A 42,620-nucleotide genomic window follows, 5' to 3' on the forward strand; every position below is an offset into this window, starting at 1 on the left:
GGTCATTTCGCGCAACGATTTGACACCCCGTATCATACCAAGAGGGCTCTTTTTTGTTCAAGTCCCCGAAAATCCTTCTAACAGGAATGCTCCCTAATGTACTTATAAATCTACTTTATATTTTCTTGAAAATTTTTACAATAAATATTTCTTGTTTTATTTAAATTTTAAAAAAATTCTTAAAATTACTATACAAACTTGTACTCTATATTAATATATTTTCGTAAGGTTGGTTTACATTCATAAAAGGACTCAATGACCTCATATAATAAACCAAATTATTTTTCCCATTTTCCAAATTTTCCATTGCTATTCTTATTGGAGATTTGATGACAAGTAACGAAATGATTTTCTAAAAGAACATTTCACCTGAAATATTCATAGTTCTACAAAGTTGCTTGATTGGCCCTAAAAATTTTGGCTCTGTTAAAGATAAATGTTGATATTTGATACATGTCCAAAATCTTGATATAATCAGCATAAGAACAAGTATTCGGGGGATATCAAGGTGAGCAAAGCGTTTAGCAACTTGTTAAAGTATATCGACAAATTACCACACACAAAAAAAAGAACAAGTTTACCAATGGGTTAAACGCTATGTTGAACCTACTTCCTCTGCGGGTGGTCGTTTAATCAATGAAATGAGAGAAACTCGCTTCAAGGAAGGATTTGAGTGTCCTCATTGTTCATCGGAACACGTTGTTCGGTTCGGAAAGTACAATGGTCGGCAACGGTATCGCTGTAAATGTTGTAACAAATCCTTCACTGACACAACCAACACCGTCTTGTACCGTACTCGAAAAGGCAACGAATGGATTACCTTTGTTGATTGTATGTTCAAAGGCTATTCCCTACGGAAATCGGCTGAAATCGTAGGGGTTACTTGGGTTACTCTTTTTTATTGGAGACACAAACTGTTAAACGCCTTGAAGCAAATGGATGTTGAACAGTTTGAGGGTATCGTCGAAATTGACGAGACCTATTTCCTGTACTCTCAAAAGGGACAAAGGGGCATTACTGAACGTAAACCTCGCAAACGTGGTGGAAAGTCCAAATATAGAGGAATAAGTCACGAACAGGTTTGCGTTCTCGTTGCCAGAGACCGAACAAAAGCAACCGTCTCAAAAGTTGCTTGTATGGGGCGTATTGTGAAACCAAAAGTTGAAAAATTAATTGGTTCTAAACTGTCAAACGAAAATGTGCTTGTCACAGATGCTTGGAGAGCATATAAAACCTATGCAAAAGAAAAGGGCTTAGAGCATTACAGAATTAAATCAGATGGTGGCAACCACGTTATTAAGGGCTTGTATCACATCCAAAATGTAAATGGTCTCCATTCTCGTTTGAAACAATGGATAGACCGCTTTAAAGGTGTGGCTACAAAGTATCTCGACAATTACCTTTCTTGGTTCTTATTTGTCGATAGTCGTAGTAACGAAAGCACTAATCAACATATTAAAGAATTTCTGCTAACATCATTTGTATTTGAAATGACCGACACTTATGATAGTTTACGTCTGTCGAAGTTCGATATTTAATACTATGTCAACAAATGGTCAGTTTTCTATAATGAAAGCTCTCTTTAATATGGTAAAATTTACTAAGGGAGGGATGAACATGGTTACACCAAGTGGAATGGGTTTATTATCTATGTTGATTACAATTGCAGTACCATTGTCAATGGTATTTCTTTTAATATGGGTTTATCAGATTAAGAGAAATAGTGAAGCACAAGTTGCACAAAACAAGGAAATTATTCGGCTATTAGAAAAAGAAAAAATGCAATAATCTTTTAGCAAAACAATTAATATATGTGCGTTGGGAAGCCCTTAAATTCCATTCATTCTGGGCTTCCTTTCATTATTGTTAAAAAACAACATTAAGATTTAACAGAGCCAAAATTTTAAATATGAAAAATGAAAATGAATATATTGCGGATTCCTTTCATTTCGAAACCCACGCAATTATTAACGGTGAGGATACAGTGGTACATTCTGGTCGGCATCCGGAGGAGGAATTGTTATTGCAGAGGAAACAACTGGAGTAATCGAAGGTGGAACATATACGAACAAAAACAGAGACTTTATTACCCTAAATGAAGTAAATGATATTTATATGATGGTTGAATGGTGGGATATAGGTAAAAGTGACAGCGTAAAAGAAAGAATAAATTTACATAACAAAAATAGCAAGGAACAAACCTTCTTGAAATTATACAATACTGTAAAATAAAGGGAAATCACACTAATTTGGATTTTCCCTTTATTTTACGCCAAAATCAACATTAAAGTTTAATAGAACCTAAAATAAAAAGACCTGCCCGATTTCACTAGTCCACTGGCACTTTGATGTTCAGAGTACGTATGGTGTTAATTTGCATCATCTTTTGCCCCCTATAGGTCTAGTAACGCACCTTCCATTTATATCGCTGATCCCTATTTCATATGCCTTCTTCGTTACTTTTCCGCCAAATATACTTATTATACTGATTCATGTTCTGCTGTTGGTGCTGCCGTCTCTACGCTGCTTTGTACTACTGCAGCGGATGAATCGACCACAGCCGCTCCTGCTTCCTTTTTATCCAGCGGAGCTGTTTCATTCTTAGTTTGTTCCTCTGCCGAAATAGCATCACGATTCTCTGTTTGAGCTAAGCTGGCTTCATTGCCGGAGTGAATATTCTCCTGACATGCTGTTTCAGCTTCTTCTGCCTCATTTACACTTATTGTATCCGCTTCGCTAAACTCCTTATCAACCCATTGGCAGAATAACTCATAGTCTCGTTTTACCTGTTCTTTATAGGTCATTGCCGTAAAAACAATCTGTGTGCAGAAACTGTCAAACTGATCGCCAATTGCTTTGAGAATTTCCTCTTCACTGTGATAAGAAAATAACTCCGACTGAACATCTACATCGGCACGGGCATGAATCTTAGCCGTTATTTTCCCCATAAGTTCTAATGTCTCATCGATATCCTTCAGCTTCTTCATGTCCTTCGCTTTCACTTTCTTTTTATAAGGAGATCGTTCCCGGACATAGAAATCACGATCATTGATGGTTAAATAGCCCAAATATGGATCCTCAAGATGGTGCATTGCTTTCTGTGTGGTAATGACGCGTTTACCCTGATGGGAGTATTTTTCCCAAAATGCTTCGCTGTACGGCAGAAAGTAGGCAGGAATTGGAATGCGGACTTCTTTTACCTCAAGCACTAAATCATCGACACCGTGTGCCTCCTTGCCGCCTTCCACAAGAATATAATATCTGTCCAGTCCGATTGAAGCGGTTCCTGAGCCATGCTTGCGGGCTATATCCTTCATGGTATAGAAAGACATCTCACGTTTATCCTCTGCATCAAGAGAACTGAAATAAGCCTCTGAGAAGGATTCAAGGGCCTTTCTCTCTTCAGTGCTCACTGGCAGAATTTCATCTGACCAGGCAAAAGTGCGTTTATTTTCTTCATTTATATATGTAATATCCTTCAATAAATGATCCTTCTGTCTTTTTTCCAGTTTCTTTAACACTTTTTGCACTGGTCCTTTTGTATTAGAACTAGTAAAGTCCAGCTTAAGCGGATCATCTTTCTTCTTTTTAAACCGCTTCATCTGCCCATAATATCCTTGCAGAAACGCAAGAATCCGCTCTTTTTGTTCCTTCTCGCTCAAACATTCGGCAGCGCAGAATAATGCGATACTGACAGACATACGCAGTACATCGTAAAGATAAGAACCGATATATCCTTCGTCAAAATCGTTTACGTCAAAGACAATTTCCCCTTTCTCATTTTGAAAGGCACCGAAATTTTCCATATGCAAATCACCTTGAATCCAGACAGGCTTATCCTCCGGTGTATGAAAGGAAAAAGGAATCCGCATCATATCATAATAAAATAAATAGGCACTGCCCCGGAAAAAACGAAACGGACTCTCACTCATTTTCTCATATTTTTCTCTTCTCATCTCCCGATTAAGGTGCATACACTGTTCGTCAAACTCATTCAGAATGGTTTCAATCATCTGCCGACGAAGCATCGTTCTCGTATTTTTCACTCTATCCTGCATTTCTCTTAACATCTTATCCACTCCTTAAATTTTACTCCTAAATGCATTTATCCCCCACCTAAAAGTGGGGGACTTCTGCTAAACTAAAACTCTTCTTTGACTTTGATTGAGCCATTCATATTGGCGCAGTTTCAGTTCGAATAAAGTGAGCGGATCCTGATACCATTCAGGGTTTTCTCTCATTTTTTCCAGCTCTGCTTTGCTGTACTCAATACCGGAAAGTGATTCCTCCACTGTTTCATGTAAAAGAGACAGCGGATTTTTAAAGAAAAACTTCATATCGCGGTTTAAATTTCTTTCAAATAGTTCAAACTCTTTCAGGAAGCTGGAAATAATCATTTGCACTGCTTCCTTATAGTCGTATGTCTCGACAAAATCCTTATATTTATTATACAGCATCGCATTTTTTTGCTGTACTACACCTAAGAGTTTTCCTGCACTTTTTAAAATCAGCTGCGCAGGATTGAAGCGCGGGATAATAGTGATATACTCCCAATTAATGCCGCTTGTAATCCTTTCTGCATCACGCTGCCAATATTCAAGCACCTGAAAGTCGCACTGAAGCTTAATCTTTTCTTCGTCATATAAGGCATTGAAGCTTTCACCCATCTCATTTAATGAAAGCTGCTCTGCATTCAGCTCTTCGGCACAATTCTCAATCCAATTCTGAATCATATGAAAAAAATGCGGCATCATCGTAGTTTGCAAATAGGCTTCTACCCTTTTGTTCATCTCTTTATTTAATTCTACATGGATCTTTCCGAAATGACTCTCCTCTTTTATGATCTCAGAGCATTCACGCAAAATCTGTGGAATTTTAGCAGCTAATTCCGAGCGGATTTCTTCCTTTATATCCTGATATGAGCGTGTCAAAGTTCTAGCTTTTTGCACTGAAATGTCATCCATTTGGTTAATGGCCCCATTAAGCTTTGACAGCATTTCCTCATTCCATTTAATAGAATCAATCATTTCCTTTTCTTTTTCCGCCCGCTGCATAAATAAATATGAAATCATTTCTCGAACAAAATAAAGCAGCTTTGCCGTTTGTTCTGATTGAATCTTTTTATTGCTGTAATTGGCTTCGAAGAATTGGCGCAAATCATTTAACTGATCGAAGCTGCTGTAGTGAGGAGAAAAAGCAAAGACATCGGCATTCGGTTCAAAATGCTTGATTCTCTCCAGCGGTACATCAACGAACTGTGCCATTTCCCGCTCATCATATACAGAATCCATTTTGTTGACAAGGAAATGAATCGGAACGCCCGGCATCTCCCGCTTCAAACGCTGCAGATGCTCCTGCTCTTTTACCGTAAACGGTGAATGAGCATTCAAAACAAAGAGAATCCCATCCGCTGCATGGAGATATGGCACTAGCTCATTCCCGCCATTTAAATTAGGAGTATTGATTAAAGTCAGCCTCTGTCTCCGTAAAAATTCACTCCGCATCTTCACGTAGAATAGACGCTTGCGACGGTATGACGGGATTTCTTCCATTCTTTCAACCTCTTGTATATCCGTCTCAGAGATTTCATAGATTTCCTCTTCCTCTGCGTGCTCAATAATAACAGGAGTTGTTGTTTCCTCACTTAAAATAGCTGCCCCGGCAATGGAATTAATAACTGCCTCTTTCCCGCTTTCAAATGTTCCTACCACTATAAGCCGGTAGCAATCCTTCTTATTTTTCAAATCCTGCATCAGCCAGGCAAGCGGCTTAGACGTTTGCAGACCTTTCTCTTTCGCCCAGTTCAATACTTCATTAGAGAGTTCTACCGCATCTTCCCACCCGTCTTTGCGATTCTCTAATTCTAGTAATATAGTTTCGGCATCATGAATGACAGTCGTCTCAAGTGTTCCCGGAAACATTTCATTCCATGAAACAACCGCAGCCGCAGAAGTTAATGTACCCGCAGTGTCTGATACTCTGAGCCACTTCGTTAAAATATTAGGAATCAATGCTGAAATATCCTTAATTAAATAACTTCCATTAATAAAGGATAAATAAGACTCCTTATACAACCGGGTTAATTTACTTAAAGAGCGGATTTTGTCTGGTTCGGGTTCATTCAATACTCGATTAATGACCATAATCCAAGCAGTATGAGATTCCCCACTTTTATAGATGTTCCATAAATCAGCAGTTGTATCCTCAAATCGTTCGCGATCCAGTCGGAATAACAGGAGCAGAGCATAATCGAAATACGCAGGATCCATGTCCTTCGTATAGCCATCTTTAATATATTGATGTAAACAATCAAACCACTCCACAGATTCCAAGCGGATTGCTTCGTTCATCGCTAGTTCTACCATACTGAGTCCGTCCTGCTGTTCTTCAAAAAAAGCACGGGCCAGTGCCGTTACATTTGGATAATCTGGATTCAGCATGACCGTTTCTTTAATGACTTGGCTTGCTAAGTCTGTTTTTTCCTGTTCAAGATAGAGGGAAAACAGCTGCAGCGACACTTCCGTCGTTAATGTCAAATTGTCGGTATGTATCGATTTATACACATCCTCTGCAGTCGGCAGCCATCCGAGTTCAAAATAGGCATCGCCAATATTCTTCCTTGCCCATGGTTCTAGTGCATTGCGGATACTCTCCCATTTGAAAACGGCCGTTTCAAAATCTTTATAATGAAAATACACTTCCCCTTGGGCAAATCGAATAGCAGACAAATCGGCTACTTCCTTTTTCTGTTCTTCAAAATAGGCCTCCCCGAGTACTGCAACCGGATCCTTTTCTTTATCTCCTTCTAAGAACGTTTCATAAAACATTTTTTCAATCAGCTGTTGATCTGCCGTCATTTTTTCGCCCCCAAAGAAAAAAGTAACTACTTCGTTTATGTCTTTTCTCCATATTCTTGTATTGTATCAAAGCACATTTTGTAGAAAATGTCATTACACTTACAATTATGTAACAAATTCGCAAAGCGGAAGCGCCTTGCCCCCAATAATATTCAGATGATTCTTATTCTTTATCATACCACAATATGGTATAATTCTTATGTTTTGATGATTAATAGCAGTCGACTTATTTCTTTCTCAAACAAGAGGAACTGAGGCGTATCCATAAAGATTTATGCCGTTTATGACTGGGTTGTAATGGATATATTAAGAAAATATCACAAATTCATTTAAGTGACTCTTTCATATTTGCTATAATAAAAATTAATCTAATCAACGTTACTTAAAAGGAAGGCTGATTCAGTTTGGAACATAATTCGTCAAATTTTATTAGAAATATTATAAAGGAAGATATTGAGTCAGGGAAGCATAAAGAAATCATTACGCGCTTCCCTCCTGAGCCAAATGGGTATCTTCATATTGGACATGCCAAGTCAATTGTTATTAACTTCGGCTTAGCTGATGAATTTAACGGAAAAACAAATTTACGTTTTGATGACACAAACCCATCAAAAGAAGATCAGGAATATGTTGATTCCATAAAGGAAGATGTACAGTGGCTGGGATTTGAATGGGACAGTATGCTCTATGCATCTAATTATTTCGATGAAATGTATAAACGGGCTATTCTCTTAATTAAAAAGGAAAAAGCTTATGTAGATGATTTAACAGCGGAACAAATCCGTGAATTCCGCGGCTCCCTCACAGAACCAGGTAAAGAAAGCCCATACCGCAATCGTTCTATTGAAGAAAACCTTGATCTATTTGAACGGATGAAAAATGGAGAGTTTGAAAATGGAAGCAAGGTATTGAGAGCGAAAATCGATATGTCTTCACCAAACCTCAATTTACGCGACCCTGTCATATACCGAGTTTCACACGCTGAACATCATAATACAGGGGACAAGTGGTGTATCTACCCGATGTATGATTTTGCCCATCCGCTGGAAGATGCGATTGAAGGGATCACTCATTCGATTTGTACGACTGAATTTGAAGATCACCGTCCGCTTTATGACTGGGTTGTCGCTGAATGTGAAATGGAAAACGTACCTAGACAATATGAGTTTGGCCGCTTAAATATCACGAATACCGTTATGAGTAAAAGAAAGCTGAAGCAGCTTGTAGACGAAGGCTATGTTGACGGCTGGGACGATCCGCGGATGCCGACAGTTTCAGGATTGCGCCGAAGAGGCTATACACCGGAAGCTATTCGCGAATTTGTAAAAGAAACAGGCGTTTCTAAGAACTCTGGAACCGTTGAATCAGCGATGCTGGAACATTTCGTCCGCGAGGATTTAAAATTAAAAGCATTGCGTACAATGGGCATTCTGCGCCCGTTAAAAGTTGTCATTACCAACTATCCTGAAGGTCAGGTTGAAATGCTAGATGCAGAAAACAATCCGGAAAATCCAGAAATGGGTACGAGACAAATTCCGTTTTCCCGTGAAATCTATATTGAGCAGGATGATTTCATGGAGAATCCGCCGAAGAAATATTTCCGTCTCTTCCCTGGAAATGAAGTCCGTTTAAAACACGCATACTTCATTAAGTGTGAGGAATTTATTAAAGATGAAGAAGGCAATGTGGTGGAACTTCATTGTACCTATGATCCAGAAACGAAGAGCGGTACCGGTTTTACCGGCCGTAAAGTAAAAGGAACGATCCATTGGGTAGATGCCAGCCAGGCTGTACCGGCTGAATTCCGTTTATATGAGCCGTTAATTAAAGATGAAGAACTGGAAGCTGCAGAACAATCCGGTGAAGAAACAACCTTCCTTGACCATGTAAATCCAAATTCATTACAAATTGTTCAAGGCTTTGTTGAACCAAATATGAAGGATGTTAAGGCACACGATAAATTTCAATTCTTCCGCCATGGCTATTTTAATGTCGATCCAAAGAATTCAACGCCTGAGAAACCTGTCTTTAACTTAATTGTTTCATTAAAGAGTTCGTTTAAACTATAATTTAAAAATAAAGAAAAGGGACAGTCCTATCGATAATGTATCTTAGGACTGTCCCTTTCAAATTAATCCTCATCTTTAATATCCCTGTCTTCCGGGATTGGTTCACGTAAATACTCTTCTACCATTTCTTTATACTTTTCCATTTGTTTGAAATATGTATTAAACTGTTCTTTATTGATTAAGTAGCCTTCGCCTTCAAAAAAAGCACGTATCTTTTTTTGTGCGATTAATTTTTTTATCGTTTCCTCTGATAAAGCTAAATACTCTGCCGTCTCCTTTATAGTTAAATACAAAGGTAACACCTCTCCTCTACACGCAGTTCAATGGTACATCGTTTTTACGCAACAAAAATGCATTTAATAAAAATAGTATAAACTAAGAACAACTGATGACGCAAAAAAGGCAGACAGACTCTCCCTTTGAAAGTCTGTCTGCCATTACGTTCTATATGTAACCCCTTAATTTGACCTTACTCTTAACCCCGTTCGCCTATTTCAAAATAACTAATCCGTACATTTGTAGAAACCACTGCAAAACTATTCATCTGTTTCGGAACTAAATTTCCCCCAAAAATTCAGCCCAGCAGCAGATAACCATAAATGATATCTACCCCTAAATACCATTTATTTCAATCAGGATTATATTGAACACCCTTTGCTTTTGATTTCCCCCAAACAAATATAAGTCTATGAAACAAACCTATAATCACCGGACTGTACTTTCCCCAAAATACAGTCCGGGATTATGTTTATATGCCAAACTTATACTTTATCCGTACGTGTTAATCTTAAAATAATTGAATTATTTAGCAGCTACGCCTTGTCTTGCAGCAAGTTCTGCTGCAACATCAATGATCATGTCTTCTTGTCCGCCGACTACTTGACGTCTTGCTAATTCAACTAGAACGTCACGAGCATCAACACCAAATTGTGCAGCAGCACGTTTTGCATGGTATGCGAATGTTGAGTATACACCTGCATAACCAAGTGTGATTGCTTCTCTTGTAATTGTTGGTGTTACAGGAAGAAGTGGTGCAACAATATCTTCTGCTAAATCTTGAATTTTGTATAAATCGATACCTGTTTTGATTCCCATACGATCACAAACCGCTGCAAGAACTTCTGTTTGTGTATTACCAGCACCTGCACCAAAGCAGCGAAGACTTCCGTCAATGCGAGTTGCGCCAGCTTTAATTGCTGCGATAGAGTTAGCCATAGCCATAGATAAGTTATTGTGGCCGTGGAAACCAATTTCACATTGAAGTTCTTGTCTTAATGCACCGATACGCTCAGTTACTTGTTCAGGAAGTAAATAACCTGCAGAGTCAGTCATGTATACGATATCTGCTCCGTAGCTTTCCATTAATTTAGCTTGCTCAATTAATTTTTCAACAGGAGCCATGTGAGACATCATTAGGAATCCAACTGCTTCCATTCCTAACTCTTTACCCATTGCGATATGTTGTGGAGCAACGTCTGCTTCTGTTACGTGTGTCGCAACACGAACCATTTTTGCACCTACGCTGGCTGCTTCTTTCAGATCTTCAATTGTTCCGATCCCTGGTAATAGAAGAACTGCGATTTTTGAATCACCAGCAACATCTGCTGCAGCTTCGATTAATTTTATATCACTTACTTTAGATAGACCGTATTGTAAAGATGAACCAGCTAAACCGTCACCATGAGTTACTTCGATATATGGAACACCAGCGTCAGCTAATCCTTTTGTTACAGCCTGTACTTGTTCTACTGTATATTGGTGGCGAACAGCATGGCTTCCGTCACGTAATGCAACTTCTGTGATTTGAATATCTCTTTCGATTGTCATGTTATTATTTTCCCCTTTCTTCAGCTCAAACTGTTTCCTTTAATTCTTTTTTCGCAAACTCTTCAGCAATACGAACAGCTGCAGATGTCATGATATCCAGGTTACCAGAATATTCCGGTAAGTAGTCTCCAGCACCTTTAACTTCAATAAGAACAGTTACTTTATTGCCTTCAAAAATTGGTTCAGTACGTAAGTGGTAACCAGGAACGTAAGATTGAACTGTTTTTTCCATTTCTTTAATAGATTCACGGATACCTTCTTCGTTCATTGTGCCTTCTTCAACAAGCGCGTATACAGTATTACGCATCATGATTGGAGGTTCAGCAGGGTTTAAGATGATAATCGCTTTTCCTTTGTCAGCTCCGCCAACTACTTCGATTGCTTTTGAAGTTGTTTCAGTAAATTCATCGATATTTGCACGAGTACCAGGGCCTGCAGATTTACTTGAAATCGTAGCAACGATTTCGCCGTATACAACGTTAGATACGCGGTTAATAGCAGCAACCATTGGAATAGTAGCTTGTCCGCCGCAAGTAATCATGTTGATATTGCTTTTATCTAAATGTTCGTTAACGTTTACTGCTGGTGATACGTAAGGTCCAATTGCAGCTGGTGTTAAGTCAAGCATTTTAATGCCGCGTTCTTGACATAATTTGTCGTTGTAAAGATGTGCTTTTGCGCTTGTTGCATCAAACATAATGTCTGCTTCTAAACCTTGTTCAAAGAAACCGTCGATTCCAGTGTCAACACCAGCATAACCTGCTTCTTTTGCACGGCGTAAACCGTCTGAATTTGGGTCAATTCCGATTACTGCAGTTAATTCCAAGAATTCTGATCTACCTAATTTGACCATAAGGTCTGTTCCAATATTACCTGAGCCAATAATAGCCGCTTTTAATTTTTTAGCCAAAATAATTCTCCTCCTAAATATAAGAAAGTAATTTTATAGTGAATTGTGCCTCAAGTTTAATAATGAGGAACATCTTTGTAACCTAAGCATCTCGAAATCTTTGCTGCTGCATTTTTTACACCTGCGATTACTTCTGGAAGTCTCTCATCTGTTAGTCTCATTTTTGGTGTAGCACAGCTTAATGAAGCGGATACATTCCCATTGTAATCGAATATTGGCGCTCCAACACATGCAAGACCAAACTCAATCTCTTCATCTTCAAGCGAATAACCGTTTTCTTTTATCGTTTGAAGTTGTTTCTTGATTTCTTCTTTATCAGTGATGGTATGTTCAGTAAAGGCTTGCATTTTTATTGTTGATAGAATTCTATCAACTTCTCTCTCATTTTGATAAGCGAGAATCGCCTTTCCCACCCCTGTACAGTGAATCGGAGCTTTTTTCCCAACATGGGAAGAGATTCTTAAAGTTTGTGGCCCTTCTTCTTTTGCCACATAAACTAATTCATCTTGCTGCCTCACGACTAGATGAACAGTCTCTCTCAGTTCATCTACCAACTCCTTAATAAACGGGCGGGCAATTTGGACAATATCTAATTTGTCAGCAATAAAAGAACCCAGTTCGAATAACTTTAAGCCCAGCTTATACTTTAAATCATCTGGATTTTGCTGAAGGTACCCTCTATGTTCCAGGGTTTTGATTAGACCATGAACGGTGCTTTTCGATAAGCCTAATTTCTCGCTGATATCTTTAACACTTAGTTCTGATTCGCCATCTAAGAACAACTCAAGAATATCGGCAGCCCTGTCAACAGATTGTATCAAACGCTCTGCCATGGTTACCCTCCTTGCATTCGACATTACCGAATGGCGTTCGTAATTTCAACTTACATTCTTATCATAAAGCCCGTCTACTATATTGTCAACATTTTTTCATTTGACAAATCATGAATTATTTTGGAAAAGTCATGTGAATAAAGGGAAAACGAATATTAGAACCAATTTCCTTTAAATAGAGCAGTGAAATATCAACGACTTTTATCACATCGATACACAAAGCAAAAAACGCTTATAAATACCCTTATAGGTATTTATAAGCGTAAAAAAATACACTTTATTATTGAATAAAAGAAATGACCTTCAATTTATTTTACATAAAATATGTTTATTTAACGTCTTTTATCATGAAATTTTGCAGCCATATTTCTGTTCCATACGCAGAAGGTTTATAATCAATCAGGATGTTTTTTGTATGTTTTAGCATTAAATTGTCATAAATAAACGTAATGCCATCCATTTCTATCGTGTTTTCTCCTTCTTTTTGCTCCACGGGTGCTAGCGAATAACTGGCAGTTCCTCCCCCGCCGCAGCCAACACCTGCTAAATAAACATAGACCGACTGTTTCGTTTCATCTTTTGCTAATAAGTTTTTTAATGTTGCGATTGCTGTTTCTGTTACGGTAATATTCATAAAAATCCTCCATTCTATTTACTTAGAATTATTATACATCGACTTTTTATAAATGGTAGTTTTCTTGCTCATAATATTCGCAAAATAATATTTTTCCATACTTACAAAAAAGAAATCAGGCTGCAGAAGCGTACAACCTGATTCATATTAATAAAGTATCTCCTATTTAATTTTTATCATTTCTAGAGAGAAAATTCCCAATCCGCTCTGCGGCTTCCGTCAGCCTTTCAGCTGTCTGGACGAGGGCAATACGGACATAACCCTCTCCAAGACTCCCAAAAGCATCGCCCGGTACTACAGCAACACCGGCTTTTTCAAGGAGTGCAAAAGCAAATTCACGAGAAGCCCACCCTTCAGGAATTTTAGCCCAAACAAACATCGTTGCCGGTGATTTTGGAACATTCCAGCCAGCACCCGCTAATCCTGTAAGCAGCGCATCTCTGCGTTTTTCATATTCCTTTACTTGATCATCCAATACCTGATAATCCGATGTCAGTGCAATCTCAGCTGCCTTTTGAATCGGATAAAACACACCATAATCGATATGTGACTTAAGTGCAGCCAGAATGTTAATCACATCCCTGTTTCCTACTACATACCCTATGCGGCAGCCAGCCATATTAAAGGTTTTAGATAAAGAGTTAAATTCAATCCCAACTTCTTTCGCCCCGGGAATGGACATAAAGCTCATCTGCGGGTGATGATCAAAGATCAGTTCAGAATAGGCAAAATCATGAACCACTAGAATGTTATGTCTTCGGGCAAATTCTACCACCTGTTCAAAGAATGATTCATCTGCCAATGCTGTAACAGGATTTCCCGGATAGCTAATAATCATCATTTTTGTTTTCTCCAACACTTCTGCCGGGATTTCATCCAGCTGCGGCAAATACTGGTTTTCCTCCAGTAATGGCATTGGATAAACCGTACCGCCCGCTATCGTAACGCTGGCCTCATAAATGGGATAGCCTGGGTCGGGTACAAGCACATAGTCACCTTGATTTACCATTGCTAGAGCCAAATGGGACAATCCATCCTGCGAGCCCATCAGCTGTAACACTTCTGCAACAGGATTAATCTCTACCTGATAGCGCTGCTGATAAAAATAAGAAACCGCTTGATTAAACTCTGGAATTCCTGTCAGTGTATAGCCGTATTTTGCTGAATCCTCGCAATACTCGACAAGCGAATCGACTACAAAATCGGGCGGAGGCAGATTTGGACTGCCGACACTTAGATCGATAACATCCATTCCTTTTTGGATAACTTCTTGCTTTTTATTCGCCATTTCTGTAAAAATTCCAGTAGTCAGTTTTCCCATAATCTGCGATGGAACAATTTTCATGGTTGAATCCTCCTTGAAGCCAAATCTTTTCTATAATTCTTTTTTAAATTACTATCTCAATATAAATGTACCATAGTTCCATTACTGCAGAGGCTTCTTTTTAAACGATAATTATTTTAATTGACAAGTTAATAAGGAGATCGTACAATTATCTCGAATTAAATTATCTCTAATTCGAAATATAGGATACTAAGAATGCAATGCATATCAATAGATAAAAAACCAAACATATAAATAAAGGGGATGACATGATGTTAAGAAAAATTGATCATAACAAAATGGGAAGAAGTAATTTAGGCTGGCTGAGAAGTTTGTTCCATTTCTCATTTGCCGAGTACTATAATCCTGAAAACATTAATTTTGGTGTATTACGAGTAATTAACGATGACTTGATTGCACCACATACTGGCTTTGATACACATCCGCACCGTGATATGGAGATTATTTCATATGTAGTTGAAGGAGATTTGACTCACGGGGACAGTATGGGAAACAAGCAGACTGTAACACGCGGACATGTTCAATATATGAGTGCCGGAACAGGCGTCCTGCATAGTGAGCATAATCATGGGGATGAGATGTTAAGAATTCTGCAAATCTGGATTTTCCCTGACAAAAAAGGCTACACACCTAATTACGGGGATTTCCGCTTTAATTGGGAAGACAGACATAATAAATGGCTCCATATGGTATCGGGTAAAGACGGGGATGCAACAGTAAAAATTAATCAGGATGTCAATTTCTTTTCTTTAGAGCTGGACAAAGATAAAGAGATCAACTTCCCGGTAGCGAACGGACGCCAAGCTTATTTAGTTCAGATCGAAGGTACGTCTGATATCAATGAGATTAGCTTAGATGCTCGAGATGGTCTTGAAATTATAGAGGAAGATATTCAAATTAAAGCGAAAGAAACTTCCCATATTTTAGTCATTGAAATGGCAAAAGAATGATTTCTTGCATTCGTCCCACCATTTATAGAAGTGGGGGACTTCTGCTGAATAAAGTTAGAGAAGAAGTCACAGTGTGAGGCTATCGTTTATCACGATAGTTTATTACAAAAGCTGTGGCTTCTTTTTTATGTTTTGGCCGAATAAATATAAGATTGAGCTAAAGTGTTTAGGGTGCAAATGATTGCTTAAGTATATTGCATATCTTTTTAATAGAGGTGATTTTGTGTATAGTCAGTACAGGACTCCTTCTTTTCCTGAGCAGCATTCCACGGTCAAAAACTCTTTTACTATGACCGTAGAGGGAGAAGGACGTGTCATAACAAAACCGGATCAAGCAAAGATAAATATCGGCGTTTCAACGGAAAATCCAAACGTACAGCAGGCCCAACAGGAAAACACAAAAATTTCAAACCAAATCATCGATGCATTAACCAGAACCGGAATTAGTGAAAATGATATCAGAACGGTGACCTATTCTATTTTTCCACGTTATGATTATATTGAGGGAAAATCTATCTTAAGAGGCTATGAAGTTGAACATTTATTTGAAATTACGATTAGGGATCTTACGAAAACAGGGCTCGTCTACGATGCAGCGATTCAAAATGGGGCCAATCGCAGCGGGACGATCCAGTTTCTAGTTTCAAATCCAGAACAATATTATCAAGAGGCTTTGTCAAAGGCAGTGATCGATGCCGGAAAAAAAGCAGCTGTACTTGCGCAAACGATCAGGGCTGCCCTTTATCCCATTCCCATAAAAATGATCGAAAGAAGCATGGGGCAAGGTTCGGCTCCACGCCCTTATGCGTTTCAAGTTGCCGGTGTTTCAACTGAGGGTCCTCCTCCAATCCAAGAAGGCCGTTTTACGATTACAGCCAATGTGACAGCGGTTTATTCATATAAAAGTTAAGAGGAAAATATTTAAAAGGCTGCACTCGCAAGACACCTGTTGTGAACGATTCGGAACCCCCATCTGAATCGTTCGCACCCTCGTTCCGAACCGCTCGAAACCTTTAGAGTTTTATTTCATTTTTTTCATTCACTTTTTCATCGATGATGAGATTCCTGTTCATCCTTTCGAGTTCCAGCCGTAATTTTTCCGTTTCCATTAAGTAATTTTGTTGTTTCAATTTCTCTAATTCGATTTCATCTTTAATCATGTCACGCTTAATTTTGGACTGTTTTTGAAAATGACTCGTGAGGATGGCAATGATTGGAATAGCAAAAACCATGATTACTGCAATTGTACCCGTCATATTGATCACCCTTTTTCTCATATTTATTAACTCTCTCTACCAATTATATGATAATTTGGGGAATTCTAAAAGAATCTAATCAACCGATTGGTCTCTATTTTTTCCTTAGATCATTTGTTTTGCCCCTTCATTTTAAAGCCTCAGCTGCCTTCCTCATTTTCCATGAAACCTTTCCCCATGTTATACGTATTAAAACTGACCTTTATGATTGAAAGGAGTGTATTTATGGGTAATATTTTACTATTCTCGCTTATTGTGGGATTAGCTTCTGCCCTTATGCTTATCCCCTTTTCGAAGCAGAAAACAGCTGGCGGAAAAAAGCTATTCAAAAAGAACAAAAATGTCGAGAATATGAAAAGACCGACAAAAACTGGATTTTATCTAACAAGCTTTACTTTATTAATCCTTCTTGTATTCACTTATTATTATGTAACCAATCTTGACCGTAATCTCACCTCTTTATGGATATACGCTATTATTGTTACCGGTATCGGATCTCTTTTAGCTTCTGGCACAGAAAGAGTGATCAAGTCACTGCTGTTTATTGGGAGCCTTTTCATAGGTGTATACTTCCTCACAGCATTTTTGTTTAACGCCAATGAAAAATTTGACAGTGCCAAAATGAAAGTCAAAACAGAAATTGAAGTTTTTGATGAAAAGGAAACACCTGCGAGCGTTCCGCCGCAGTTTGCCCGCAACAAGATGAAAAAAGCATTTGGCCAGGTTCCAAATACAAGCTACTATGAGCTGGGCAATCTGCAGATTCAAAAGGTAAATGGCGAATATGTCTATATTGCCCCTGTTGAATTCTCAGGTTTCTTTAAATGGTGGAAAGCTGATGTGACACCTGGATATTTCACGATTAGCGCTACAGATTCTTCTGCTAATCCAAAATTTATAAACGCTGAAATGGCTTATACCCCCTCTTCATTTTTTCATAAAAAAATAGAACGGCATATTCGTTTCCAACACCCACAGCTTATTTTTTACGGAGATGTGCAGCTTGAAATTGATGATGATGGAAGACCATTCTACATCCGTTCATATGGTGACTTTATTTCGGCACGGAACGGATTTGCTGTGAAAGGAATTGTCATGGTAGAGCCAGTTAGCGGTGATACAAAAATATATCGGCTGAACGATGTTCCTGACTTTATTGACGGAGCCGTTTCTCCTGAAGCAGTCAGTCTGCAGAACAGCTATTACGGTAATTATGTTCACGGATACTGGAACAGCAAGTTTGGAAAATCTGATGTTAAGCTGCCTTCAGATGAAGGAACAGAGGCCAATGTGAGTCCGATTTTCGATGAAAATGGAATCATGTATTATTTCACTGATTTTACGAGTCCTAAAGAAGGCGTCGATTCCATGCTTGGTTATTCACTGACGAACTCAAAGACAGGAGAAGCAGTCTACTATACGGGTAATTTAGAGGAATCCTACATGGATTCGCAGGGTGCGCTGCAAATCATTGAAAAGAAATTTATTGAGAAGAAATGGCAAGGAGCTATGCCTGTTCTTTATAATTTCTATGGAGAGGCCAGCTGGCTGGCACCTGTTCTTGATTCCAACGGCTTTTTGCAGAATTATTTTATTGTATCTGCAGCAAATCCCGAAATTTCCGTTTATGCTTCGACACCTAATGCCGCACTAAAGCAGTATAAAACAGCCTTGCAGCGCGGCGGCGGTACTGTAGACGGCAGTTCAAATGCGAAGGAAAGACAGACATCCGGAATGGTTGTGAGGGTGTATAAAGAACGTTCCGGTGAATATACGCTGATTTCCTTCTTATTGGATAATAAGAAAAACTACACCCTTTCATCGGAGAATGAGCCACTGGCGATTTACCTGCAGGTAGGTGATCAAGTTAAAGTGACCTATATGGATACAGGAGAAACATTCCTGCCGGTAAAAGAAATGACGATAGAGGGTATTGAATAAGCAGGATCCAAAAAACACGATGAACTCCTTCAAAAGAGTGCACCGTGTTTTTTTGCTGATAATTACGGCTGTACAGGATTTAGCTTTCGCACTTGAAGATGATCCCTCATATATGCCCAGTTTTGCGGAGCAGGCAGACCGATATGCCAAAACGTAGACCCCAGCAATTGATATAAATCGATTAATTTATACTTTTCTGTAAAACTTCTAATATCCTCAAACCACACAATATGCTCCTCATTCATTCTATAATAGCGGTACCACGGTGCCTGTGCTATATCATCATATTCAATAACGGTCCCAAGAGAAAGAGCCTGCTGCTGTGCAGCTTGGACAGACAAAGCTGTTGTAATGGTTGAATTGACGATCTTATCATAGCCATAGAGAGCTATCGCTATTTGGACTTTTCGCGGATTCATTTGCGTTACTGCATAACGAATAACCTCCTCTACCCAGCCAATGGGCGCTATCGGATCGGGAGGACCCGTTGGATAGCCATAATCGATCGTCATAACCGCTACAATATCCGCGGCGTTTCCGATAGCACGATAGTCATAAGCCCCAACTATCCGGTTTGTCGGCATATCTTCACTTTTTGCATGAATATTTACATGTAAGATTAGATCGTTTAACTCCCTTTTAAGGTCCGTCAAAAAAAGAGTAAATTCATTTCTTCTTTGCGGCGGAATAAATTCAAAGTCAATACTTACTCCACTGTAGCCGCGGGAACGGGCTAAATTTACTAAGCTTCTGACCAAATTATTACGATAAACTGGATTTCCCAGCACATTTCCGATTAGTTCAGGGCTAAATCCGCCATTAAAAAAGTTTCGAATCATTAATAAAGGAGTGACATTTAGCTGATGGCTCCTTGCCACAAGCTCCAGATCCTTTAATAACACATAAGCATACCCCTCCTCAGTTAAAGAGAAGGCCACTACTGCTACATAAGTCAACTGGTTTGCCAATGATTCGAGCACTGCCATCGATTCTTCAAGTGATTGCGGTACTATAAAGCCCAATGAAGTTAAACGTAATTTATTGGGTGACGGAATATTCAATCTTTGTCCAATAGATAAAAGGTTGGGATTAATTCCTGGATTAGCGGAAATGATGGAAGCGATGCTTGTATGATTCATATTCGCTATTTTCCACAAAGTATCCCCTGCAGATATTTGATAATAACGAAGCGATAAGGAACGATCGGGTATATATAAGGCAAGTCCCGGCATTAGCAGGTCAGGGGATAAAAGCCCGTTCACTTGTAATATGTCTGCAACAGGAATCCGGTACAAGCTGGAAATGGACCATAAGCTGTCCCCGCCTTTCACCACATGTATAGACACTAAGAATCCCCCCTTACAATCATTTTATTAAAAGATACTTGTAATATACTCATTGGGATTCTGTGAGAGCAAAATTGTCTGTTTCTATGAACGGAAGAATAAATTGAAATGATGCTGCAGCGATCATTTTCCGGGAAATATTCTTGTATGATTTTGGCGATATTCGTTGTTATTCCGAGTTTAGCCGCAAATTTTAGGGTAAGCTGCGCGAATCTGGCCTGCATTTTTTTGCATAAAAAAAACAGTCCCATAAGATTCCATATCTATCTTTCGGGACTGTCTATTCATTATTTCATTTCTACAGCATTCTGTACATGCACTGTCAGGAATTCTCCCTTGCGCATCATAATATGCCCTGATTCGTAAAGACCATTATCTATTGTTAAATAAACCTTTGCTGCATTGTAATACGATCCGAACGTATTGGCGATGCTTTGAAGGATCATTTGTTCATATCCCGCCCCTGCGTTCATATTTGTAACAAAATCACTATTTAAATCAATATAGACATTTCCATCCTGATTTAAATATAAACTGTTAATTTTCGTCTGTGCTGAAAACACTTTTCCAATATTATATTCGGCGGGCAGCGACTCCTTATAGGCGTTCTCCAGCACCTTTTTCGTCATATCGTTCGTGTGGAATTGCAGCTCTTTGTTTTGATAATAATACTTTCCATCATCGATATTCGGATAATAAAATAAAACATTTTGCATCAAAGATACATTTTCCTCTATTTTACTCAAGGTAGAGGTTATTTCCGTACCTTCAGTTACAAACACAGTTTTAACCAGACCGACATTTTGGGCATAGTAATCGATTGTTTGTCCTTCTTCACCTTTTGTCGTGACTTCCAGTGCCTTATAATCCCCGGAAGGAGTTGAAATATCGACATCTAGATTCGTAATCGTACTTGTGTTTGAATCACTTAATGTCCAGGTGGTTCCCTTTTCTAATGGTTCCTTCAGGAGTACATCTTCCTTTTCATCTGTTTTGTTCAGCAGGTTTTCCCGGTAATAAGCCTCTCCTCTGGAATACTTACTTATTAACTTTCCATCCTTTATTTCAAAAACTTTGGCCATCACGGTTCCGCCATTGTTCACTCGCTGCTGAAACTTACCATCGGAAGTATAATCAATGTATGTATCATAGGAAGCATACTCATTTCCCGAACCTTCGTATACATAACGGGTATCTTCTTTAATAGGAACATAATCCTCTATACTTAAAGGATCGGTTTCTTTGCCGCTATCATTTTCACCTGAGTTATTGCCGGCAGTATTGTTGTTACCATTATTATTGTTGTTTTCATCACCATTTCCTGTGCTGCAGGCTGCAAGAAACAAGGTAAGAATCAGGACAGCCCATAATAATACTGCTCTTTTCATCATCATCCACTCCCTTTCATTTATTAAGTGTCAAAAAGTATTCCTCTTCTGACTTCATTATATATGGAAAAACAACTTCTGTTTCAGTTCTACTTTACTAAATTATGACAAAAGCCAAGGCTAAGAATAGAAAGTATATCCTTAACCTTGGCAGTTTCTTTCAGAATGCCAGTGAAATATATTTAATCTCTAAGTATTCCTCTATTCCATAATGACCGCCTTCACGCCCTAGACCGCTTTCTTTAAAACCGCCGAATGGTGCCTGTGCTGTCGAAGGAAGTCCGTCATTCAATCCAACAATGCCATATTCCACACCTTCGGCAAGTGCAATAGCCTCTGCAATATCCGTGGTAAAAATATAAGCTGCCAGCCCGAATGGTGTATTGTTTGCCCGCTCGATTACTTCGTCTGTTGTTCGGTAAGTTGTGATCGGTGTGATTGGACCGAATGTTTCCTCATTCATGCATTTCATGTCTTCTGTAACATTCGTTAATATCGCCGGGGTAATAAAATAGCCATTTTCTTCATTTAGTCCGTTGCCCCCCAGCACTAACTGGGCTCCCTTTTTCACCGCATCATCAAGTTGGTCCTGCACTTTTTTTAGCGCTGCTTCTTTAATAAGGGGACCCACATCATTGCCTTTCACCAAACCATTCCCTGTCTTTAGCTTAGCAACCTCTGCTTTGTAGATTTCAATAAAAGGCTTTTCGACGGATTCATGGACGAAGATCCGATTGGCACAGACACAAGTTTGCCCGGCATTGCGGTACTTAGAAACGATTAACCCTTTTGCAGCATCTGCTAAATCAGCATTAGCAGTAATAATGAACGGCGCATGTCCGCCAAGCTCAAGCGATACCTTTTTCACTGAATCAGCGGCCTGGCGCATTAATAATTTCCCCACTCTTGTGGAGCCGGTAAAAGAAACCTTTCGAATCCTGCTGTCTGCCATCCAGGCTTCTCCGATTTGTGCGGCATCTCCGGTCACGATATTTAATACTCCATCCGGGATTCCGGCCTCATTAGCTAATTGGACAAGGCGAATCGCTGTCAGCGGCGTAAGTTCTGACGGTTTAATCACAGCTGTACAGCCGGCGGCGATTGCCGGTGCCACCTTGCGCGTAATCATCGCTGCCGGAAAATTCCATGGTGTAATGGCGGCTATGACACCAATTGGCTGTTTCTGCACAAATAATCGTTTATTCGGTAAGGATGCCGGGATGGTCTCACCGTATATTCGCTTACCTTCCTCAGCATACCAAGAGATAAAGCTATTCGCATATACGACTTCGCCTAAAGCTTCTGGTAAGGGCTTGCCTTGCTCAGTTGTCATGATTTCAGCAATTTCTTCTTTATGCTTGTCTATAAGATGAAACCAATTCATTAATAATTGACTGCGCTCAGCTGCTGTTTTCTTCGCCCATATTTTAAAGGCGCGTGCAGCAGCATCTACGGCATGTTTTGCTTCCTCTGCTCCTCCATTTGGGATCGTTGCAATGATTTCGAGAGTTGCCGGATTGTTCACTTCAATCCTGTCATGAGCATCTACTTCTTTTCCATTGATAATCATCGGCCAATGTTTCATCAGCAAGCACCTCATTTTCCCCTAATTTGCATACTACTAACCTATCTTTACTATTCTGGAAAATATTTATTTTACCTGCAATGAATTGCGGAATTCGCGTCACAGAGGCAACCGGATTTTATCCATTTTTGCAGAAAAGTTGAAAGTGGCCGATATATGGGGTAAAGTGGCCGATATATTCGTAAAAGTGGCCGATATTTTGCCTAAACTGGCCGATATATGGGGCAAAGTGGCCGATATATCGGGCAAAGTGGCCGTTATCTTCCCCAAACTGGCCAATATCTCCCTAAAAGCGGCCAAGAACTCAAGAAGACAATTGGCTGACAGCAAAAAAAGCTTGAGAGCTGGGGATTTCCCCTTCTCTCAAGCTTTCTTTTAAAAAATTATCGTATAGCGTCCTTCATATTTCGGACATACTCCACTACATGAGGGACACATCTCTCACCATATTGGGCGACGATTTTCACAATGGCACTCCCAACGATTACGGCATCAGAAATACCTGCCATTTTACTAGCTTGCTCAGGCGTTGAAATACCAAATCCAATCGCACAAGGGATATCCTTCACTTCTTTCACCGCTTTAATCATCCCTTCCACATCATTGCTGATTTCAGAACGGACACCTGTTACCCCCATCGATGAGACACAGTAAATAAAGCCCTCAGCCTCACGGGCAATCATTTGAATACGATCATGGGATGTCGGGGCAATCATCGAAATGAGCTTCACATCATATTTTGTACAATATGGCTGCAGCTCTTCTTTTTCCTCAAACGGTGTATCCGGAACGATGACCGCATCAACTCCAACCTCCTGGCAGTTTTTCATAAACCGGTCTACCCCATAAGTGAAAACCGGATTAATATACGTCATAAAGGCAATGGGAACATCGCATTTCTCACGGATGCGTTTCACCATGGCAAAAATTTTATCGGTTGTTGTGCCGGATGCAAGAGCACGATAATCAGCTTCCTGAATAACAGGTCCTTCTGCAACTGGGTCAGAAAAAGGAATTCCTAATTCGATTAAGTCGGCACCGGCCTCCGCCATTTGCAGCACTAATTGCTCCGTTATCTCTAAATTTGGATCGCCTGCTGTAATAAATGGAATAAATGCTTTACCGTTTGCAAATACTTTTTCTACTTTATTCATAGATTTGTACCCCCTTGTAGCGTGCGATTGCCGCCACATCTTTATCTCCCCGGCCTGATAAACAAATGACCATGATTTGGTCCTTGTTCATTGCCGGTGCTAGTTTCTTGGCATATGCAACCGCATGGGCGCTTTCAATTGCCGGAATAATTCCCTCTGTGCGGGAAAGATATTCAAATGCTTCTACTGCCTCATCATCCGTAACAGGGACATATTCTGCCCTGCCGATATCTTTAAGGTTCGCATGCTCTGGTCCTACTCCTGGATAATCGAGTCCGGCTGAAATGGAATATACCGGAGCAATTTGACCGTATTCATCCTGACAGAAGTACGACTTCATCCCATGGAAAATACCGACAGTGCCGGTCGCCATTGTGGCTGCTGTTCGATCTGTCTCAACTCCAAGTCCTGCAGCTTCGCAGCCAATCAGGCGAACTTGCTTGTCTTCAATAAAATGATAGAAAGTCCCAATAGCATTGCTGCCTCCGCCGACACAGGCTACTACTGCATCTGGAAGCTTTCCTTCTATTTTATTTATTTGCTCCTTAATTTCCTGACTAATAACAGCCTGAAAATCACGGACAATTGTCGGGAACGGGTGAGGACCCATTACTGAACCCAATACATAGTGAGTATCGTGAACACGCTGTGTCCATTCACGCATCGTTTCATTTACCGCATCCTTTAAGGTCTGCGTTCCGCTCGTTACTGCATGCACCTTTGCTCCTAACAGCTCCATCCGGTACACATTAAGCGCTTGGCGGTCGGTATCCTCTTTACCCATAAAGATTTCACATTCTAGTCCTAATAATGCCGCGGCTGTAGCTGTGGCCACCCCATGCTGTCCGGCACCTGTTTCAGCAATGACACGCGTTTTGCCCATCCGTTTTGCTAAAAGCACCTGTCCAAGGACATTATTGATTTTGTGGGAACCCGTATGGTTTAAATCCTCCCGCTTTAGATAAATCTTCGCTCCGCCCAAATCCTTTGTCATCTTTTCAGCGTAATAGAGCATCGATGGCCGTCCGGCATAGTTGTTCAATAAATCATTTAGCTCTGCTACAAATTCCGGATCATTTTTATAATGATTGTAAGCTTCCTCCAGTTCAATAACTGCATTCATCAGTGTCTCAGGCATATATTGCCCGCCATGGATACCAAATCTACCTTTTGACATACTTCTCATTCTCCTTTAATAAAGATCATTTATAGTGCATGTTGAAATACAATCGTTTCCACTACTAAAAAAAACAATAAAAAAAGCCTTTATCCCAATAGAAAAAGGGACAAAAGCTTTGTGACTTCTGCGGTACCACCCAAATTGACGAAAAATCGTCCACTCTTTGTGTATACAATCATATACACCCCATTGATAACGGGCAGGATCCCGTAAGCGCCTACTCTCCTCAGATTTCAGGCTTCCCTCGCAAGTCCATTCAGAATCATCTTTGCATCCGCCTTTCACCAAACGGCGGCTCTCTAAGTACAAGTCATAATCCCTACTACTCTTGTTCACTGGTTTATTATTTATGAATATTCTAGCACTCTCTCTTCCTATTTGTCTACAATAATTTTCTTTCGTTCGCTGCCATTTCTTCTCTAAAAATATTATTTTGACAATTTCTTAAATTTTACAAATTACTAAATAACATTCATAATTAAGAAATGCAGCTTATTTATTTGAAAGGAAGAATAGTTGAAATGAAAGTAACGCATGACGTTGAAAACATTGACTACGTTAAGCTGGGAAATGTGAATATCATCACCTTTGTCCTATTTTGGACCGGTTTGGTCGTTTTATGCTCCTTATATGTGACGATTCCACTCCTGCCGAAGCTGTCTGAGATTTATCAAATATCTGTAAGCCAGGCAGCTTGGGCAGGGAGTATTTTTTCCATCTGCTTTGCAGTTGGCTGTTTATTCTTCGGGGCAATATCCGACCGTTACGGCAAAAAAAATGTGATGGCGCTCGGGCTTGTTGGTTTAGCGATTGTGACCTTTATGATTGGTTTATCTGACAGCTTCAGCCAGCTAGTTGTTCTACGAGGAATTCAAGGGGGATTGGCAGCCACTTTTTCACCAGTGGCCCTTACTTATGTGGGTGTGATGTACCCGCCAAAGAAAAGGGTAACAACGATCGGAATTATTAGCTCCGGGTTTTTAATCGCCGGCATCGTCGGCCAGCTTATCTCAAGCTTCATTACCGCTCTGATTAATTGGAATACGGTATTTTTCTTTTTTGCCATTGTTTATATTTTCACCTCTATTTTTTTATGGATTGTCATCCCAAAGGATGGCATGGCTGCAAAGGATCAGGATCTTTTTGCCATTGTGCGGAAGTTCAAAATTTCCTTTTCGCATAAACCGCTTATTTTATGTAACAGCATCGGGATCATGGTGCTTTTGACCTTTGTCGGAATGTATACCGCTTTAGGCTATTACTTGAGCACGTCTTTTCAGTTTGATGATCAGAAGATATTCTATGTCCGCGCTGCCGGAATATTCGGCATCATTCTATCCCCGTTTACCGGGAAATTCGTGCAAAAATTCGGCATGAAAAAAGTTTTGACCTTTGGCATGCTTTGTTCCATTATTGGATTATTCTTCATGGGATTGGGTCAAAGCTTGCCTATCATTATTTTCATGAGCATTCTCTTTGTGTGCGGAATAGCCATTATTGTGCCGTCGATGCTGGCGCTGGTCGGGCAGTTAGGCGGGAATGAGAAAGGCGTCGCTACTTCAATCTATACATTTATTTTATTTATCGGAGCGAGCCTTGGTCCAATTATCGCCACTTTTATCTTAAAGACGGGCAGCTCTACGATGCCATTCTTCGTGTTTGGTGCAATCTTGACTGTAGGAATAGTTCTCTCGATTATGATTCATTCCTTAACAGCACAGCATATAGAAAAAGAACTAACTAATTAAATAATAAGGAGGTCTCCAAAAGTCGTATTTCCGACTTTTGGAGACCTCTTTTTTGCATTTTAATCGTTCAAAGTATAAATTAAAAACCGTTCATACGGTACTGATTCATACAGATCCGGCAGCCTGACTTCCTGTTTTAATTGGAAAGCCGTGTCGTTTTCAAGATAAAAAATATAATCATCTGAGGCAAAGTATAAAATCAGCGTAATACCACGCGGTGTTTCTTCCACTGAAAGCAGAATATGATTGATTACTTTCATAAAGATTTGGACCGAAAAGGGATTAAAAAAGTAAAAAACATTATCTGCGGAACTAATGGGATATTCTTCGGCTAAACAACGGATAAAACGAATCTTCTCCAGCGGTATTTTATTAATCTTGTAATACGAGCTTAAATTATCCATCGCTTCCTGATAAAAGGTTTTATTCATTTCAATTCCGGCTACTGACGCATTAAACATATGATGAATCAAAAAATTCAAGCGCCCCTTGCCACAGCCGAAGTCAATAACAGAGTCACCTTCCTTTAACGGGTATTCATTGAATAACAGCTCCAAAGCACTATAAGGGGTTGGTTCATAGCGATGATAGTGGGATGAAGAATTAAAAATCTTTTGTACACCAGCTGTATGAATATTTAACAGCTGATCATAATACTGTTCCTTATCTTTCATTTTTTTGCACCTCATAATCCTGTCGACAGCCATTATACTATATTTTCCCCTAATGAATGCTTCGTTCAAGCTAAATTTCGAAAAAAAAGAGAAGCAGCTCCCTGCCTCTCTCCAAATAAATCTGTTGTCATGTATTTTACTCTTCATGTTTATTTACGTTCTCGCCGCTCTTTACTAAAGCAGGCTGATTGTCTTTAGGACCGCTGCTGCTATCCTCATGATTACTCTTTTCATTTCCATTACCATTGTTTCTATTGTTTCCATTATTTCCGCTATTTCTATTGCCTTCAGTTTCATTTTTATTTTCTTCTGGCTTATTATTATTCCTATTGTTTTCTTTCATTTTTGGTTCCTGAACTTTTTGATCCTGATTGTTTGACGTTTCCTCGTTAGCGGGAATAGCCGGGGCATTTTCCTGTTTGACTTCTGCCGGTATTTTTAGGTCTTCTTGTTGTTTTTCTTCTTTTTTGCGTTGTCCTGGAGATATTTTCGTCTTATTTTCCTCAACAGCTTTTGGCTGTTCTTTCTGTTTTTTCGCTTCAGTTTGAACAGGATTCTCAACTGGTTTTGATTTCTCTGTCGCTGGTACAAATTTCTTATTCGCCTCAGCGTTTGTATTACTTTCTTTCTGTTTCTGTTTCTGTTTCGCTTCAGCCTTGGCATTATGTTCCTTCAGTTTCTTTTCTTTATATAATCCTAGCGTCAGTCCTTCATCTACTGCCTTCTCCCGTTCGGATACAGTTCCTTCTACAATGGTGAGTTCAAGCTTTTCTGCCGAAATGACTTTCTGAATTTCTTCCACTTCTTTCTTCCAGCTATCCTGTTTTTCGGCATCCTCTTCGGCATACACACTCGCTACGACCATTTTCTGTTTATCCTTCATATAACCCTGCTTTTTTATCTCATCGATAATGCTGCTTACAACATTATCAGCATCTTCACGTTTCCAATCTTGAATTTGATTAATGACCTTTTCACCATCATCATTATAAGATTTTAACTCAATGACTTGATATTTCTTGTTTACCCCTAACTCGATACTTGGGTTGATATCAATCGATAAATAAGCATAAACTTTATTATTTTGATAAACCGGTAGGATAAATAAGAATATGAGTAAAAGCGCGGCTGTAGCCGGCCATAAAATTCTTCCTTGAAAGGCAGGAAAAAAAGAAGCCTTTTTCTCCTGTGTTACAGGGGTAAACATGATCTCCTGACCAATTTGATAATGAGGGTTTTCCTTCCGGGCCCGCAAAAATTCGCCTTCCGGGGTTAAAACCGTTAAAAAACGTTTATTGACCTCCATTATAATTCCCTTTTTCACGTTTCCAGCACCCCTTTTAAATAATCTTTGAGATACACATAATCCCCAATTAAAATAAGGGAAATCGCAATAATATACTTTCTGTTTCGCTCAATCGTTTTCCTACTGATGGGTACAAATCCCTCCAGTTCTTTGATCGGAAGCCGTTTCTTCTCTAAAAAGTAAGTTATTAGTTTCTCATTTTCAGTCAATATCTTTGCTGTCATAATCGCATTTCTTCTCGCATCCTCGTGCTTTGGAGAGTTTTCAAGCAGGTCCTGAAAGGAGAGATCAAATTGCTTCATCACTTCAGTAAATTGTAGAATTTCCTCTTTTCTTAAATTCTCATCTGTTTTCCTCTTAAAACTTTCAAAGGATAACTCAGTTTCTATTGATGTACCTTCATATTCATCCTCGCAAGCTTTATAACTATTATCCAGACTTACCGTTTCATATTTCGACTGACTACGGATATAATCGATTACTCTGCGTTTGATTAGCAGCTCTGAAAAACTGATTAATGAAGCTCCTTTTTCTGAGTCATATTTTTGAATCGCTTCATTAAAAGCAATAAGACCAATGCTAAATTCATCGTCAGATTCATGTATGTATCTTTTACAGACAGAAGATACCGTCTTGGCAATAAAGGGTCTGTAAGAATCAATCAATTCATTATGTAAAGTCAAATCACCTTGTTGGATAAGTTGTATTTGTTCCTCAAGTTTTCTTTTTCGTTTTCTCGCCATAAACAATAAACTTAGCAATAGCCTCACCTCAATTCTGAAAACATTATATCATAGGAGTAATCCATCATTTCTCATGAGCGGCTATTTATAATCGCACAAAGGACCCGAAAAACGGGCCATTGTGCGATTCTTCACTGAAATATCAATTTCAATTTCCTCTATTTACCTATTACTCAGGTTTATTTCCATTATGATTTTGTTTCATTTCAGCTTGTTTCTGTTTTGCTTCTTGCTTGGCCTCGTTGCGAATCTCTTTCGCTTCCTGCTTCGCCTCTGTACGGATTTCCTTTGCTTCCTGTTTAGCAGTCTCTTTGATTTGCTTTGCTTCTTCTTTTATCTGTGCTTTTGTACTGTTAACAGGTACTTGTGGTGCTGGTGCTTTTTCCGAAGAAATTGCTGCAGGTGCTGGTACCGGATTAACTGGTGCTGGAGCCTCAGTCTCTTCCACTGTTGCAGCAGGCGTTTCGGTTTTAGTTTCAACTGCAGGTGCTGTTGTTACTGCTGATTCCGGATTCGTTACTTCCGAGGTTTGCGTTTCTGTTGTGGTTTCGTTTTCAACAACTGCAGACTCCTCTTCCACTTCAACTGCTGGTTTTTCCTTTTTCTTCGCCTTACGTTCTTGTTTTGCTTCTAATTTAGCGATCTTCTTAGCTAATTTGGCATAGCTTTTTTCGATATTTTTTTTCAACGCTGCTTTTGCTGTAGGATTTTTAACTTTTTCCATTGCTGCAGTGAGGGCAATAATATTCTGCGAAATCAATTCTTTTACTTCCTTTATACCTTCTTCGTCAGTATCACCCGCAGTTTCTTCTTCTGCCGCATTGTCATCTACAGATGCTGTATTATCTTCATCAGCAGCAACCTCTTCTCCAGATGCTGCGTTATCTTCATCAACAGCAACTTCATCTTCAGATGCTGCGTTATCTTCATCAGCAGCAGCTTCATCTTCAGATGCTGTTGTGTCTTTATCAACTGTACTTTGATCATTGTTTGTTTCTGTTGTTGCTTCCTCACCTAGCTGACCTTCTGATCCTTCAAGATATTCAAGGGCTTTTTTAATCGTCTCTAGTGCCTCATCGTCTTTTCCTTGGGCAAAAAGAGCTTCAGCCTCGGCTAAACGTTCTGCCGAAAATTCTGCAAGTAATTTCGCCTCTTTTACATCATCAAATGTAAAAGCTAATTGAATTTTTTCAAAAGCAATTTTTACAAAATAGAATACATCTCCAGGGACAAGGGAAGGAGCTTCTGTATTATCTTCTACCGCTGATTCATCTGTAGCACTTGTTTCTTCAGTATTTGCTGTTTCATCTGTTGAGCTTTCAGATGAAGTTTCTGTTCCGTCTGTATTATCTGCAGCTGTACTGTCTGTTCCCTCCGCTGTCGCATCATCAGCAGCTTGAGTTGTATTTCCATCCGTTACTTCTGTAGTATCTTCAGCCGCAGTTTCCTCCGCAGTCAGACTAGAAGGAAATTGTACTGTTTCGTAGTCTTTACTTTGATCATTCTCTTCGGCTGAAAATGAGATCGGAGAAGAAAATGCATATGTACCGGCAAGGACCATCGCCAACGCTGTTTTTCCAATCCTATTTAAATGTTTAGTAGATAAGTATTTCATAATAATATTCACCTCTGTAATTTTTCCGCGATCGCTTTTTCACTATAAGAATACGAGATGGGTGACTTTTTTATGTGGGTGGAAAATATAGGAGGAATATAAAAAAATTCAGGCATTGCCTCGAAAGACAACACCTGAATAATATTTTTAAAAATTATCGGGATACTGGTACTGAAAAACGTGCTAATCTCGTATGAAGCGAACCACATGAGATGAGACTTTCCATTTGTTTTTCTATTCCTTTTTATTTTTCTTCTTTATCTTCTGGCTATTCAGAGATACTAATTCCTCAGCTGCTTCAATGCTTGTCTTTGGCCGAAGCTGCTCAAGGTTGTATGCTGGCTTTCCTTCCACAGTAAAAGCAGTCTTTTTTCGAGTTTGGACAATCCAATAGATCAGCGAATAAAAAACGAGCAAAGCCAATCCTGCTGCAAGACCTACTCCCTGCCCCTCAATAAGCGGCATACTGGCAATGATGACAAAAATACTGATTAATACAATCCAGGAAGAAACAGGATAACCGGGAAACTAGCATTTTCCTTCCGGTGGACAGCCATTTTTTCTGCGCAATTTATAATGGGCCGCTACAATCACTCCATATGTAAAGAGTAAGGCAAAACTTCCTGAACTTATGAGAAAAACATAGACCTGTGCGGGCAGAAGCAGACCCATACCCAATGCAATCAGCATTGCTGCACCTGAAAAGAGAATCCCTTTGTATGGTACATTCCCCTTTCCTCTTATCCATGAAGGTGCATAACCCCCATCTGCGAGAGAACGAATCATTCTTCCCAGACCAAACATCGCTGCGAGCATAGTTGAAAGGATTGCAGTAACAAGGACCATATTCATGACATTTCCGGCCCATCCCTGCCCTTGTCTCATTAACGCCGCAACCATCGGGCTTACATCCCCCGTCAAGGAGCCTGTCGGAATTAAAGGCAGCAGTACCACAACAGCTGCAATATACAGTCCAATTAAGCCAAACACCGTATAATTAATCGCTTTAGGTACAGTTTTTGCCGGATCCTTTGTTTCTGAAGCAGCCAGACCGATAATCTCAAAGCCGGCAAAAGCAGATACAACCAGCAGCATACTGCCGGCTATTCCTCCAATTCCATTAGGGAGTATCGGCTCAATAGCTAGACTGCCGGCACCAGCTTCTGGATTGCCTGGTATTAGCCCGAAAATTAGCAGGGCACCGAAAATAATAAAACCAATAATGGCTAGGAGCTTAACAGCCGAAAGTGCACTTTCCAGCTTGCTTAAGCGTTCTGCACCAAGAAGATTTAACAGGGTCACTGCGACAATAATGAAAGAACCGACAAGCGGCAGGGAAATCCCAGGTAACCATCCCTGCAAAAAATAAGAAACAGCTGTTGCCTCACTTGACATAGCCAAAACAAGCCCTGTCCAATATACCCAGCCAACCACAAATCCCAATGAAGGACCGTAGGCTTTTTCAGCATATGTACGAAATGATCCAGGCGCTGGGTCGGCAACGGTCATTTCCGATAGAGCATAAAGAATAAAATAAGCTAAAATACCAGCAAGTATAAAGGAAATAATGACTCCCGGACCCGCTGCCCGAATTGCTAGTGCTGAACCCAGGAAAAACGAACCCCCTATTACTGTTCCTAATGCCATCATTGTTAACTGCCATGTTGACAAGCCTTTTTCCACGATCAGCCCTCCAAATAATCTTTAACATTAGTATGAGCAAATCAAAATCAAGTTATGAAATGCATTTTACGAAACATTTTATTTTCCTAGGCAAATATCCAGGTAAATCATAGTTTATCTGAATAATCAATACATTATCCTGAATCACCTATTAATCTTCCATAATACAGTGCTATAATGACGTAAATACAATTTCAATTATTTTTTCTTTAGAAAAACGCAATTAGAAATTTACAATTCTGTGAATTGTGATATAATCTTAATAATTCTTATAAGTTAAGTTGGTTTTTAAAATTCTTAAATACGATAAACAGACACGTTTATTTTATAAATGATAGAAAAGGATGGGATAGCAATGGGTGAGATTTTATTAAAAGAAATAAATGAAGCAATATTGAATGACTACCATTCAGTGGTTGATTGGCGAAGATACATGCACCAATGTCCCGAACTATCCTTTCAGGAAGAAAAAACAGCACAATACATTCAAGAAAATCTGCTCAGCTTTGGGCTTGAGGTGAAAACCAATGTGGGCGGTCATGGTTTAATTGGAATTCTACATGGAGTACATCCAGGAAAAACAATTGCTTTAAGAGCAGACTTTGATGCCTTACCAATCCATGATGAAAAGGAAACTCCCTATAAATCACAAACATCAGGTGTCATGCATGCATGCGGACATGACGGTCATACAGCAGCCTTGCTAGGTACCGCGAAGGTCTTAAGCCAGTTCCGCCAAAAGATAAAAGGAAAGGTTGTTTTTATTTTCCAACCTGCGGAAGAAACACCTCCAGGCGGGGCAAAATTCATGATTGAAGATGGGGTGCTGGACGGGGTCGATTATGTTTTTGGCGCTCATTTGGATTCACAAAAACCTTTGGGGAAAATAGCACTTGGCGAAGGATTTCAGATGGCTGCTGTAGATAAATTCGCTATTCATATCCAGGGAAAAGGCGGTCATGCCGCACGTCCGCAGGATTCCGTTGATTCTCTTGTAGTTGGAAGTGAAATTGTAAGTGCCCTGCAGAAGATTGTCAGCCGTGGTGTAAGCCCGCTGGAATCTGCGGTTGTTTCAATCGGTGTATTCCAATCAGGCAGTGCCTTTAATGTAATCGCGGATAAAGCTGTATTGGAAGGTACGGTCAGGACCTTTGACAGCGATATCCGCAAACATGTAGAAAGACAATTCCGCACCATTCTTGACGGAATTACCGCAGCCTACGGAGCTGCCTATTCACTAGACTACTTGAATGGCTACCCTGCTTTATATAATCATGTGGAAGAAACAAGGACGGTAAGGAACTTACTGAGTGAGGAATTTTCGGCGGATAATATTTTAGCCTTGGAACCATCTATGGGCGCAGAGGACTTTTCTTACTATCTGCTTGAAAAGCCCGGAACTTATTTTAAAGTAGGTTCTCAGGCAAATGAAGCAACAAGCTACCCGCATCATCATCCTAAATTTGATTTTGATGAAAGGGCCTTATTAAATCTGGAAAAGGCATTTGTTAAAATTGTCTCTCATTACTTATTTTAGAAAAAAGCAGCCACTCAAAACTAATTGAGTGGCGTTTTTTCATTTCTGATTGGTTATGCCGGATACTTTTCCGCAATGGTTCTCTTCAGCTGCCTCCTGGCCCGGTATAATCGCGTTTTGACTGTTGTTGATTTCAATTGGAGCACGTTCGCAATCTCAGCTTCCTTCATACCATACTCCAATTTTAACAGAAGTACAGCCTGATAGGATTCTGATAACTTGTGAATGGATCGGTTCAGTTCTTCTTTAAAAAGCCGGATTTCTACCTCTGATTCAGTATTTTTCCCCATACCGGATTTCTGATAGGAATACTCAAGCAGGGATACATCAGCTGATGCCCAGTTCCGCCGTTTGTCAACCCGTTTAAAATCAATCGCTGTCCGAACCGTTATGGCATTCAGCCAAGCTCTGATCTTTTCTGTATCCTCGATCGTGTCGATTTTTTTATAAACCTTTATAAATGCCTCTTGAACAATATCCTCTGCTTCATACCAGTCTTTGACAACCATATAGGCTAAATAGGTTAATCGTTTAGCATTTGCTCTGTACATTTGATTAAAATCAACCATATCAGCTTCTCCCCTCCTCAGACAAAAAATGTCCATTCTTTTTAACGGAAATGCTCCTTCACAAATTGAGGTGCATGAGATTCGTCCATATATACAACATCAACCTGTTTCCTTCCGCTATAATGGATAACGGCAACATACCGATGTTTTTGCAGCCAGCCTGTTGTACACTGCAACAGTTCGTCCATTTGTTTTTTATCCTCTACTTTTAACATATCTGCCCGATTTTCGATCTCATCTGCAATCTCCCTTGGGTCCATTTCAAAATAATGATTGTCATCCTTTACTATCTGGATCGAAGCGATATCATCCGGTTTGGCACTGATCTTATCCAGCAGGTCTTTTTCAGTTAGCCATTGAAGGGTCCCCTTATAAGAAGGTGCTAAAGGCAAATAAACAGATTGTTCCTGATTAATAAAGAACTCCACAGAAGCTCCGTAGTTTTGATAATAGATGCTGTCTTCATACGATGCAGCCAGTACATCTTTCCGGTAGATTTTAACAAATTCCTCTATGTCCTCACGATTATTAACCGAAATACGGTCAGGAAATGGACCTTGAGTTGAGATGCTAAAGAAATCAACATCCTTTGCGTCCAGGTGAAAAATCATTTGCGAAGTACGCTTATATTCAGCAGATTCCTGGAAGGTCTTGAAAGACTTAGCAAATTTCTCACGATCTACACTATACTGACGAATCACCTTCCGCCCGTTCTTCAATTCATAATAGAAAAATGCCTGTTCCTTAAATTGACTTTCATCTGATTTTACAAGATCTTTATTTTCTATAATCTGCTGATGGAGCTTGCGCACTGCTTTAATATTACTTTTCTCCTTTAATGGTTCGGGAATAAATCCAACTCCGTTATAAGTGTTATTTGCAAAAACATACGGTGTATCCGTAAAAAACACATGTTGAATCTCGTCCTGCTCTGGAACATGATTTTCATACATGTCTAAAACTTGAATTCCCACTAGCACAACAGCCAAACTGGCTCCATATATCAGCAGCCCTTTGATTTTGCGGAACACTCTCCACGTTTTTTGCAAAACCATTTCTGCAGCATAATAACCAATCACAGTTCCAATGAGATAGCCTAAGCTCAACCAACTGGCACGGTTAACCTCTGATATGTCAGCGAAATACACTCCGCCCAGCAAGGTGAAACAGAAGGTCATACCATATTTAAAAACAATGCGAATCTTTGGAAAAGCTATCGCCTCTGAGGCACTTTCTATCATTCTCTTTTGATAGAAATATAGTGATAATCCATATAAAATAAGCGAAACAACGGCATATGCAAGTGTTATTTTCCAATGCAGAATGCGTTCATCAAGCAATGCGATAAAAATGAGCGGCGACATCTGCTCAATATTGCTATTTAAATAATAATCCATTGGAAAGCCGAACCATAAAAAATAGAGATTTGACACCAATAGAGCTATAAAACCTGCCGGAAACAAGAGAAGGATATAAGTTAAAACAACCTGAACAACAGAAATCCCGGTCATCATCGCTACAAATACTCCTGCTGTATACATAACCAAGTTTAATAGAATTGTAGTTCCTGCCCAAATAAAGATGTCCTCCATTTGGAAATAAGCACTCAAATCGATCAACTGATATAAGGCGAGCACGATAAATGCAGTAAGCACAACAGGAACAGTTAAACCCACGATTCCACTTAATGTGAAATGGGAAAAGATTTTCCCCCTCTTTAGCGGAAGACTGTGCATCATCTCCGCAGCCTGCCTTACATGAAGAAAGCGGAATAAAAATACCGCCATTATCACAGGAACGATTATCAAAAGTGCTACTTGAATTTGCATATTGTATTGGAATAAATTCTCTATTGGCTGAGGCTGAAAGTTAATCCTTCTATCATTCGCATACCTGCTGTATATATCCAGCGGCAGAGCAAACAGCAGTCCAAGAAAGTAAATAATCGGGATCCAGCCCGAGCTTCGAACAGTCTGCTGGATTAATTGTTTATTTAACCACGATGTTTTCGATGGCATAGCCGATGTCCCCCATTTCATAAATAAAGATTTCTTCCAGCGTAAGCGGCAGCATATCAAAGATGATCGGATTTGACCGACGGATGTTCTTAACCACTTCGGCTTCTTCCCCTCTAACAATGTAAAGATGGACACTTCCCCTCTTTTCAGTATGTAAAATATTTAAATTATCCAATAATTGTTCTGGAACCCCTTCGTTATAAGCCACCTGAATTTTATGGATATCCTCTTTCAGTTCATCCAAATCTTTTTCAAAGATCATTCGTCCTTGATGAATCATCCCGATATGATCACAAATATCTTCTACTTCTCGCAAATTGTGAGAAGACATAAGAATGGTCATTTCCCTTTCAGCAACATCCTGAATCAAAATATTTTTCACCCTTTTCCGGACAACCGGATCCATTCCATCCATCGGCTCATCAAGAATTAAAAATTCCGGTTTGGCTGACAGAGCCAGAATAAAAGCCGCCTGCCTTTGCCATCCTTTGGAAAAGCTGTGGAGCTTTTTATTTACATCGAGCCCAAATGACTGTGCCAAAAGCCTAAACCGTTCATCACTCCACGCCCTGTAGACACTTTTATAAAAGTGGGCCATTTGTTTAGCCGTATATTGCGAGAAAAAATACGGCTGGTCCGGAATATAAAAGAATCTCTCCTTCAAACCTGTATTTTCAAATACAGTCTCCCCATCAATCGTCACAACGCCTTGATCCTGCAAATAAATTCCCGCAAGCAGCTTAATTAATGTGGTCTTCCCGGCACCATTTGACCCAATCAAGCCATATATAGAACCTTTATGAATCGATAGACAAATATCTTCGATTGCCATTGATCCAGCAAATGACTTACTAGCATTTTCCACTTTAATCATTCTGCACCCCTCCCCTTTTTTCTGTATCCAAGTTTTTAACCATCTCGATCAATTCCTCTGCAGGAACACCGAGATATAAAGCCTCCAGCACCAATTTCTCGATCTCCACTCTAATCTCCTTAATTTTGTCCTCATCCTTTGAATAGCTGCTTGGATTCACATAACTGCCTTTTCCCTTTTGTGAGTAAATAAACCCCTGGTTTTCCAGCTCCCGATAGGCTTTTTGGATTGTATTCGGATTAATGGTCAACTGTTGTGCTAATGTCCTGACCGATGGCAGCTGCTCATCCGGCTTAAGCACTTCATTTATGATTAGCTCTTTTAGTTTATCGACAAGCTGCTCATACATCGGTTTTCGGCTTCTCATATCAAGCTCAAACATCGTGACCCCTCCCATCTATCTCTCAAGTGTACTATCCGTATTAACTGTATTAAGTGTACTACTATTTATAATACAGTTTGATTATATCTCTACCTTTTGGAAAAATAAACCCATTTTTTATATTTTTCTTTTGTTTTCTTAATTCCTGGCACTGGTATACGAAATTTTTTTAATTAAAAGAAAATATAATGTTGACAATTCCGCCCAACTTTTATAAGATTTTAATAAATAAATGAAAAAGAAGCACAGAATGGGGAACACCACCGAAAGGGTGTAGGCCCCAGTCTGTGCTTTTTTTGTTAAATTTTTTACAAGGAAGTGAAATTAATGAAGATAAATGGCAGTTTAGTAGAATTAAAGGAAGCTCAAACACTATATGATTATCTAATTTCCCAAAGTTATGATTTAGCGGTCATTGCTGTTGAGCGAAATGGTGAAATTGTGCCAAAAGCAGCCTATAAAGAGGTCCTGTTGCAGGATGAAGATACGATGGAAATTGTCAGATTTGTCGGGGGTGGTTGATCAATGAGAATTACATTAAATGGAAAAGAGTTGGATACAGTCTGCCAAACTGCATTTGAAGTGCGCGAACAAAGCGGCAGCGCCACAGACATCGTTATCTTAAACGGCTTTCAAATTGCAAACGACAGTAAACTATCAGAAAATGATGTGCTGAACATCATCCGTAAAGGCGTCATGCCTGATGAGGAAGAGTTGGAAAGCATGATGGTTGCGCGTCATACTCCATATGTTCACCAGCAGCTTAAAAATGGCAAGGTGGCGATCGCCGGGCTGGGCGGTCTTGGCTCCAATATTGCGGTTATGCTGGCCAGAATTGGTGTCGGACAGCTGTTATTAGTTGATTTTGATATTGTCGAACCAAGTAATCTGAACCGGCAAAGCTATTATGTAAGCCATTTAGGAAGACATAAAACAACGGCACTAAAGGAACAGATTGAACAAATAAACCCATTTATTAAGGTAGAAATCAAAACGGTTAAAATCACTGAGGATAATGTAACAGAGCTTTTTGCGGGCTATGACATTATTTGTGAAGCTTTTGATAAAGCAGATCAAAAATCAATACTGATCAATTCTGCGCTGGAACAGCTTCCGCAGGTGAAAATCGTGTCTGGCTCAGGTATGGCCGGCTACGACAGTTCTAATTTAATTCAGACAAGAAAATTGATGAACCGGCTTTATGTGTGCGGCGATTTAGAAAACGCAGCAGGAGTTGGAAAAGGGCTGATGGCGCCAAGGGTCAGCATATGCGCCGGGCACCAGGCTAATATGATTTTACGAATATTAATTGGAGAAGAAGAAGTTTAGAAGAAAGATATAGGAGTGGAATAAAAAATGAATGATACATTAAACATTGGCGGACATGAGTTTCAATCAAGATTTATTTTAGGATCAGGCAAGTTTTCTTTAGAAATGATGAAAGCAGTCATTGAATATGGAGAGGCTGAAATCGTTACATTGGCCTTACGACGGGCCAACTCAGGCGGCGAGGAAAATATATTAAACTATATTCCGAAGAATATCACCCTGCTTCCGAATACATCGGGTGCGAGAAATGCTGAGGAAGCGGTCCGAATCGCCCGTCTCTCAAGAGAACTTGGCTGCGGTGATTTTGTTAAACTCGAGGTTATTTCTGATTCAAAGTATCTGCTTCCTGACAACTATGAAACTGTGAAAGCGACCGAAATCCTTGCTAAAGAAGGATTTATCGTGATGCCTTACATGTATCCGGATCTATACGCAGCCAGAGCATTAGTGAATGCCGGAGCAGCTGCTGTTATGCCTTTAGGTTCTCCAATTGGCAGCAACAAAGGGCTTAGCACAAAGGATTTTATCAAAATTTTAGTAGATGAAATTGACCTGCCGATTATCGTCGATGCCGGTATCGGACGTCCTTCCCAAGCCTGTGAAGCGATGGAAATGGGCGCGGCTGCAGTGATGTGCAACACTGCCATCGCCACGGCAAACAATGTGGCCTTAATGGCAAAAGCCTTTAAGGATGCAATTGAAGCCGGTCGTTCCGCTTATCTCGCCGGTTTAGGAAGAGTATTAGATTTTCATGCGGAAGCATCAAGTCCTTTAACAGGATTTTTGGAGGATTAATGACATGGTCAGAAAAAAAACAGATCATATGCAATATCAAGATGGAATGGAAATCATCGAATCAGACATCATGGAAAAGGTTTTAGCTCTTGCATCAAGCTATGACCATGCACAATACACAAGTAGAGATGTGGAGAAAGCCTTAAGTAAAGAACAGCTTTCTTTAGACGACTATGGAGCGATCCTTTCCCCTGCCGCTCAGCCCTATTTAGAGGTGATGGCAAGAAAGGCAATGGCCGAAACGAAGAAGCATTTTGGAAATTCTGTTTCACTCTTTACGCCTTTATATATTGCGAATTATTGCGAAAACGAATGCACCTACTGCGGATTTAAAGCGACAAATAAGATCAACCGCGCAACTCTTACTAAGCAAGAGGCAGAGGATGAACTAAAGGCGATCGCCGCAACGGGGTTAGAAGAGATTTTAATCCTAACCGGTGAATCCCGCTATAAATCAGACGTTGAGTATATTGGCGAAACGATAAAATTGGCAGCAAAATATTTTTCAACTGTAGGAATTGAAATCTATCCGTTAAATTCCGATGAATATGCCTACCTGCATAGCTGCGGTGCAGACTTCGTCTCCGTTTACCAGGAAACCTATAATACGGATACATATGAAAAGTATCATTTATGGGGCTCGAAACGGATTTTCCCATATCGCTTCAATGCCCAGGAACGGGCGATCTTAGGCGGAATGCGCGGAGTTTCCTTTGGAGCATTACTAGGTCTGGATGATTTCCGTAAGGATGCCTTTGCAGCAGGTCTGCATGCACATTTGATGCAGCAAAAATATCCGCATGCAGAGATCGGCTTCTCTGTACCGCGCCTGCGCCCTTATATTAACAATGCAAAAAATAACCCAAGGGATGTGCATGAAACACAGCTGCTGCAAGTTATGCTTGCTTACCGCTTATGGATGCCATTTGCCGGAATTACGATTTCGACAAGAGAACGGGCCGGATTCCGTGATCATGTAGTGGGAATGGTCGCAACAAAGGCATCTGCCGGCGTAAATGTTGGGGTTGGCGGTCATGATGAAGAGCAAAAGGGCGATCAGCAATTTGAAATTTCAGATGAGCGTTCTGTGGCTGAAGTGCATCAAATGATCGTGAACAAAGGGTTGCAGCCTGTCTATACCGATTATATCCGGGTGTAGAACATATGCTGATCTGTGTAACCAACCGCAAGCTTTGTCCAGATGATTTTCTCAAGAGAATCGAACAAATAGCTTCCGGGAGACCTCATGCCATTATGCTGCGGGAAAAAGATTTGCCGAATGAGGAATATGAAGCTTTAGCCTCTAAAGTACAAGAAAGATGTGCAGCCCATCAGGTTCCGCTGCTGATCAATCAAAATATCGACGCAGCCATTCATTTAGGGCTGCCTGCGATCCATTTATCGATGCACCTTTTACGAGAACACAGAAAGGAGATCCGCTCCTTTCAACAAATAGGTGCTTCCGTTCATTCTCTGGAAGAGGCACTTGAGGCGCAGCAACTCGGTGCTCATTACCTAATCGCGGGACATATCTTTTCCACTGATTGTAAACGTGGTGTCCCGCCAAGAGGTCTATCTTTTTTAGAAGAAATCTGCCACCATGCTGAGATTCCTGTTTTTGCTATTGGAGGGATTACAAACGATAAAGTAAATGATGTATTCGCTGCAGGTGCAAAAGGGATGTGTATCATGTCCGAAGCCATGACCTGTGCTCATCCTTCCCACCTTGCCGGCCGATTCAAGCCTGAATATTAAACATAGCTAAAAAGCGTCCCCAACCGCGGTAAAGCATTATGCGGGCGGGAACGCTTTTATGTTTCTGTTTCTCCACTTTTGAAAATGATTGGGTCTAGAATGGACTTCTGTTGTCATAAAATTATACTATCCAAAGAATTCTTTAAATGAAGCACTTATGCTTGAACTACTCACCCCTTATCGACCACCTACTCACTGGGTCGTCGCCCTTCTCGTTCCTTGAGTTATCAAGACCTAATTTACAAAAAGTCCTGAAAATAGGGGATAATACATGTTAGTCATGTATAATATGTATTATCCTTTTATCATCTTATTAA

General features: G+C 39.9%; 37 protein-coding genes, 1 pseudogene and 1 other annotated feature. Of the genes and pseudogenes, 14 read left to right on the top strand and 24 right to left on the bottom strand.

Annotated elements, in window-relative coordinates:
• Window positions 1-508: 508 nt before the first annotated feature.
• Window positions 509-1,538: pseudogene (locus tag HNR53_RS21395) on the top strand (IS1595 family transposase).
• Window positions 1,539-1,617: 79 nt separating this feature from the next.
• Window positions 1,618-1,788 (top strand): hypothetical protein, encoded by a 171-nt coding sequence (locus HNR53_RS21400; RefSeq protein WP_184529916.1) that lies wholly within the window; start codon window positions 1,618-1,620, stop codon window positions 1,786-1,788.
• A gap of 692 nt (window positions 1,789-2,480) precedes the next feature.
• Here HNR53_RS21400 and HNR53_RS21405 read toward each other — a convergent pair.
• Window positions 2,481-4,070: a DUF2252 family protein gene (locus HNR53_RS21405; protein ID WP_184529918.1), complete on the bottom strand. Its 1,590-nt coding sequence runs from the start codon at window positions 4,068-4,070 to the stop codon at window positions 2,481-2,483.
• A gap of 66 nt (window positions 4,071-4,136) precedes the next feature.
• Entirely contained in the window at window positions 4,137-6,857 is a 2,721-nt protein-coding gene (locus tag HNR53_RS21410; RefSeq protein ID WP_184529920.1) for a dynamin family protein, read from the bottom strand.
• Between the two features lie 404 nt (window positions 6,858-7,261).
• Here HNR53_RS21410 and HNR53_RS21415 point away from each other — a divergent pair, with 404 nt between their 5' ends.
• Complete coding sequence (locus HNR53_RS21415; protein WP_184529922.1) at window positions 7,262-8,926, top strand: glutamine--tRNA ligase/YqeY domain fusion protein; 1,665 nt, start codon at window positions 7,262-7,264, stop codon at window positions 8,924-8,926.
• 62 nt (window positions 8,927-8,988) lie between these two features.
• On the opposite strand, the gene HNR53_RS21420 is transcribed toward HNR53_RS21415, so the two are convergent.
• From HNR53_RS21420 to HNR53_RS21445, 6 genes are all read right to left on the bottom strand, one after another.
• Window positions 8,989-9,219, bottom strand: a complete 231-nt coding sequence (locus HNR53_RS21420; protein WP_184529924.1) for an excisionase family DNA-binding protein — start codon at window positions 9,217-9,219, stop codon at window positions 8,989-8,991.
• A 508-nt stretch (window positions 9,220-9,727) separates the two neighbouring features.
• Window positions 9,728-10,753 (bottom strand): 4-hydroxy-2-oxovalerate aldolase, encoded by a 1,026-nt coding sequence (dmpG, locus tag HNR53_RS21425; RefSeq protein WP_184529926.1) that lies wholly within the window; start codon window positions 10,751-10,753, stop codon window positions 9,728-9,730.
• Between the two features lie 25 nt (window positions 10,754-10,778).
• Window positions 10,779-11,663, bottom strand: a complete 885-nt coding sequence (locus HNR53_RS21430) for an acetaldehyde dehydrogenase (acetylating) (protein WP_184529928.1) — start codon at window positions 11,661-11,663, stop codon at window positions 10,779-10,781.
• Window positions 11,664-11,719: 56 nt separating this feature from the next.
• Entirely contained in the window at window positions 11,720-12,496 is a 777-nt protein-coding gene (locus HNR53_RS21435; RefSeq protein ID WP_184529930.1) for an IclR family transcriptional regulator, read from the bottom strand.
• A 328-nt stretch (window positions 12,497-12,824) separates the two neighbouring features.
• Entirely contained in the window at window positions 12,825-13,130 is a 306-nt protein-coding gene (locus HNR53_RS21440; protein ID WP_184529932.1) for an iron-sulfur cluster biosynthesis family protein, read from the bottom strand.
• 166 nt (window positions 13,131-13,296) lie between these two features.
• A complete protein-coding gene (locus tag HNR53_RS21445) occupies window positions 13,297-14,475 on the bottom strand; it encodes an LL-diaminopimelate aminotransferase (RefSeq protein ID WP_184529934.1) in 1,179 nt (392 codons plus the stop codon).
• Between the two features lie 251 nt (window positions 14,476-14,726).
• On the opposite strand from HNR53_RS21445, the gene HNR53_RS21450 reads away from it, so the two are divergent.
• Together HNR53_RS21450 and HNR53_RS21455 are read left to right on the top strand one after the other, a co-directional pair.
• Window positions 14,727-15,425 (top strand): pirin family protein, encoded by a 699-nt coding sequence (locus tag HNR53_RS21450; protein WP_184529982.1) that lies wholly within the window; start codon window positions 14,727-14,729, stop codon window positions 15,423-15,425.
• Window positions 15,426-15,606: 181 nt separating this feature from the next.
• Window positions 15,607-16,335, top strand: coding sequence for an SIMPL domain-containing protein (locus HNR53_RS21455; RefSeq protein ID WP_184529936.1), 729 nt, complete (start codon window positions 15,607-15,609; stop codon window positions 16,333-16,335).
• Between the two features lie 103 nt (window positions 16,336-16,438).
• On the opposite strand, the gene HNR53_RS21460 is transcribed toward HNR53_RS21455, so the two are convergent.
• On the bottom strand, window positions 16,439-16,681 hold the full coding sequence (locus HNR53_RS21460; protein ID WP_184529984.1) for a hypothetical protein: 243 nt from the start codon (window positions 16,679-16,681) through the stop codon (window positions 16,439-16,441).
• A 225-nt stretch (window positions 16,682-16,906) separates the two neighbouring features.
• Between HNR53_RS21460 and HNR53_RS21465 the strand changes: the two genes are divergently transcribed.
• Window positions 16,907-18,622: a hypothetical protein gene (locus HNR53_RS21465; protein WP_184529938.1), complete on the top strand. Its 1,716-nt coding sequence runs from the start codon at window positions 16,907-16,909 to the stop codon at window positions 18,620-18,622.
• A 62-nt stretch (window positions 18,623-18,684) separates the two neighbouring features.
• Here HNR53_RS21465 and HNR53_RS21470 read toward each other — a convergent pair whose 3' ends face one another.
• The 3 genes from HNR53_RS21470 to HNR53_RS21480 form a co-directional block, all read right to left on the bottom strand.
• Window positions 18,685-19,968, bottom strand: coding sequence for a LysM peptidoglycan-binding domain-containing protein (locus HNR53_RS21470; protein ID WP_184529940.1), 1,284 nt, complete (start codon window positions 19,966-19,968; stop codon window positions 18,685-18,687).
• Between the two features lie 287 nt (window positions 19,969-20,255).
• The gene (locus tag HNR53_RS21475; RefSeq protein WP_246439730.1) at window positions 20,256-21,362 is read right to left on the bottom strand and encodes a GerMN domain-containing protein; all 1,107 of its coding nucleotides are present in this window, start codon (window positions 21,360-21,362) and stop codon (window positions 20,256-20,258) included.
• A gap of 154 nt (window positions 21,363-21,516) precedes the next feature.
• Window positions 21,517-22,941 (bottom strand): NAD-dependent succinate-semialdehyde dehydrogenase, encoded by a 1,425-nt coding sequence (locus tag HNR53_RS21480; protein ID WP_184529941.1) that lies wholly within the window; start codon window positions 22,939-22,941, stop codon window positions 21,517-21,519.
• Between the two features lie 139 nt (window positions 22,942-23,080).
• Here HNR53_RS21480 and HNR53_RS21485 point away from each other — a divergent pair, with 139 nt between their 5' ends.
• Window positions 23,081-23,320: a hypothetical protein gene (locus tag HNR53_RS21485; RefSeq protein ID WP_184529943.1), complete on the top strand. Its 240-nt coding sequence runs from the start codon at window positions 23,081-23,083 to the stop codon at window positions 23,318-23,320.
• A 4-nt stretch (window positions 23,321-23,324) separates the two neighbouring features.
• On the opposite strand, the gene trpA is transcribed toward HNR53_RS21485, so the two are convergent.
• Both trpA and trpB read right to left on the bottom strand, forming a co-directional pair.
• Window positions 23,325-24,095, bottom strand: a complete 771-nt coding sequence (trpA, locus tag HNR53_RS21490) for a tryptophan synthase subunit alpha (protein WP_184529945.1) — start codon at window positions 24,093-24,095, stop codon at window positions 23,325-23,327.
• A complete protein-coding gene (trpB, locus tag HNR53_RS21495) occupies window positions 24,088-25,272 on the bottom strand; it encodes a tryptophan synthase subunit beta (protein ID WP_184529947.1) in 1,185 nt (394 codons plus the stop codon). The genes trpA and trpB overlap by 8 nt, the downstream gene beginning before the upstream one ends.
• A 102-nt stretch (window positions 25,273-25,374) precedes the next feature.
• Window positions 25,375-25,620: a binding site (T-box leader), on the bottom strand.
• 176 nt (window positions 25,621-25,796) lie between these two features.
• On the opposite strand from trpB, the gene HNR53_RS21500 reads away from it, so the two are divergent.
• Window positions 25,797-27,023 (top strand): MFS transporter, encoded by a 1,227-nt coding sequence (locus tag HNR53_RS21500; RefSeq protein ID WP_184529949.1) that lies wholly within the window; start codon window positions 25,797-25,799, stop codon window positions 27,021-27,023.
• Window positions 27,024-27,082: 59 nt separating this feature from the next.
• Here the strand turns inward: HNR53_RS21500 and HNR53_RS21505 are convergent, their stop codons facing one another.
• From HNR53_RS21505 to HNR53_RS21525, 6 genes are all read right to left on the bottom strand, one after another.
• On the bottom strand, window positions 27,083-27,697 hold the full coding sequence (locus HNR53_RS21505; protein ID WP_184529951.1) for a class I SAM-dependent methyltransferase: 615 nt from the start codon (window positions 27,695-27,697) through the stop codon (window positions 27,083-27,085).
• 136 nt (window positions 27,698-27,833) lie between these two features.
• Window positions 27,834-29,021, bottom strand: a complete 1,188-nt coding sequence (locus HNR53_RS21510) for an anti-sigma-I factor RsgI family protein (RefSeq protein WP_184529953.1) — start codon at window positions 29,019-29,021, stop codon at window positions 27,834-27,836.
• Window positions 29,018-29,773: an RNA polymerase sigma factor SigI gene (gene sigI / locus HNR53_RS21515; RefSeq protein WP_377802184.1), complete on the bottom strand. Its 756-nt coding sequence runs from the start codon at window positions 29,771-29,773 to the stop codon at window positions 29,018-29,020. The genes HNR53_RS21510 and sigI overlap by 4 nt, the downstream gene beginning before the upstream one ends.
• Before the next feature lie 142 nt (window positions 29,774-29,915).
• A complete protein-coding gene (locus tag HNR53_RS21520; protein WP_184529957.1) occupies window positions 29,916-31,361 on the bottom strand; it encodes a DUF5667 domain-containing protein in 1,446 nt (481 codons plus the stop codon).
• Between the two features lie 234 nt (window positions 31,362-31,595).
• Window positions 31,596-31,826 carry a hypothetical protein gene (locus HNR53_RS23350; RefSeq protein ID WP_246439732.1) on the bottom strand — a complete coding sequence of 77 codons (231 nt, stop codon included), beginning with the start codon at window positions 31,824-31,826 and terminating at the stop codon, window positions 31,596-31,598.
• Window positions 31,827-31,889: 63 nt separating this feature from the next.
• Window positions 31,890-33,044, bottom strand: a complete 1,155-nt coding sequence (locus HNR53_RS21525) for an amino acid permease (RefSeq protein WP_343065371.1) — start codon at window positions 33,042-33,044, stop codon at window positions 31,890-31,892.
• Window positions 33,045-33,399: 355 nt separating this feature from the next.
• Here HNR53_RS21525 and HNR53_RS21530 point away from each other — a divergent pair, with 355 nt between their 5' ends.
• Entirely contained in the window at window positions 33,400-34,581 is a 1,182-nt protein-coding gene (locus tag HNR53_RS21530) for a M20 metallopeptidase family protein (protein WP_184529959.1), read from the top strand.
• A 53-nt stretch (window positions 34,582-34,634) separates the two neighbouring features.
• Here the strand turns inward: HNR53_RS21530 and HNR53_RS21535 are convergent, their stop codons facing one another.
• The 4 genes from HNR53_RS21535 to HNR53_RS21550 are packed head-to-tail and all read right to left on the bottom strand — an operon-like array spanning window position 34,635 to window position 38,424.
• Window positions 34,635-35,150, bottom strand: a complete 516-nt coding sequence (locus HNR53_RS21535) for an RNA polymerase sigma factor (protein ID WP_184529961.1) — start codon at window positions 35,148-35,150, stop codon at window positions 34,635-34,637.
• Window positions 35,151-35,191: 41 nt separating this feature from the next.
• Window positions 35,192-37,168 carry a DUF6449 domain-containing protein gene (locus HNR53_RS21540; protein WP_184529964.1) on the bottom strand — a complete coding sequence of 659 codons (1,977 nt, stop codon included), beginning with the start codon at window positions 37,166-37,168 and terminating at the stop codon, window positions 35,192-35,194.
• Window positions 37,140-38,042 carry an ABC transporter ATP-binding protein gene (locus HNR53_RS21545; protein ID WP_184529966.1) on the bottom strand — a complete coding sequence of 301 codons (903 nt, stop codon included), beginning with the start codon at window positions 38,040-38,042 and terminating at the stop codon, window positions 37,140-37,142. Before HNR53_RS21545 ends, HNR53_RS21540 begins: the two co-directional genes overlap by 29 nt.
• Window positions 38,035-38,424: a GntR family transcriptional regulator gene (locus HNR53_RS21550; RefSeq protein WP_184529968.1), complete on the bottom strand. Its 390-nt coding sequence runs from the start codon at window positions 38,422-38,424 to the stop codon at window positions 38,035-38,037. Before HNR53_RS21550 ends, HNR53_RS21545 begins: the two co-directional genes overlap by 8 nt.
• Before the next feature lie 327 nt (window positions 38,425-38,751).
• Here HNR53_RS21550 and thiS point away from each other — a divergent pair, with 327 nt between their 5' ends.
• From thiS to HNR53_RS21575, 5 genes are read left to right on the top strand one after another with little or no spacing between them, the layout of a single operon-like run.
• Window positions 38,752-38,946 carry a sulfur carrier protein ThiS gene (gene thiS, locus HNR53_RS21555; protein WP_184529970.1) on the top strand — a complete coding sequence of 65 codons (195 nt, stop codon included), beginning with the start codon at window positions 38,752-38,754 and terminating at the stop codon, window positions 38,944-38,946.
• Between the two features lie 3 nt (window positions 38,947-38,949).
• Entirely contained in the window at window positions 38,950-39,753 is an 804-nt protein-coding gene (gene thiF / locus HNR53_RS21560) for a sulfur carrier protein ThiS adenylyltransferase ThiF (RefSeq protein WP_184529972.1), read from the top strand.
• A gap of 27 nt (window positions 39,754-39,780) precedes the next feature.
• Window positions 39,781-40,548, top strand: a complete 768-nt coding sequence (locus HNR53_RS21565) for a thiazole synthase (RefSeq protein ID WP_184529974.1) — start codon at window positions 39,781-39,783, stop codon at window positions 40,546-40,548.
• A 4-nt stretch (window positions 40,549-40,552) separates the two neighbouring features.
• The gene (thiH, locus tag HNR53_RS21570; protein WP_184529976.1) at window positions 40,553-41,707 is read left to right on the top strand and encodes a 2-iminoacetate synthase ThiH; all 1,155 of its coding nucleotides are present in this window, start codon (window positions 40,553-40,555) and stop codon (window positions 41,705-41,707) included.
• A 5-nt stretch (window positions 41,708-41,712) separates the two neighbouring features.
• A complete protein-coding gene (locus tag HNR53_RS21575; protein WP_184529978.1) occupies window positions 41,713-42,303 on the top strand; it encodes a thiamine phosphate synthase in 591 nt (196 codons plus the stop codon).
• Window positions 42,304-42,620: the final 317 nt, after the last annotated feature.

This window comes from Bacillus benzoevorans (assembly GCF_014207535.1).
Taxonomy (GTDB): Bacteria; Bacillota; Bacilli; order Bacillales; family Cytobacillaceae; genus Bacillus_BD; species Bacillus_BD benzoevorans.

What these genes read in the sequence shown, in the direction of transcription:
- HNR53_RS21400 (WP_184529916.1), top strand. Translation starts at nt 1,618, where the DNA reads ATGGTTACACCAAGTGGAATGGGTTTATTATCTATGTTGATTACAATT.
- HNR53_RS21405 (WP_184529918.1), bottom strand. Translation starts at nt 4,070, where the DNA reads ATGTTAAGAGAAATGCAGGATAGAGTGAAAAATACGAGAACGATGCTT.
- HNR53_RS21410 (WP_184529920.1), bottom strand. Translation starts at nt 6,857, where the DNA reads ATGACGGCAGATCAACAGCTGATTGAAAAAATGTTTTATGAAACGTTC.
- dmpG (WP_184529926.1), bottom strand. Translation starts at nt 10,753, where the DNA reads ATGACAATCGAAAGAGATATTCAAATCACAGAAGTTGCATTACGTGAC.
- HNR53_RS21435 (WP_184529930.1), bottom strand. Translation starts at nt 12,496, where the DNA reads ATGGCAGAGCGTTTGATACAATCTGTTGACAGGGCTGCCGATATTCTT.
- HNR53_RS21440 (WP_184529932.1), bottom strand. Translation starts at nt 13,130, where the DNA reads ATGAATATTACCGTAACAGAAACAGCAATCGCAACATTAAAAAACTTA.
- HNR53_RS21445 (WP_184529934.1), bottom strand. Translation starts at nt 14,475, where the DNA reads ATGAAAATTGTTCCATCGCAGATTATGGGAAAACTGACTACTGGAATT.
- HNR53_RS21450 (WP_184529982.1), top strand. Translation starts at nt 14,727, where the DNA reads ATGTTAAGAAAAATTGATCATAACAAAATGGGAAGAAGTAATTTAGGC.
- HNR53_RS21460 (WP_184529984.1), bottom strand. Translation starts at nt 16,681, where the DNA reads ATGACGGGTACAATTGCAGTAATCATGGTTTTTGCTATTCCAATCATT.
- HNR53_RS21465 (WP_184529938.1), top strand. Translation starts at nt 16,907, where the DNA reads ATGGGTAATATTTTACTATTCTCGCTTATTGTGGGATTAGCTTCTGCC.
- HNR53_RS21475 (WP_246439730.1), bottom strand. Translation starts at nt 21,362, where the DNA reads ATGATGATGAAAAGAGCAGTATTATTATGGGCTGTCCTGATTCTTACC.
- HNR53_RS21480 (WP_184529941.1), bottom strand. Translation starts at nt 22,941, where the DNA reads ATGAAACATTGGCCGATGATTATCAATGGAAAAGAAGTAGATGCTCAT.
- trpA (WP_184529945.1), bottom strand. Translation starts at nt 24,095, where the DNA reads ATGAATAAAGTAGAAAAAGTATTTGCAAACGGTAAAGCATTTATTCCA.
- trpB (WP_184529947.1), bottom strand. Translation starts at nt 25,272, where the DNA reads ATGTCAAAAGGTAGATTTGGTATCCATGGCGGGCAATATATGCCTGAG.
- HNR53_RS21500 (WP_184529949.1), top strand. Translation starts at nt 25,797, where the DNA reads ATGAAAGTAACGCATGACGTTGAAAACATTGACTACGTTAAGCTGGGA.
- HNR53_RS21505 (WP_184529951.1), bottom strand. Translation starts at nt 27,697, where the DNA reads ATGAAAGATAAGGAACAGTATTATGATCAGCTGTTAAATATTCATACA.
- HNR53_RS21520 (WP_184529957.1), bottom strand. Translation starts at nt 31,361, where the DNA reads ATGAAATACTTATCTACTAAACATTTAAATAGGATTGGAAAAACAGCG.
- HNR53_RS23350 (WP_246439732.1), bottom strand. Translation starts at nt 31,826, where the DNA reads ATGCCGCTTATTGAGGGGCAGGGAGTAGGTCTTGCAGCAGGATTGGCT.
- HNR53_RS21530 (WP_184529959.1), top strand. Translation starts at nt 33,400, where the DNA reads ATGGGTGAGATTTTATTAAAAGAAATAAATGAAGCAATATTGAATGAC.
- HNR53_RS21535 (WP_184529961.1), bottom strand. Translation starts at nt 35,150, where the DNA reads ATGGTTGATTTTAATCAAATGTACAGAGCAAATGCTAAACGATTAACC.
- HNR53_RS21540 (WP_184529964.1), bottom strand. Translation starts at nt 37,168, where the DNA reads ATGCCATCGAAAACATCGTGGTTAAATAAACAATTAATCCAGCAGACT.
- HNR53_RS21545 (WP_184529966.1), bottom strand. Translation starts at nt 38,042, where the DNA reads ATGATTAAAGTGGAAAATGCTAGTAAGTCATTTGCTGGATCAATGGCA.
- HNR53_RS21550 (WP_184529968.1), bottom strand. Translation starts at nt 38,424, where the DNA reads ATGTTTGAGCTTGATATGAGAAGCCGAAAACCGATGTATGAGCAGCTT.
- thiS (WP_184529970.1), top strand. Translation starts at nt 38,752, where the DNA reads ATGAAGATAAATGGCAGTTTAGTAGAATTAAAGGAAGCTCAAACACTA.
- thiF (WP_184529972.1), top strand. Translation starts at nt 38,950, where the DNA reads ATGAGAATTACATTAAATGGAAAAGAGTTGGATACAGTCTGCCAAACT.
- HNR53_RS21565 (WP_184529974.1), top strand. Translation starts at nt 39,781, where the DNA reads ATGAATGATACATTAAACATTGGCGGACATGAGTTTCAATCAAGATTT.
- thiH (WP_184529976.1), top strand. Translation starts at nt 40,553, where the DNA reads ATGGTCAGAAAAAAAACAGATCATATGCAATATCAAGATGGAATGGAA.
- HNR53_RS21575 (WP_184529978.1), top strand. Translation starts at nt 41,713, where the DNA reads ATGCTGATCTGTGTAACCAACCGCAAGCTTTGTCCAGATGATTTTCTC.